At 65.8% G+C, this 57,671-nt stretch carries 47 protein-coding genes and 1 pseudogene (1 of these 48 running past the window's edge); 33 read left to right on the forward strand and 15 right to left on the reverse strand.

Annotation, left to right across the window (positions count from 1 at the left end; translation table 11 throughout):
* Positions 1 to 27: 27 nt before the first annotated feature.
* The 5 genes from LDO54_RS17860 to LDO54_RS17880 all read right to left on the reverse strand — a co-directional run bounded on the left by LDO54_RS17860 (position 28) and on the right by LDO54_RS17880 (position 6,024).
* Positions 28 to 489, reverse strand: a complete 462-nt coding sequence (locus tag LDO54_RS17860) for a hypothetical protein (RefSeq protein WP_224012014.1) — start codon at positions 487 to 489, stop codon at positions 28 to 30.
* A gap of 178 nt (positions 490 to 667) precedes the next feature.
* Positions 668 to 1,543, reverse strand: coding sequence for a pyridoxal kinase PdxY (gene pdxY, locus LDO54_RS17865; RefSeq protein ID WP_224012015.1), 876 nt, complete (start codon positions 1,541 to 1,543; stop codon positions 668 to 670).
* Positions 1,544 to 1,911: 368 nt separating this feature from the next.
* Positions 1,912 to 3,390, reverse strand: a complete 1,479-nt coding sequence (gene glgA, locus LDO54_RS17870) for a glycogen synthase GlgA (protein WP_224012016.1) — start codon at positions 3,388 to 3,390, stop codon at positions 1,912 to 1,914.
* Positions 3,391 to 3,528: 138 nt separating this feature from the next.
* Positions 3,529 to 4,800: a glucose-1-phosphate adenylyltransferase gene (glgC, locus tag LDO54_RS17875; protein WP_224012017.1), complete on the reverse strand. Its 1,272-nt coding sequence runs from the start codon at positions 4,798 to 4,800 to the stop codon at positions 3,529 to 3,531.
* Positions 4,801 to 5,148: 348 nt separating this feature from the next.
* On the reverse strand, positions 5,149 to 6,024 hold the full coding sequence (locus LDO54_RS17880; RefSeq protein WP_224012018.1) for a lipid A biosynthesis lauroyl acyltransferase: 876 nt from the start codon (positions 6,022 to 6,024) through the stop codon (positions 5,149 to 5,151).
* Positions 6,025 to 6,306: 282 nt separating this feature from the next.
* Here LDO54_RS17880 and LDO54_RS17885 point away from each other — a divergent pair.
* The 5 genes and pseudogenes from LDO54_RS17885 to LDO54_RS39270 all read left to right on the forward strand — a co-directional run.
* A pseudogene (locus LDO54_RS17885) lies at positions 6,307 to 6,841 on the forward strand (alpha/beta fold hydrolase); the annotation flags it as partial.
* The gene (locus LDO54_RS17890; RefSeq protein ID WP_224012019.1) at positions 6,817 to 7,716 is read left to right on the forward strand and encodes a ParA family protein; all 900 of its coding nucleotides are present in this window, start codon (positions 6,817 to 6,819) and stop codon (positions 7,714 to 7,716) included. The pseudogene LDO54_RS17885 and the gene LDO54_RS17890, both read left to right, overlap by 25 nt.
* Positions 7,713 to 8,342 (forward strand): HEPN domain-containing protein, encoded by a 630-nt coding sequence (locus LDO54_RS17895; protein WP_224012020.1) that lies wholly within the window; start codon positions 7,713 to 7,715, stop codon positions 8,340 to 8,342. The genes LDO54_RS17890 and LDO54_RS17895 overlap by 4 nt, the downstream gene beginning before the upstream one ends.
* A 356-nt stretch (positions 8,343 to 8,698) precedes the next feature.
* Positions 8,699 to 9,691, forward strand: a complete 993-nt coding sequence (locus tag LDO54_RS17900; protein ID WP_224012021.1) for a hypothetical protein — start codon at positions 8,699 to 8,701, stop codon at positions 9,689 to 9,691.
* A gap of 229 nt (positions 9,692 to 9,920) precedes the next feature.
* Positions 9,921 to 10,145, forward strand: a complete 225-nt coding sequence (locus LDO54_RS39270) for a hypothetical protein (protein ID WP_436975615.1) — start codon at positions 9,921 to 9,923, stop codon at positions 10,143 to 10,145.
* Positions 10,146 to 10,276: 131 nt separating this feature from the next.
* On the opposite strand, the gene LDO54_RS17910 is transcribed toward LDO54_RS39270, so the two are convergent.
* Positions 10,277 to 11,269: an LLM class flavin-dependent oxidoreductase gene (locus LDO54_RS17910; RefSeq protein WP_224012022.1), complete on the reverse strand. Its 993-nt coding sequence runs from the start codon at positions 11,267 to 11,269 to the stop codon at positions 10,277 to 10,279.
* A gap of 696 nt (positions 11,270 to 11,965) precedes the next feature.
* On the opposite strand from LDO54_RS17910, the gene hpnI reads away from it, so the two are divergent.
* From hpnI to LDO54_RS18000, 18 genes are all read left to right on the forward strand, one after another.
* Positions 11,966 to 13,330, forward strand: a complete 1,365-nt coding sequence (hpnI, locus tag LDO54_RS17915) for a bacteriohopanetetrol glucosamine biosynthesis glycosyltransferase HpnI (protein ID WP_224012023.1) — start codon at positions 11,966 to 11,968, stop codon at positions 13,328 to 13,330.
* A 151-nt stretch (positions 13,331 to 13,481) separates the two neighbouring features.
* Positions 13,482 to 14,903 carry a hopanoid biosynthesis associated radical SAM protein HpnJ gene (gene hpnJ, locus LDO54_RS17920; protein ID WP_224012024.1) on the forward strand — a complete coding sequence of 474 codons (1,422 nt, stop codon included), beginning with the start codon at positions 13,482 to 13,484 and terminating at the stop codon, positions 14,901 to 14,903.
* Complete coding sequence (gene hpnK, locus LDO54_RS17925; protein WP_224012025.1) at positions 14,900 to 15,841, forward strand: hopanoid biosynthesis-associated protein HpnK; 942 nt, start codon at positions 14,900 to 14,902, stop codon at positions 15,839 to 15,841. Before hpnJ ends, hpnK begins: the two co-directional genes overlap by 4 nt.
* Positions 15,838 to 16,938: a lysylphosphatidylglycerol synthase domain-containing protein gene (locus LDO54_RS17930; RefSeq protein WP_436975616.1), complete on the forward strand. Its 1,101-nt coding sequence runs from the start codon at positions 15,838 to 15,840 to the stop codon at positions 16,936 to 16,938. Before hpnK ends, LDO54_RS17930 begins: the two co-directional genes overlap by 4 nt.
* 80 nt (positions 16,939 to 17,018) lie before the next feature.
* Positions 17,019 to 17,600 (forward strand): outer membrane protein assembly factor BamE, encoded by a 582-nt coding sequence (locus LDO54_RS17935; protein WP_224012026.1) that lies wholly within the window; start codon positions 17,019 to 17,021, stop codon positions 17,598 to 17,600.
* A gap of 110 nt (positions 17,601 to 17,710) precedes the next feature.
* The gene (locus LDO54_RS17940; RefSeq protein ID WP_224012059.1) at positions 17,711 to 18,769 is read left to right on the forward strand and encodes a patatin-like phospholipase family protein; all 1,059 of its coding nucleotides are present in this window, start codon (positions 17,711 to 17,713) and stop codon (positions 18,767 to 18,769) included.
* A 340-nt stretch (positions 18,770 to 19,109) separates the two neighbouring features.
* Positions 19,110 to 19,799 (forward strand): ABC transporter permease, encoded by a 690-nt coding sequence (locus LDO54_RS17945; RefSeq protein WP_065061188.1) that lies wholly within the window; start codon positions 19,110 to 19,112, stop codon positions 19,797 to 19,799.
* Between the two features lie 19 nt (positions 19,800 to 19,818).
* Positions 19,819 to 20,532 carry an ABC transporter permease gene (locus LDO54_RS17950; RefSeq protein ID WP_224012027.1) on the forward strand — a complete coding sequence of 238 codons (714 nt, stop codon included), beginning with the start codon at positions 19,819 to 19,821 and terminating at the stop codon, positions 20,530 to 20,532.
* 51 nt (positions 20,533 to 20,583) lie between these two features.
* Positions 20,584 to 21,372 carry an ABC transporter ATP-binding protein gene (locus tag LDO54_RS17955; protein ID WP_224012060.1) on the forward strand — a complete coding sequence of 263 codons (789 nt, stop codon included), beginning with the start codon at positions 20,584 to 20,586 and terminating at the stop codon, positions 21,370 to 21,372.
* Between the two features lie 151 nt (positions 21,373 to 21,523).
* Positions 21,524 to 22,495 carry a GlxA family transcriptional regulator gene (locus LDO54_RS17960; RefSeq protein ID WP_224012061.1) on the forward strand — a complete coding sequence of 324 codons (972 nt, stop codon included), beginning with the start codon at positions 21,524 to 21,526 and terminating at the stop codon, positions 22,493 to 22,495.
* A 276-nt stretch (positions 22,496 to 22,771) separates the two neighbouring features.
* Complete coding sequence (locus LDO54_RS17965; RefSeq protein WP_224012028.1) at positions 22,772 to 23,989, forward strand: aspartate aminotransferase family protein; 1,218 nt, start codon at positions 22,772 to 22,774, stop codon at positions 23,987 to 23,989.
* Positions 23,990 to 24,053: 64 nt separating this feature from the next.
* On the forward strand, positions 24,054 to 25,166 hold the full coding sequence (aruF, locus tag LDO54_RS17970; protein WP_224012029.1) for an arginine/ornithine succinyltransferase subunit alpha: 1,113 nt from the start codon (positions 24,054 to 24,056) through the stop codon (positions 25,164 to 25,166).
* Positions 25,163 to 26,185, forward strand: a complete 1,023-nt coding sequence (gene astA / locus LDO54_RS17975) for an arginine N-succinyltransferase (RefSeq protein ID WP_224012030.1) — start codon at positions 25,163 to 25,165, stop codon at positions 26,183 to 26,185. Before aruF ends, astA begins: the two co-directional genes overlap by 4 nt.
* Positions 26,186 to 26,260: 75 nt before the next feature.
* Entirely contained in the window at positions 26,261 to 27,724 is a 1,464-nt protein-coding gene (gene astD, locus LDO54_RS17980; protein ID WP_224012031.1) for a succinylglutamate-semialdehyde dehydrogenase, read from the forward strand.
* Between the two features lie 8 nt (positions 27,725 to 27,732).
* A complete protein-coding gene (gene astB, locus LDO54_RS17985) occupies positions 27,733 to 29,097 on the forward strand; it encodes an N-succinylarginine dihydrolase (protein ID WP_224012032.1) in 1,365 nt (454 codons plus the stop codon).
* Positions 29,081 to 30,139, forward strand: coding sequence for a succinylglutamate desuccinylase (gene astE, locus LDO54_RS17990; protein ID WP_224012033.1), 1,059 nt, complete (start codon positions 29,081 to 29,083; stop codon positions 30,137 to 30,139). The genes astB and astE overlap by 17 nt, the downstream gene beginning before the upstream one ends.
* Positions 30,140 to 30,404: 265 nt before the next feature.
* Entirely contained in the window at positions 30,405 to 31,199 is a 795-nt protein-coding gene (locus LDO54_RS17995) for an ABC transporter substrate-binding protein (protein ID WP_224012034.1), read from the forward strand.
* Positions 31,200 to 31,594: 395 nt separating this feature from the next.
* A complete protein-coding gene (locus tag LDO54_RS18000) occupies positions 31,595 to 33,025 on the forward strand; it encodes an EAL and HDOD domain-containing protein (RefSeq protein WP_436975618.1) in 1,431 nt (476 codons plus the stop codon).
* A 112-nt stretch (positions 33,026 to 33,137) separates the two neighbouring features.
* Here the strand turns inward: LDO54_RS18000 and LDO54_RS18005 are convergent, their stop codons facing one another.
* Together LDO54_RS18005 and LDO54_RS18010 are read right to left on the reverse strand one after the other, a co-directional pair.
* Positions 33,138 to 34,595, reverse strand: a complete 1,458-nt coding sequence (locus LDO54_RS18005; RefSeq protein WP_224012063.1) for an HDOD domain-containing protein — start codon at positions 34,593 to 34,595, stop codon at positions 33,138 to 33,140.
* Positions 34,596 to 34,643: 48 nt separating this feature from the next.
* Complete coding sequence (locus tag LDO54_RS18010; protein WP_405045138.1) at positions 34,644 to 36,611, reverse strand: putative bifunctional diguanylate cyclase/phosphodiesterase; 1,968 nt, start codon at positions 36,609 to 36,611, stop codon at positions 34,644 to 34,646.
* A 501-nt stretch (positions 36,612 to 37,112) separates the two neighbouring features.
* Here LDO54_RS18010 and LDO54_RS18015 point away from each other — a divergent pair.
* From LDO54_RS18015 to LDO54_RS18045, 7 genes are all read left to right on the forward strand, one after another.
* The gene (locus LDO54_RS18015; protein WP_224012035.1) at positions 37,113 to 38,381 is read left to right on the forward strand and encodes an EAL and HDOD domain-containing protein; all 1,269 of its coding nucleotides are present in this window, start codon (positions 37,113 to 37,115) and stop codon (positions 38,379 to 38,381) included.
* A gap of 211 nt (positions 38,382 to 38,592) precedes the next feature.
* Positions 38,593 to 39,156, forward strand: a complete 564-nt coding sequence (locus tag LDO54_RS18020; RefSeq protein ID WP_224012036.1) for a peroxiredoxin — start codon at positions 38,593 to 38,595, stop codon at positions 39,154 to 39,156.
* Positions 39,157 to 39,374: 218 nt separating this feature from the next.
* Positions 39,375 to 39,842, forward strand: a complete 468-nt coding sequence (locus LDO54_RS18025; protein ID WP_224012037.1) for a hypothetical protein — start codon at positions 39,375 to 39,377, stop codon at positions 39,840 to 39,842.
* Between the two features lie 268 nt (positions 39,843 to 40,110).
* Positions 40,111 to 40,653 (forward strand): outer membrane protein assembly factor BamE domain-containing protein, encoded by a 543-nt coding sequence (gene bamE, locus LDO54_RS18030; protein ID WP_436975621.1) that lies wholly within the window; start codon positions 40,111 to 40,113, stop codon positions 40,651 to 40,653.
* Between the two features lie 28 nt (positions 40,654 to 40,681).
* Positions 40,682 to 40,930 (forward strand): hypothetical protein, encoded by a 249-nt coding sequence (locus LDO54_RS18035; RefSeq protein ID WP_224012039.1) that lies wholly within the window; start codon positions 40,682 to 40,684, stop codon positions 40,928 to 40,930.
* A 112-nt stretch (positions 40,931 to 41,042) separates the two neighbouring features.
* Positions 41,043 to 41,522 (forward strand): helix-turn-helix domain-containing protein, encoded by a 480-nt coding sequence (locus LDO54_RS18040; protein WP_224012040.1) that lies wholly within the window; start codon positions 41,043 to 41,045, stop codon positions 41,520 to 41,522.
* A complete protein-coding gene (locus LDO54_RS18045) occupies positions 41,513 to 42,193 on the forward strand; it encodes a nucleotidyl transferase AbiEii/AbiGii toxin family protein (RefSeq protein WP_436975619.1) in 681 nt (226 codons plus the stop codon). The genes LDO54_RS18040 and LDO54_RS18045 overlap by 10 nt, the downstream gene beginning before the upstream one ends.
* Positions 42,194 to 42,245: 52 nt before the next feature.
* On the opposite strand, the gene LDO54_RS18050 is transcribed toward LDO54_RS18045, so the two are convergent.
* The 5 genes from LDO54_RS18050 to LDO54_RS18070 form a co-directional block, all read right to left on the reverse strand.
* Positions 42,246 to 45,554 (reverse strand): efflux RND transporter permease subunit, encoded by a 3,309-nt coding sequence (locus LDO54_RS18050; protein ID WP_224012042.1) that lies wholly within the window; start codon positions 45,552 to 45,554, stop codon positions 42,246 to 42,248.
* A gap of 4 nt (positions 45,555 to 45,558) precedes the next feature.
* On the reverse strand, positions 45,559 to 48,690 hold the full coding sequence (locus LDO54_RS18055; protein WP_224012043.1) for an MdtB/MuxB family multidrug efflux RND transporter permease subunit: 3,132 nt from the start codon (positions 48,688 to 48,690) through the stop codon (positions 45,559 to 45,561).
* A gap of 5 nt (positions 48,691 to 48,695) precedes the next feature.
* Positions 48,696 to 50,084: an MdtA/MuxA family multidrug efflux RND transporter periplasmic adaptor subunit gene (locus LDO54_RS18060; protein WP_224012044.1), complete on the reverse strand. Its 1,389-nt coding sequence runs from the start codon at positions 50,082 to 50,084 to the stop codon at positions 48,696 to 48,698.
* A gap of 411 nt (positions 50,085 to 50,495) precedes the next feature.
* Positions 50,496 to 51,365 carry an IclR family transcriptional regulator gene (locus tag LDO54_RS18065; protein ID WP_224012045.1) on the reverse strand — a complete coding sequence of 290 codons (870 nt, stop codon included), beginning with the start codon at positions 51,363 to 51,365 and terminating at the stop codon, positions 50,496 to 50,498.
* Positions 51,366 to 52,325: 960 nt separating this feature from the next.
* The gene (locus LDO54_RS18070; RefSeq protein ID WP_224012046.1) at positions 52,326 to 53,528 is read right to left on the reverse strand and encodes an ammonium transporter; all 1,203 of its coding nucleotides are present in this window, start codon (positions 53,526 to 53,528) and stop codon (positions 52,326 to 52,328) included.
* 460 nt (positions 53,529 to 53,988) lie between these two features.
* On the opposite strand from LDO54_RS18070, the gene LDO54_RS18075 reads away from it, so the two are divergent.
* Complete coding sequence (locus tag LDO54_RS18075) at positions 53,989 to 55,800, forward strand: sensor histidine kinase (protein WP_224012047.1); 1,812 nt, start codon at positions 53,989 to 53,991, stop codon at positions 55,798 to 55,800.
* 90 nt (positions 55,801 to 55,890) lie between these two features.
* On the opposite strand, the gene LDO54_RS18080 is transcribed toward LDO54_RS18075, so the two are convergent.
* A complete protein-coding gene (locus LDO54_RS18080; protein WP_224012048.1) occupies positions 55,891 to 56,217 on the reverse strand; it encodes a hypothetical protein in 327 nt (108 codons plus the stop codon).
* A gap of 88 nt (positions 56,218 to 56,305) precedes the next feature.
* Entirely contained in the window at positions 56,306 to 56,887 is a 582-nt protein-coding gene (locus LDO54_RS18085; RefSeq protein WP_224012049.1) for a DJ-1/PfpI family protein, read from the reverse strand.
* Between the two features lie 95 nt (positions 56,888 to 56,982).
* Between LDO54_RS18085 and LDO54_RS18090 the strand changes: the two genes are divergently transcribed.
* The gene (locus LDO54_RS18090) at positions 56,983 to 57,522 is read left to right on the forward strand and encodes a GNAT family N-acetyltransferase (protein ID WP_224012050.1); all 540 of its coding nucleotides are present in this window, start codon (positions 56,983 to 56,985) and stop codon (positions 57,520 to 57,522) included.
* A 2-nt stretch (positions 57,523 to 57,524) separates the two neighbouring features.
* Positions 57,525 to 57,671 carry the beginning of a hypothetical protein gene (locus LDO54_RS18095; RefSeq protein ID WP_224012051.1) on the forward strand. It continues 399 nt past the right edge of the window, so 147 of the gene's 546 nt are visible here — the first part of the coding sequence; it begins with the start codon at positions 57,525 to 57,527; the stop codon falls past the right edge of the window.

Here is a 57,671-nt window from a genome sequence, read left to right on the forward strand (position 1 = left end):
GGCCGTGCCTGGCAGCCGGTCAGGCGCTCAATACTCCGCCTGCAGCGCGAGCAGCGATTCGCGCAGACGCACGAGCGGCGCCATGGTGTCGTCGTTGGCCCAGCCTTCGAGGTCGTCGAGTGCGCGGTTGCAGCCGTCGAGCACCACGTCGAGGTCGACGGGCACGCCGTTGGCGAGCGCGAAGCGGATCACCGACTCGAAGCGCTGGCAGTCGTCGTCGCCATAGGCGATGTCGAGGTTGTCGGCGATGGTCTGCGCGATGTCGCTGCGCGAGCGATCTTCTTCGTCGACGAAGTCGATGATGCCGCGCGCGACGTCGGGCGCGTGGTAGAGCGCGATATCGAGCCACTGGGCGGCGTCGAAACCGGCTTCGTGGCTCTGCTCCTCGAAGTATTCGATCGCTTCCTGCTCGTGCGTTTCGCCGGCATCGACGGCGAGGCACAACTGCTCGAAATACTCTTCCTGTTCACTGCGGATGGGGTCGGACATCGGTCAATCTCTTCAAACGGTGGGCGCGGCGGGCCGCGCACGTGCGGCCCGCATTATATGCCCGATGACTGACGCCCGACGCTCGCGCCGTCTTTCTGCGGCCGTTGTCAGCCGCTTGTGCGTGCCTGTGCCTGCTTGTGTTCGCCGGCGCGCGCGGCCGGAGCGGGCGCGAGGCGGCTCACGCCGGCTCGACCGTCCAGGCGTCGAACCACTCGCGCGGGCGCGCGATCTGGTCCTGCGCGGCGACGATTTCCAGCTCGTAGCGCCCCGCGTCGTAGGTCATGCGCACGACCGCGTTGACGGCGGCGAGCGTGTGCTCGAAGGCGCGGCGCAGCGAGTCGCCGAGCATCAGGCGCGCCACGAAAATCGCGCTCGTGATGTCGCCGACGCCGACCGGCTGACGCGCGAACGGATAGAGCGGCCGCTGCGCGAGCCACGCCTCGCGCTCGCTGACCACCAGCATGTTGAAGGTGTCGGCGGGGCTGTTGCGGTCGAGCAGATGCTTCACGAGGATCAGCTTCGGGCCGCGCGCGATCAGCTCGCGGCAGGCGGCGACGGCTTCCTCGGCGGTCTCCAGCTCGCGGCCGACGAGGCGCTGCAGCTCGCTGTGATTGGGCATCATCGCGTCGGCTACGCCCGGCATGTGCGTGACGAGGAATTCCTGGATGCCGGGCTCGACCTTGCAGCCGGTGCCGGCGGCGTTGAGCGTGCCCATCACCGGGTCGCAGAAGTAGCGCGCCTGCGGATTGGCCGCCTTCACGGCCCGCACCACGTCGATCACGGCCTGCGCCTGCTCGGGCGCGCCGAGGTAGCCGGAGAGCACGGCGTCGCAACGCGGCAGCATGCCGATCGCGCCGATGCCATCGACGAGATCGACCATCTGTTCGGCGTCGATGGCGCTGCCGGTCCAGTGGCCGTACTGCGTGTGATTCGAGAACTGCACGGTGTTGAGCGGCCACACGTTGACGCCGAGCCGGCGCATGGGGAACACCGCCGCGCTGTTGCCCGCGTGGCCGAACACGACATGCGACTGGATGCTCAGGACATTTTTCATGGCCGGTCCGGTGGGTTTCGGTCGGTTGCTGCGGTCGTGTGTGTCGGTCATAACGTGGCGGTTGGTCGGTGCGCGCCGTCGCGGGTTCGCGCGCGCCGTGCGGTTCGGAAGGGTCGTGCATGGCTGTCGCGCATGATGGCGTGCTCGACGGTCGTGCTTTGCGGCAATGCTCAACGGCGTGCAGGGATCGCGCGAGGCGCGAGCGCGCCGGGCGGCGCAGGCGTGCGATGCACGCAGTGCAGCAACGATAACCGAATTCGCCGCGCGAGGTCGATCACCGCGCGTGGGCGGTGTTGCGTGCATCCGTCGACAGGCTTGTCGATGGGGTTGCCGATGGGGTTGTCGATATGGCGTCGATGCCGCTGTCGTCAGGCGGCTTCCACGAGCTCGCGGTAAAGCGCCATGTAGCGTTGCGCCGACGCGGCCCAGCCGAAGTCCTGCTGCATGCCGCGCGCGCGCGTCTCGCGCCAGTCGCGGCTGCGGGCGTAAAGCGCGAAGGCGCGGCGGATCGCGGCGCTGAGCGCATCCGGCTCGAAGCGCTCGAACACGAAGCCGGTGGCGAGGCCATCGGCGAGATTTTCGAGCGAGGTGTCCACGACGGTATCGGCGAGACCGCCCACGCGATGCACGAGCGGCAGCGCGCCATAGGCGAGCGCGTAGAGCTGCGTGAGCCCGCACGGTTCGAAGCGCGACGGAACCATCATGACGTCGGCGCCCGCGACGATCTCGTGCGCGAGCGTTTCGTCGAAGCCGAGTTCGACCGCCACCGACTCGGGATGCTGACGCGCCGCGCGCGCGAAGCCCTGTTCGAGACTCGCGTCGCCGGTGCCGAGCACGACGAGCTGGCCGCCGCGCGAGACGATGTCGGGCAGCGCCGCGAGCAGCAGGTCGAGGCCTTTCTGCTCGGTCAGGCGGCTCACGACGCCGAACACGGGCGCGTCGTGCTTCGACGCAAGCCCGAAGCGCTGCTGCAGCGCCGACTTGCAGCGCAGCTTGCCGCTCATGCGCGTGGCCGAGTAGCGCGCGGCGAGGACGGTGTCGCTGGCCGGATTCCAGACCGCGTAATCGACGCCGTTCAGAATGCCGACGAGATCGTGCGCGCGGCCCTTGAGCAGCGCTTCGAGGCCGCCGCCCTGCGCCACGGTCTGGATCTCGCGCGCGTAGCTCGGGCTCACGGTCGTGATCTTGTCGGCGTAATAGAGGCCGGCCTTGAGAAACGATAGCTGGCCGTAGAACTCGATGCCGTGCATGTCGAAGAAGTCGGGCGGCAGGCCCAGCGCGCCGAACTGCTGGGCCGGAAAAATGCCTTGATAGGCGAGGTTGTGGATCGTGAAAACGCTACGCGCGGGCGGTCGCGCGGCGAGACCGCGCTCGCGGGCGGCGGCGCGCAGATACGCACCCGCGAGGCCCGCATGCCAGTCGTGCGCGTGCACGATGTGGGGCGTCCAGGCCGGGTCGAGATGCAGCGCGAGTTGCGCCGCGGCCCAGCCGAGCAACGCGAAACGCTCGGCGTTGTCGCCGTAGGGCACGTGCTGGGCGTCGAGATAGGGATTGCCGGGGCGCGCGTAGAAAGCATCGGCGCGAATCATGTAGACCGGCACGTCGCTGCCCGGCAGACGTCCGAGTTCGAGCGAGGCCTCGGGCGCGCCGAAACTGCGTGCGAGCCGCGCGATGGGACGCAGGTCGGCGAGATCGGCGGCCACGCCCGGGAAGCCGGGCAGCAGCACGCGCGCATCGGCGCCTTGTTCGATCAGCGCGGCGGGCAGGGCGGCGGTCACATCGGCGAGGCCGCCGGTTTTCAGGAGCGGATAGAGTTCGCTGGCGGCATGCAGAACACGGATCGTCATCGGGCTGGGGTCCTGGGTTGGGCCTCGGTTTGGCTTCGTTTTGGCGTTGTTCCGGCTTCGGTTCGTGCTGCCCGTGCGGGTGTTGCGCGGCGCGTTTGTCGCTCGCTTGCCACGCGTTTGTCGCGCGTTTTTCGCTCGCTAACCGCCTGCGCCGAGTTTGGCGAGCGCCTCGCGCGTGACCAGCACGATGCCGTTTTCAGTGCGATAAAAGCGCTCGCCGTCGCGCACGGGGTCCTCGCCGATCACCAGACCGTCGGGAATCACGCAGCCGCGGTCCACCACGACCTTGCGCAACCGGCAGCTCGCGCCCACTTCGACCTGCGGTAACAAGACTGCCTCGGCAATGTTGCAGAACGACTTCACGACCACATTCGACGAGAGCACCGAGCGCGAAATCTGCGAGCCGGAGATCACGCTGCCGCCGCACACGATGAGATTCGTGCCCGAGCCTTGCAGCCCGTTCAGGTCGCGCACGAACTTGGCGGGCGGCAACTGCTCCTGATACGTCCAGATCGGCCAGTTGCGGTCGTAGAGGTCGAGCGCCGGAATGGTCGAGGCGAGATCGAGATTGGCCGACCAGTACGCATCGACGGTGCCGACGTCGCGCCAGTAAGGCTCGGCGCTCGGGTCCGACGAGACGCACGACATGCTGAACGGATGCGCGATGGCGACGCCGTCGCTGACCACGCGCGGAATGATGTCCTTGCCGAAGTCGTGATCGGTGGCGCTCGCCGAGATGTTTTCCTCGAGCAGCTTGAACAGATAGGCCGTGTCGAACACGTAGATGCCCATGCTCGCGAGCGCGATGTCGGGGCGGCCGGGCATCGCGGGCGGGTCGTCGGGCTTTTCGACGAAGCCGGTGACGCGGCGCTGCTCGTCGACGGCCATCACGCCGAAGGCGCGCGCGTCGAGGCGCGGCACCTCGATGCAGCCGACCGTGCAGTCTGCGCCGTTCGCGGCGTGGTCGGCGATCATGCGCGTGTAATCCATCTTGTAGATGTGATCGCCGGCCAGCACGACCACATATTTCGGCGAGATCGAGCGGATGATGTCGAGGTTCTGGTAGACCGCGTCGGCGGTGCCGCGATACCAGTGCGCGCCTTCGACGCGCTGCTGCGCGGGCCACAGGTCGAGGAACTCGTTGAATTCGCCGCGCAGGAAACCCCAGCCGCGCTGGAGATGGCGCAGCAGCGAATGCGCCTTGTACTGCGTGACGACGGCGATGCGGCGGATGCCCGAATTCAGGCAGTTCGACAGCGCGAAATCGATGATGCGGTACTTGCCGCCGAAGTAGACGGCGGGCTTCACGCGCTTGTTGGTGAGCGGGCCGAGGCGCGTGCCGCGTCCGCCCGCGAGCACGATGGCGAGCGTGCTGCGTTGCAGATCGTTGAGGCTTGCCGGAGTTTCCATGGACGTCTCCTTGTTGTGCCCCCGATTTCGCTTTGTCGCGTTTTTTGCGTCGCGTTTGTGTGGCTTGCGCGTCGCTTATGCGTCGTTTTTGGCGCTGCGGCGATGGCTGCCGGTGTCCGCGATGTCGGTTTTATGACCGCGCCTAGAATGTTCTAGCACCGAAAAGCGTGTTGCGCGAATTGCATGTGCTCGCGCTGTGTGCGGGCGGCCTCTGATGCATCAGTAAGCCGGTAGCAAGCCGCTTGCCCGGCGCGCTGGTGGACAGGGCGGACGCCGCGCAGCTTGAGTCGCTGGCGGCGCGTTGCGCACGATTCCCGACATCGCAGGCTCCATGACCTGGCGAGCCGTTCAATAAACCGGTGCCATCCCCGGTGGTCGGTGCTTGAAGCGTCGGTGCACCCAGTAATACTGCTCGGGAAACTTGACGACCTGCTCCTCAAGAAACGCATTCATGCGGCGTGCGTCGACCTCATCGTTCCCCGATGGGAAGTCCGCGAGCGGCTCGAAAATCGTCAACTTGTACCCTTGATAGTTCGGGAGCACCTCAGTCACGAACGGAACAACCCGCGCGCGCCCCAGTCTCGCTAGACGCGAAACGGCCGTTAACGTGCAGGCGGGAACGCCGAAGAAAGGGACAAAAACAGAGTTGTCGACGCCCTGGTCCATGTCCGCCGCGAGCATGACGGGTTTGCCGGAACGCAACAGGCCCACAATCTTTTTGGCGCTGGTCGCGCGCTCGATCATCTCTGCCCCGAACCGGCCGCGTTGCCGCTTGGCCAGCGCGCATAGGGCCGTGCTCGACATCCGTGTGTACAGCGAGGCAACCGGGAGGCGCGTCGAGTAGAGCATGCAACCGACCTCAATGCCCACGAAGTGAAACCCCATGAAGATGGTGGGCGGGGCCGCGTCGTCGTCGAGATCAATTTTGCTTTCGATCTGGACGATATCCCGGATTGACTGCGCACTGCCGAACCACTGGATGCCTCGTTCGAGATAACTGCGAACAACGTGGCGGAAGTGCTCTCTTGCGAGCGTCTGAAGTTCGCTGCTGGTCTTCTCGGGGAAGCAAAGACGCAAGTTCACCAGGACGATATGTTTGCGGCGGCTCGGAACGGCATACAGCGCAGTGCCGACTACCATGCCGAGCCTTGCGACGAATGGGTAAGGAAGTACGGAAAGCGTGCGTAGCAACGCCACGATGAACACAAAACCGAGGCGTTTCAAGGATTGTCCCCTCTGGATTGTAATGTTTGGAAATCGCCGCCGAACGCCATGCAGGCGAACCTTCCGCTCGTCGCCGCGTCATGGAAATTTTTAAGCGCAAGCTACGGACTACGGACTGAATAGCCGAAGTTGCGATCATTGGATTACGAGGACGACTTGCGAGTTACGCAGTGTAGCAGGCGGCTCAGGTGCCACTCACTTCGACAATTCTGGTCGTGACTCGACGACACCGGCGATGACTCGCTTCCACGATTCAAATTGAGTTCGTGTTGGCATTGGTGGGCATCGCTGGGCATCGCGCGCGACGGTGTGATCGGCCATTCGACGGGCGGCATGCTCGCGCTGTGCTATGGCCTGATGGATCCGCGCCAAGCTGAACAACGGGTGCTATTGAATCCGATCGGGATCGAGGACTGGACGGCGCAGGGCGGGCCATTCGCCGCTACGAGCAGAACAACAATTACGCGGGTACGTGGGACGCGCGCTGCCAGCTTGGGTGCAGGTGGCGTGGGGTTCGGCGTTGCTTGACGACATGATCTACACGCAGCCGGTGAACCACGAACGCGGGCAGTTGCAGATGCCGACGCTGCTGCTGATCGGCGATAAAGATACGACGGCCATCGGCAAGGACGCCGCGCCGTCCGGCCACTGTCCGGTGCAGGCGAAGATCGCGCAACGAGCGATTCCGCACGCGACCCTCGTTGAGTTCGCGGGGCTGGGGCACACGCCGCAGATTCAGGATCCACAGGAATTTCATAAAGCGCTGTTGGTCTGGCTGGCGACTGCGTCGGCATGGTACTGGGATTCAAGGGCATAGAGGACCTCGAAGAAACATATCGGGCAGATCCGCCCAACAACGTCAAGGATGGTCTTGCGCCGGCATTTGAATCCAAGCCGCGCCAGATTGTCGGTGCGGAATGCGTGCAAGTGCCGGGTAATGACGGTCTGTTTTTGCTGCCCGGTCATATTGGTCTCGCAGAATACGAAACGACTCTGGGTGTTGCACAAGAGCTCAGCGGCTCACTTTTGGCACTGAGGAACCTGCCTGGCTCGCTGCGTTTCCTGCTGGATGCCACCGCTGAGAAGTACGGAATCGACTACGTACTTGTCGATTTGAGCCCAAGTCTCGGACCGATGAACCAGAATCTACTGATGGTTTGCGACTACTTCATTGTCCCGCTCCATCCCGACTATTTTTCATCAATGGCCTTGAGCTCGTTGTCGAAATCGTTGCCACGTTGGGCCGCGTGGGCACGCACGGCTTATGGCATTGCCGCTCTGAGGGACGCTGACTACCCATTTCCTCAGCCAAAGGCCAAATTTATTGGCGCTGTGGTTCAGAAATATCGCCCTCGAAATGGGCAACCCAGCGCTGCGTTTCAACGTTGGGTCGACCAACTTGCGCTTGGCCTACGCGGAGAACTTATCCCGAGTTTAGAAGCGGCGGGACTACTCGATGTTGCCGAATTTCAAAAGAAGGCGGGATTCGAGCCTTCGGATCCTTTGCTTAACGTCGCTGATTTCAATAGTTTGATCGCACAGTCTCAGGAGCATTTGGTCCCTGTGTATGCACTAACAGCTGCGATGCTTCAGCAGGCAGGTGCAGTTTGGGACAGTACAAAAGAAAGCATGGAAAAATTCGAAACGGCATTCCGTGACTGCGCCAACAAGGTAATCGAGCTAACTGCATGACGCCTCTGGATCACTTCAACTCAATATGGTCCCGGTGTGAAGAGTTGGCGGCAATGCATGCGTATCTCGCACGACAGCTCACGGTTGCGTTGCGACCCGATGAACTCTTGCGGGCGGAATGGGTCACCCGCGTCAGCGCACTCGACCTCTACGTGCATGAACTTGTTACTCAAAAGATGCTTGAGACATTCGAGGGACATCGGCTTCCTTCGAATGGTTACTTGCGTTTCCAAGTTGCCAACGACACGTTGATGAGAATAAGAGCGGCGCCGACGCCATACGACGCACGCCAAGCATTTGACCTGGAATTGCGGACGCGGCTCGGCTACTCCACATTTCAGGATCCCGACAAAATCGCGGATGGGATACGTTTGTGCTCGGACGTAGAACTTTGGAATGAAGTTGCATTAAGGCAGGGGGCAACGCAAGCGACAAAGATCGCTGCAGCGAAGGGCCTTAAGCGAGAATTGTCACTGATTGTCGAGCGGCGAAACAAGATTGCACACGAGGGTGATCTGCAGCCGATTGCTCCACGTGTTCCTTGGACTATCGACCGAGCCGACGTACAGCGGGTAGCCAGCTGCATAAAAGGAATCGTGCATGCAATTGACCAGATTGTTCAGTGACTGAAGGCGGCGCCACCCATTCGCCGCAAGCGACAGCGGAGATTTGAGAAAAGCCACATGGCCAATCTCGGATCAATTGAAAGCCTGCACCCGCTGCTCTCCCCCTGATTACTACGGAACGGCACGCAGTATAGACGACATACGCTATCCCCCATCTTGGTAGGCGTGCTTTGCCTGTTGTTGATATTAGCCGTCGAGAACAACTAAAAGGAGAGATTCCGGAGCTCCACCGCGTCCGCGCGCTGCAGTGATCTCTGGGCAAGATTACGGATGAGCTGATAGAACGTGGCTGTAGTCGCGACAACTGCACCCACCCAACGTTTCACCCATTGACCGATCGCAACGAATAAAAATCAATGATATTGGCCTTATTAGTTATCGCGTTAGTCACATTTTCTATCTCTGCAGCGGCGATCTTCGGTGTTTGGTGCGTGATGAAGGCAGCGGCACGATTACCATTGTTTATCCGACGCATCTTCCCCATGAGAGCGATTAGGTTTGCGTATGTAGGGCTGCGAAGATTATTCAGAAAAGTCGACCACTACCTGTTCAAAATTTGCTCTGAGAAATACGTACAGATTGGGGCAGGTATCGCCTTCGTCGCCGAGCTTCTGGGGATTCTCGGTGTCCGTGCTCACGGGCCAATCCTAAACGTCTTGTCATTGATCTGGACGAGTATTTTCCCGGTCGCAATCGTCTTCCATCTCGCCTATCGTGTGAAGAAGGTCAAGAAGTTTTGCGACGACGCTGCAGTGCGACTGCTGGTCACGGTTGTTTTGTTGCTCGCGACGTGGTACTCGCATGCGATGGCGGCATCGACGATTACGACACTGATGGGAGTCGACTCGTCGCGATTCACCTCGGCAGTGGCCGCGACCACATTCTTCGGCGTGGTCGGGTTGGCCGGCGTTATAGTTGCGGGAGCATCTGGAGTTTTGCTGCTCATCGGAATGTTTCTGACTTTTTTTCCGGCCCGCCGTAGACCTAAAGAGGAAAAGGCTTGGGCGGAACTTCGGGGGGCATTGAAGCAAAACGGCCCGAGAGTCTTGCCGCTCTTCTTCTTTATGGTTACTGTCGTTGCGATGGTACCGGAAGCTATCCTCGGTGGTTCTAACTTCACGGCTGCACTGGCGGCTAGAATCGCATTCACTTACGATCTTGCGGACCCTGAAATGTGTGGGAGTAAAAACCCGCGCGAACGCTTTCTTGTCTTGCTAGACAGGCCCAGTCGCGCGATCCGGTATACGGCCCCTGATCTCCCGAGAATACCGGTCACGTTCCTAAACAAGCTGCAAATTGAGACGATCATGCCAATCGAGCAGGAAGAAACTGACTGCCGCCGGTCGTAGCAGTAGTTATTGGCCGGCGGAAGGTGTGACAGGCGGCAACGTGTCGAATGAGGCAGAACGTAGAGGTCGGAAGTTGGATATGAAGCATCGTCCACGCAAAGGGTGGCTGTGAGACGTCTGAACGGCCATAGGCGATAGACCGCTGCGCTGTTGAAACGGACATTGCCGTCGCTGCGACCAGTTGAATCCACAGTCGGCAAGTGCCTTTCATCGTTATTCTGAGGAGAGTTTGTTTTCCGCCACCAACTCAACTCCGTACCGTGTATACCTCTATGGGATGAGGGTGCGAGGAGATTCGACGAAAATTTATAGTGTCGACCGCTACACGCAGCCGGTGAACCACGAACGCGGGCAGTTGCGGATGCCGACGCTGCTGCTGATCGGCGATAAAGATACGACGGCCATCGGCAAGGACGCCGCGCCGTCCGAGGTGCGCGCGCCGCGCGAGCCTTGAACTTCAGCGTGTGAGGCGTGCAGGCCAGCATGAAAAACGGGCGCATCGAGCGCCCGTTTTTTCTTCCAGTGGCCAGGCGACGAACAAACCGCCGCTCAAACCGCCGCTCAAACCGCCGCTCAAACCGCCGCTCAAACCGCCGCCATCTCCGCACGCAGTTCGGCGGCGATCTCGAACGATCGCAAACGCTTGGTGTGATCGTAGATCTGCGCAGTGACGATCAGCTCGTCGGCCTGGGTCTGCTCGATCACCGATTCGAGCCCCGCGCGCACCGTCTCGCGGTCGCCGATCACCGAGCACGCCAGCGAATGCGCAACGCCGGCCAGTTCGAAGTCGTTGGCGGCAATCTGCTCGACGGGCGGCGGCAACTGGCCCGGCGTGCCGCGCCGCAGATTCACGAACTGCTGTTGCAGCGAGGTAAACAGCAGACGCGCCTCGTCGTTGCTTTCGGCGGCGATCACGTTGACGCCGACCATCGCATGCGGCTTCGCGAGCGTGGCCGAAGGACGGAACTGCGAACGATAGAGACGCAGCGCCGTGAGCAGATGATCGGGCGCGAAGTGCGAGGCGAACGCGAAGGGCAGACCCATCGCGGCGGCGAGCTGCGCGCCGAACAGGCTGGAGCCGAGGATATAGAGCGGCACGTGCAGGCCCGCGCCGGGCACCGCGCGCACGCGCTGGCCGTCGACGGGCTCGCTGAACAGGCGCTGCAATTCGGCGACGTCGTCGGGGAACGCTTCGGCGCTCGCTTGCAGATCGCGGCGCAGCGCGCGCGCCGTGGTCTGGTCGGTGCCGGGCGCGCGTCCGAGGCCGAGGTCGATACGGCCAGGGTAGAGCGCTTCGAGCGTGCCGAACTGCTCGGCGATCAGGAGCGGCGCGTGGTTGGGCAGCATGATGCCGCCCGAGCCCACGCGGATGGTCTTCGTGCCGCCCGCCACATAGCCGATCACGACCGAGGTGGCGGCGCTGGCGATGCCCGTCATGTTGTGATGCTCGGCGAGCCAGTAGCGGTGGTAGCCCCAGCGCTCGGCGTGCTGGGCGAGATCGAGCGTGTTGCGCAGCGCGGCGCCGGCGTTCGAACCGGCGGGCACCGGCGAGAGGTCGAGGACGGAGAAGGGAATCATGGGGATCGTGGCGCTCCGGAAATCATGGGGCGCGGCTGCAAGGCAGACGCAAGGTGCGGCCATTGTGCCAAAGCGTCCTGGATCCTGCTGGCGCCCGCCGGGAACCCATGCGGGCGGCGTGGGTTCAAGCGATCTCCACATGTTCTTAATTGAATCGGAATAATTCTTGTTTATTCTGACTTTACAGTCTGCAATTCAATTCTGTTAAAGATGCATTGCGATATGCTTTCCGAATTTTTTCATTTTTAAAAATATTGGCGGGTAAGAAGATTCAAATGAGAAATAATCGCAGTCTTCTCCGACCTTTGCGGATTTGAGAAGGATTTTTGCGAGGACTGCAAGGCAGTTAGAAGACGATACTGCTACAATTTTTGCGCCGGATCAGGGGCTCAGCGGTGCCTGGGCGCGGTCTGGGTAATGTAAGTGCGCGGGAATGCGCATCAGGTTTTATGGCACCGTTTAATCAAATCATCATTTGAATTTGCGCTGAGTCACTAAAAATGGTGTCGCCTGTTACGTTGCTGGCGATGAATATGCTGCGCAGATACGATGCGCGTTTGTTTTATTGATGAACTTCGGGGTAGGGCAAATGGTTCCAGTCAAGACACTTGATCTGGACGGTGCGGTATGCCGGGCCGTCGTGTGCGCACTCGCGCCTTGCGGCGTCCGCCTGATTGACGGGCGAGGCGCGGCGGGATGACGGGGTCGCTTTTTTCCGCGTGGCCGCTCGCGTGGTGGTTGCTGGCGGCGCTGTGCTGCGCCGCCACGCTGTACGCGATCAGTGCCGCCTTGACGATGCCGCGCTTCGGCTCCGCTGCGCAGGTGCGCGTGGCCGCGCGTCTCGCGCGCGCTCGCGCGGCCACGCCGGTCAGCGTGCTCAAGCCCCTGTGCGGCGCCGAACCGCGTCTCTACGAGAACCTCGCCACGTTCTGCGAGCAGCGCCATCCGCGTTATCAATTGATCTTCGGCGTGTCGTCGCCGAACGATCCGGCCATCGCCGTGGTGCGGCGGCTGCAGGCCGCGTATCCGGGCCATGACATCGTGCTCGTGATCGACGCGAGCGTGCACGGCAGCAACCTCAAGGTCAGCAACCTGATCAACATGGCGGCGCACGCGCGTCACGACCTGCTGATCGTGGCCGACAGCGATATCGCCGTCGAACCGGACTATCTCGACATCGTCACCGCGCCGCTTGCCGATCCGGGCGTCGGCGTGGTCACCTGTCTGTATCGCGCGCGCAGCGTCGGCGGCTTCTGGCCGCGCATCGGCGCACTCTTCATCAACGAATGGTTCGCGCCTTCGGTGCGCGTCGCGCATTCGACGGGCTCGCGCGCCTTCGGCTTCGGCGCCACGCTGGCGCTGTCGCGCACGACGCTCGAACGCATCGGCGGCTTCACGGCGCTCAAGGACTGTCTCGCCGACGACTACCTGCTGGCGCGTTTCGCGCGCGACCATGGCCTGGCCACGGTGCTCGCGCCCGTGCTGGTCGCGACCGACGTGATCGAGCCGAATTTCCGCACGCTGTGGCTGCGCGAGACGCGCTGGCTGCGCACGATCCGCTCGGTGAATCCGGCGGGTTTCGCGTCGCTGTTCATCACGTTCACGTTTCCGTGGCTCGTCGCGGGCGCGCTCGGTTATGCGCTGCTCGAAGGCTTGCTGCCGGTTGTTGCCGGTGGCGCGGGTGGTGCGGGTGGTGGTGGCATCGGCGCACTATGCGCGGGCGGCAGGGCGGCGACGGCCGCGCTGGCGACGAGCACGGTCGGCGGTATCATCGCGCGGATAGCGTTGCATGCGCGCAGCAGCGGTGGCTGGCGCGCGTTCTGGCGCGATTTGCCGCTCGTGCCGCTGCGCGACACGCTGCTGCTGCTGCAGTGGCTCGCGGCCGCGTTCGGCTCGCATGTGATGTGGCGCGGCGTGCGCGTGCCGGTGGCCAATCCCGAAACGGGCGAGGCGGTGGGCGCGGGACACACGGGTGTCACGCAGACCGTGTCCACTGCGCGCGAGCCGCGTGTGAGCGCGGCGCCTCGGCGCGCGGCCGTGGAGGTCACGGATGGCCGCTGAGGATTGCCGATGGCGGCAGACGGTGCCTGATGGCCGCTGAACCGCAGACGTGCCGGAACATTTCATCGCGCGTGACGCCGGCCGGAGCCGACGCCCGCGCGCTTACGCTTTCAAGCTCAATTGACTCAAGGATTGCCGGAGCACTCATCTCATGAAAACGCTGTTTTTGCAGGCCCCGTCGTATGACGGCTTCGATGGCGGCGCGGGTTCGCGCTATCAGGCGAAGCGCGAGATCCGCTCGTTCTGGTATCCGACCTGGCTCGCGCAACCCGCGGCGCTGGTGCCGGAGAGTCGCGTGCTCGACGCGCCCGCCGACGGCATCGGCGTGGAAGAGACGCTCAAGATCGCGATGGACTACGACCTCGTGATCATCCACACGAGCACGCCGTCGTTCCCGACCGACGCGCTGTTCGCGGAAGACCTGAAAAAGCGCAAGCCGTCGCTGCTGGTCGGCATGGTCGGCGCAAAGGTGATGGTCGATCCGCACAACTCGCTGACGGCGTCGGAAGCGATCGACTTCGTCTGCCGCGAGGAGTTCGACTACACCTGCAAGGAAATCGCCGAAGGCAAGCCCTTCCCGGAAATTAAGGGTTTGAGCTGGCGCGCGAAGGACGGCTCGATCGAGCACAACGAAGCGCGTCCGATCCTCGAAAACATGGACGAGCTGCCGTTCGTCGCGCCCATCTACAAGCGCGACCTGAAGATCGACAACTACTTCATCGGCTATCTGAACTACCCGTACGTGTCGATCTACACGGGCCGCGGCTGCAAGTCGCGCTGCACGTTCTGCCTGTGGCCGCAGACGGTCAGCGGCCATCGCTACCGCACGCGCTCGGTCGAGAACGTGATCGCCGAAGCGAAGTGGATTCGCGACAACATGCCCGAAGTGAAGGAGCTGATGTTCGACGACGACACCTTCACCGACGACCTGCCGCGCGCCGAAGCCATCGCCATCGGTCTGGGCAAGCTCGGCATGACGTGGTCGTGCAACGCGAAGGCCAACGTGCCGTTCAAGACGCTCAAGGTCATGAAGGAAAACGGCCTGCGTCTGCTGCTCGTGGGCTTCGAATCGGGCGACGACCAGATCCTCGTGAACATCAAGAAGGGCGTGCGCACCGACTTCGCGCGCCGCTTCAGCGCGGACTGCAAGAACCTCGGCATCAAGATTCACGGCACCTTTATTCTGGGTCTGCCGGGCGAGACGCAGGAGACCATCAAGAAGACCATCGAGTACGCGAAGGAAATCAATCCGCACACGATCCAGGTCTCGCTCGCCGCGCCGTATCCGGGCACGACGCTCTACAAGCAGGCCGTCGAAAACGGCTGGATGGAAGAGAACAAGACCATCAATCTGGTGAGCAAGGAAGGCGTGCAGCTTGCGGCGATCGGCTACGCGCATTTGTCGCGCGAGGAGATCTATCACCATCTCGAACAGTTCTATCGTCAGTTCTATTTCCGTCCGTCGAAGATCTGGGAAATCGTGCGCGAGATGCTGACGAGCTGGGACATGATGAAGCGCCGTCTGCGCGAAGGTGTGGAGTTCTTCCGCTTCCTGCGCGCGCACGAGGCATGATGCAGCCGCGCGAACGCGCGCTGATTTTCACCGCCGACGATTTCGGCCTGCACGAGCGGGTCAACGCGGCGGTGGAGCGCGCGCATCGCGACGGCGTGCTGAATGCCGCGAGCCTGATGGTGGCCGCGCCCGCCGCCGCCGACGCGGTGGCGCGCGCGCAACGCCTGCCGAAGCTGCGCGTGGGCCTGCATCTCGTGCTGGCCGACGGCGCGTCGAGGCTGCCGCGCGAGCGCATTCCCGCGCTCGTCGACGCGCAAGGCCGTTTCGGCGACAACATGGTGCGCGACGGCTTTCGCTTTTTCTTTCTGCCGCATGTGCGTGCGCAGCTTGCGCTGGAAATCCGCGCGCAGTTCGAGGCGTTCGCGGCGACGGGCCTCGCGCTCGATCACGTGAACACGCACAAGCATTTCCATCTGCATCCCACGGTGCTCTCGCTGATCCTGTCGATCGGGCGCGAGTTCGGTTTGCGTGCCGTGCGTCTGCCGCTGGAGGCGGGCGCGCCCGCCGCGCTCAAGCCGTGGCTCGCGCTGGTGCGCTCGCGTCTCGCGCGCGCGGGCATCGCGCACAACGATTACGTGGTCGGCATCGCGAATACCGGCGCGATGGACGAAGCGGTGCTGCTCGACGCCATCGCGCGTCTGCCTGCGCAGGGCGTCGGCGAAATCTACTGCCATCCGGCCGAAGCGCCGGCGGCGGGCGAGGGGCCGATCACGGCGTCGATGCAGAGCTATCGCCACGCCGACGAACTCGCCGCGCTAGTGTCGCCGCGCGTGGCCGACGCGCTCGCGCGTGCGGGCGTGCGCCACGGTGGTTTCACCGATGTGTTTTTCGACGGCCGCGAAGTTGACCGCGACGGCCACGGCGGCCGCGGCGGCCATGGCGACCACGCGGCAGCGCCGCACAAGGCAGGGCTGGCGGAGGGTCGGGCGTCATCATGAAGTGGCTTCAATGGCTGGGCCTGCCGGTCGGGATCGCGATCCTGATCGGCCTCGTCGTCCACGACGGCGCGCATGACGTGATGCGCGTGATCGGCGCGGCGGGTCCGGTGCTCCTCTGGCTCGTGCCGTTCCACGCGCTGCCGCTGCTGCTCGACGCGCACGCGTGGCGTCTGCTGCTCGACCGGCGAGCGCCGTTGTCCTTTCTCTGGTGGGTCGCCACGGTGCGCGAAGCCGTCAACCGGCTGCTGCCCGTGGTGGGCGTCGGCGGCGAACTGGTCGGCATCCGCCTCGCGCGCTGGACGCTGCGCGAGCCGCGCCAGGTGAGCGAGGTCACGGCGTCGGTGATCGTCGAGGTATTCGTGACGATCGCCGTGCAGTACGCGTTTTCGGCGCTCGGCGTGGTGCTGATCGTCGCGGCGACCGGCGACGGCGGCTCGCTGCGCACCATCGTCACGATCGCGCTGGCGCTCGTGCTGACCGCGCCGCTGCCCGTGCTCGCGGTCGTGCTGCTGCGGCGCGGCGGCGTGTTTCATGCGATCGAGCGCTGGGCAGCGCGGCTGTTCGGCGAGGAAACCTGGCAGAAGCTCGGCATCGACGGCCGGCAGCTCGACGCCGATCTCGACGCGCTGATGTCGCGCACCGGCCTGATGTTCCGCGTGTTCTTCTGGCAGCTCGGCGGCTACATGCTGGGCGCGTTCGAAACCTGGTGGGCGCTCTCGCTGCTCGGCCATCCGGTCTCGGTCGGCGACGCGCTCGCCATCGAGGCCATCACCCAGGCCGTGCGCCACGCGGCCTTCATGGTGCCCGCGGGCCTCGGCGTGCAGGAAGTCGCCGTGGTGCTGCTCGCGCAGTTGTTCGGCGTGAGCCAGGAAGTGGCGTTCTCGCTCGCGCTCGTCAAGCGCATGCGCGAAGTGGTGTTCGGCGTGATCGCGCTGATTTCCTGGCAGGCCGCCGAGATCGCCCGCACGCGCCGCACGCTGCGCGGTGGCACGCCGGAGCGCGTGGGGTTGCGCGCCGGTTTGCACGATATTGCGCGCGTTTCCGAACGTATGGCCGAAGCTTCGAAGCGGCCCTCGAACCACGACCGGCGTCATTGACGGTACATTGTGGCTATTAAGCGTGCGCCGGGCCTCGGGTCCGGCGCATGCGCAAGCCCATGTTGATGCCGCACCCGGACATGCCTTCCCCATTCAGATCCACGCGGACGCTGGCCGCCGCGTGCGCCGCGCTCGCGGCGTTCACGCTCGCCGGCTGCGACGACCGCCCGTTCGACGCCATGCTCGATTCGTTCCGCCAGAGCTTCAAGGCCTTCTTCGATTCCGTGAAGCCCGACGTGCTGCTGCTCAAGGGCCTCACGCCCGGCGTGTCCACGCTCGACCAGGTGCGCGAGCAGATGGGCAAGCCCGAGACCGAGCGCGTTTTCGACGACGGCTCGCGCCGCCTCGAATATCCGCGCGGCCCGCAAGGGCTCAAGACCTATATGGTCGACATCGGCCCGAACGGTCGGCTCGTCGCCATTACGCAGGCGCTCACGGCGGAGAACTTCGCGAAGGTGCGCATCGGCATGAGTCAGGACGACGTGCGCGCGCTGCTCGGCAAGCCGGGGCAGGTGGCCGCCTACCGGCTCAAGCAGGAAACGGTCTGGAGCTGGAAATGGTACGAGGGCGGCGTGACGCCCGAGGCGTATTTCAACGTGCATTTCGGCCCCGACGGCCACGTCTCGACGACCTCGCGCTCGGACGTGATACGCGGACATTGAACGAATCGCAGCAACGAGCAGACGAAACGCAGCAACAAGCAGACGAAACGCAGACGAAACACCATGACTCAGAAACAAGGCAGGCAACGCAGAAGCAGGGGGCGCGCATGGTGACGCAACGGCGGCGCGCGCGCCGCGTAGGGCTCGTGCTGGGCGGCGGCGCGGCGCGCGGCTGGGCGCATATCGGCGCGATCCGCGCGCTGGAGGAAGCGGGCATCAAGCCCGACGTGGTCTGCGGCACCTCGATCGGCGCGCTGGTGGGCGCGGTCTACGCCAACGGCGATCTGGACTGGCTCGAGGACTGGGTCGGCAAGCTCACGTGGCAGACGGTCGTGCGGCTGCTCGATCTGCGTTTTTCGGGCGGGCTGCTGGGCGGGCGCAAGGTCATCGACCTGTTCGCGAAGCAGTTCAACGGCCGTGCGATCGACGATCTGAAGATGCCGTTCGCGGCGGTCGCGACCGAACTCGACACGGGCCGCGAGGTTTGGCTGCGCGAGGGCGGCGTGGTCGATGCGGTGCGCGCTTCGATCGCGATTCCGGGCATTTTCACGCCGATCTGGCACGACGGCGTGTGGCTCGTGGACGGCGGGCTCAGCAATCCCGTGCCGGTGTCCGCCGCGCGCGCGATGCGCGCCGACACGGTGATCGCCATCGACCTCAATCACGACATTCTCAACGGCCGCGATCTGGGCGGCGCGATCGACACGGTGCCGCGCGAGGCGCCGGGCGCCGCGCGCCGCGCCGTGACCGACGGCGTGCTGCCCGAAGCGGGCGAGCCGCTCGCGGGCCTCGACGATGTGAGTGGCGTGAATGGGATGGACGGCGCGGCGGAGTCCGCGCCTTTGCTGCGCAAGAACGGCAAGCGTTTTCCGGGCTGGCTGCAACCGTCGGGCGCGGGCGTGAGCGGCGGGCCGGACGTGCGCGTGGCGCCGCCGCCGAGCGCGCGGGTGCCGTCGATGCTCAGCTCGATCGCGCAGAGTATCGACATCATGCAGGTGCGCATCACGCGCAGCCGACTCGCGGGCGAGCCCGCCGACGTGCTGATCCAGCCGCGTCTGGGCGGCATGGGGATCTTCGATTTCCATCGCGCCGGACCGGCCATCGCCGAGGGCCGCGCGGCCGTCCAGTACATGCTGCCCGCGATCCTCGCGCAGTTGGGGATGGAGTAAGCGCCTAATCGCCGAGGCCTCGCGCGGGTCCGCGCCGTCTATCGAAAAAGCGACCCGAAACTTGTCAAAACGCCCCGCGGGCTTGCGCCTGGCGGGGCGTTGTCTTTGCGGCTTTCAAAAGCATCGCGCCTGACGGATCGGGGCAAACGCCGCCGCGCCGGGCCCGGCAGCCGTCATCGGCGGGAATTGTTGCGATGCAGCACGCGCGCCGCGCACGTTTGAGCAAACAATTTGGCGCTGCGACGATCCGCGCCACTTCCCGGGTTTTTTGCGTGCCCGGCGCGCCGCGCCGAATCGCGAATCGCCCGGGACCTCGACAACGATTTCCTCGGAGACGCGCGTGATGCTCTACGGCTTTGGCCCGGTGCTGCTCGCCGGCACGATCCAGACGATCGAACTCTCGCTGCTGTCGCTGGGCGTGGCCGTGCTGCTCGGCCTCGCGGGCGCGGCGGCCAAGCTCTCGTTCAACCGGCCGCTCGCGGCCTGCGCGACGGCCTACACCACGCTGATCCGCTCGGTGCCCGATCTGGTGCTGATGCTGCTGCTGTTCTACAGCATCCAGATCGGCGTGAACGAGGCCACCGACGCGCTCGGCATGGCGCAGATCGACATCGATCCGTTCGTGGCAGGCGTGCTCACGCTCGGCTTCATCTACGGCGCGTATTTCACCGAGACGTTTCGCGGCGCGTTTCTCGCCGTGCCGCGCGGCCAGCTCGAAGCGGGCTACGCCTACGGCATGAGCGGCGCGCGCGTGTTCGCGCGCATCCTGTTTCCGCAGATGATGCGTTTCGCGCTGCCCGGCATCGGCAACAACTGGCAGGTGCTCGTGAAGGCGACGGCGCTGGTCTCGATCATCGGTCTCGCCGATGTCGTGAAGGCCGCGCAGGACGCGGGCCGCAGCACCTTCAATCTGTTCTTCTTCCTGCTGATCGCCGCGCTCATCTATCTCGCGATCACGACGATTTCGAACTTCGCGCTGATCTGGCTCGAACGCCGCTACTCGGCGGGCGTGCGCCACGCGCAACTCTGACACCGCAAGGGCACAAGCGATGAACGAAATCCTCCAGCAATTCGGCCGCGCGTTTCTCTACTGGGACGGCGAGCATGTTTCCGGCCTCGCCATGACGCTCTGGCTGCTCGTGGTGTCCGTGGCGTTCGGCTTCGTGTGCGCGGTGCCGCTCGCGGTCGCGCGCGTCTCGCGGCGGCGCTGGATCTCGATGCCGGTGCGCTTCTACACCTACGTGTTTCGCGGCACGCCGCTCTATGTGCAGCTTCTGCTGATCTACACGGGCGTGTACAGTCTCGCCTTCGTGCGCAGCGAGCCGCTGCTCGACGCGTTCTTCCGCAGCGGTCTGAACTGCGCGATCCTTGCGTTCGCGCTCAACACCTGCGCGTACACCACCGAGATCTTCGCGGGCGCGATCCGCGCGACCTCGCACGGCGAAGTGGAAGCGGCGCGCGCCTACGGCATGAGCCCGTTCACGATGTACTGGCGCATCGTTCTGCCTTCGGCGCTGCGCCGCGCGTTGCCGCTGTACAGTAACGAAGTGATCCTGATGCTGCACGCCACCACGGTCGCCTTCACGGCCACGGTGCCCGACCTGCTCAAGGTGGCGCGCGACGCCAACTCGGCCACGTACCGTTCGTTCGAGTCGTTCGGCCTCGCGGCGCTGATCTACTGTGCGGTATCGTTCGTGCTGGTGGCCGCGTTCCGCCGCGCGGAGAAGCGCTGGCTCGGCCACCTGGCCGTGCGCACGCGCTGAATCGCCTTGCACTGACGCGACATTTTTTTGGAGACCATCTTGGCTCAGACGATGCAAACGACGCCGGCAGGCGAGAGCAAGCTGATCGCGCGCGATATCCACAAGCGTTACGGCGACAACGAAGTGCTCAAAGGCGTCTCGCTCGACGCGAAGAAGGGCGACGTGATCAGCATCATCGGCGCGAGCGGCTCGGGCAAGAGCACGTTCCTGCGCTGCATCAATTTTCTGGAGAAGCCGAACGCGGGCGAGATCGTCGTCGACGGCGAGACCGTGCGCACCAGGGCGGGCCGCAACGGCGACCTCGACGTGGCCGATCACAAGCAGCTCCAGCGCATCCGCACCAAGCTCGCGATGGTGTTCCAGCACTTCAATCTCTGGTCGCACATGAACGTGATCGAGAACGTGATGGAAGCGCCCCTGCATGTGCTCGGCGTGCCGCGCAAGGAAGCCGAGGAGCGCGCGCGCGAGTATCTGGAGAAAGTGGGCCTCGCGCCGCGCGTGGAAAAACAGTATCCGTCGCATCTGTCGGGCGGGCAGCAGCAGCGCGTGGCGATCGCGCGCGCACTCGCCATGCACCCGGACGTGATGCTGTTCGACGAGCCGACGTCGGCGCTCGATCCTGAACTCGTCGGCGAAGTGCTCAAGGTGATGCAGAAGCTCGCCGAGGAAGGCCGCACGATGATCGTCGTGACGCACGAAATGGGTTTCGCGCGCAACGTGTCGAATCACGTGATGTTTCTGCATCAGGGCCGCACGGAAGAACAGGGCGCGCCCGGCGAGGTGCTCGGCGCGCCGAAAAGCGAGCGCCTGCGCCAGTTCCTGTCGGGCAGCCTGAAATAAGCCCCGCACGCTGTATTCGCGCATGAACCAGGAAGGCAACGCATCCATCTCCAGGGCGGCCGCGGCCACGCAAGCCGCGCCAGCCGCGCAGGCCGCCGCGCGCGCGAACCGCACGACCCAGGTGGCGATCGTCGCGCTGCCGCCGGTGTCGATGTCGGGCGTGGGCCCGATCGTCGACGCGCTCAATCTCGCCAACGAGATCGACGGCCGCGCGCTCTACCGCTGGCAGATGGTGTCGTGGAACGGGCGGCCCGTGCCGCTCGCGGGCGGCGCGCAGTGGCCCGCCGACGCCGCCTTCGGCGACGCGCTCGCGTGCGACTGGCTGATCGTCGTGACCGAGCGCTATCAGCAGTTCGCCGACTACCGCCTGTTCCTCGCGAGCCTCGCGCGCGTGGGACAGCGCACGCCGCTCGTCACCGGCATTCATCACGGCGTCTGGTGGCTCGCGATGGCGGGGCAGTTGCAGGGCTATCGCGTGGCCGTGAACTGGGAGATGTACCAGCAGTTCGCCGAGCAGTTCGAACGCACCATCGTCACGCAGCATCTCTACGAGATCGACCGCGATCGCGCGACCTGCGCGGGCGGCCAGGCGACGCTCGATTTCATGCTGGCGATGATCGGCCGCGAGCACGGCCCCGAACTCGTGGACCGTATCGCCGACGCGATGGGCGCAAGCACGCTGCGCAGCGGCGACGAGCGTCAGCGCATTCCGTTCGTGACCGCGCCCGGCGAGCGCCATCCGCGCCTGAACGACGCGCTCATGCTGATGGAAGCGAACATCGAGGACCCGCTCACGACCGACGAGATCGCCGGTCACGTGGGCGTCTCGCGCCGTCAGCTCGAACGCCTGTTCAAACAGTATCTGAACGCGATGCCGTCGAAGTATTACCTCGGCCTGCGCCTCGCGAAAGCGCGCTCGCAGTTGCAGCGCACCAGCAAGTCGGTGGTGCAGATCAGCCTCGCGTGCGGGTTTTCGTCGGCGGCGCACTTTTCGAATGCGTATCGCGAGCGCTTCGGCGTGACGCCGCGCGAGGATCGCCGCAACTGGATCGAGCGCCAGCATGGCGGCGCCAACCCCGAGCCGCGCGCCGGGGCGCTGGTCGAGCCGCCCGAGCGGGACTGAGCATGCCGCGGGCGCGATGGAGCATGACGCGGCGCACGGAACGTGCTCGCCTTGCATCGGGAACGCCCGCCGCGCCCGCGCTGACGAAAAAACGCGTCGCGCCTGCGCAAGACGTTTGCCGCGCGGTTGCCTACACTGCAACCGATATCACCGATATTCAGCCCGTTGGCCCTGGCCCGATTGCATCCGGTTCGTACCCTAAACGCATTTGCGGCGGCACGAGCCTGAATCGAGACGCTGATTCAAGACCCTGATTCGAGAACCCGAGGATTCGCCATGAACGACCAGACTGTGAGCCGCCAGACTTTCGACGAAGTGATGGTGCCGTGCTTCTCGCCCGCGCCGTTCGTGCCCGAGCGCGGCGAAGGCTCGCGCGTGTGGGACACCGCCGGGCGCGACTACATCGACTTCGCCTGCGGCATCGCCGTGACCTCGCTCGGCCACGCGCACCCGGAACTGCTCAAGGTGCTGCACGATCAGGGCGGCAAGCTCTGGCACATCGGCAACGGCTACACCAACGAGCCGGTGCTGCGCCTCGCGAAGAAGCTCGAATCGCTGACCTTCGCCGATCGCGCGTTCTTCGCCAACTCGGGCGCCGAAGCGAACGAAGCCGCGCTCAAGCTCGCGCGCCGCGTCGCCTTCGACCGCCACGGCGAGCAGAAGGCCGAGATCGTGTCGTTCACGCAGTCGTTCCACGGCCGCACCTTCTTCACGGTCAGCGTGGGCGGCCAGCCGAAGTATTCGGAAGGCTTCGGCCCGATCCCGCAGGGCATCATCCATCTGCCGTACAACGACATCGAAGCCGCGAAGCGCGCGATCGGCCCGCAGACCTGCGCCGTGATCGTCGAGCCGGTGCAGGGCGAGGGCGGCGTGATCCCCGCCGATCCGGCCTTCCTGAAAGCGCTGCGCGAAGCCTGCGATGCGCACAACGCGCTGCTGATTTTCGACGAAGTGCAGACCGGCGTGGGCCGCACGGGCACCTTCTACGCCTACGAGCAGACGGGCGTGACGCCCGACATCCTGACCACGGCGAAGGCGCTCGGCAACGGCTTTCCGATCGGCGCGATGCTCACGACCGAAGCCATCGCGGCGCACTTCAAGGTGGGCGTGCACGGCACGACCTACGGCGGCAATCCGCTCGGCGCGGCCATCGCGCACAAGGTGGTCGAGCTGATCAGCGACCCGAAGGTGCTGGCGGGCGTGCGCGAGCGCGGCGAGACGATCCGCGCGAAGCTTGCGCAGCTGAACGCGCGTTTCGACGTGATCAAGGAAGTGCGCGGCCAGGGCCTGCTGATCGGCGCCGAACTGAACGCGCGCTTCGCGGGACGCGCGAAGGACTTCAACGCGGCGGCCGCGAATCGCGGCGTGATGATGCTGATCGCGGGCCCGGATGTGCTGCGTTTCGCGCCGTCGCTGATCATGCCGCAAGCCGATCTGGACGAGGGCTTCGCGCGCCTCGAACAGGCGTTCGAAGACGTGGTCGGCGCGCGCTGATCCGCGTTCATTCTCGATAACCGATCGATAACCGATCGATAACCGATCGATAACAGGACCGACGATGCTATTCGTTCGCCCCGCCAGGCTCGCCGATCTCGACGCGATCGCGCACATGGCCCGCACCGCGCAGCCCGTGCTGCATTCGCTGCCGCACGATCGCGCGGCGCTGGAAGCGCGCATTGCGCTCTCAGAGGATTCGTTTCGCGCGGACGTCGACTTTCCGGGCGAGGAGTTCTATCTCTTCGTGCTCGAAGATTCGACGACGGGCCAGCTCGTCGGCACGTCGAGCCTGATCGCGGCGGCGGGCTACTCCGAGCCGTTCTACGCGTTCCGCAACGACGCGCTGATCCACGCCTCGCGCGAGCTGCACGTGAACCGCAAGATTCACGCGCTCACGATGTCGCACGAACTCACGGGCAAGAGCCGCCTCGCGGGCTTCTATATCGACCCGTCGCTGCGCGGCGACGCGGCGGCGCATCTGATGTCGCGCGCACGCATGATGTACGTGGCGATGAACCGCCGACGCTTCACGCCCGAAGTGTTCTCGCTGCTGCTCGGCGTGACCGACGATGCGGGCGTCTCGCCGTTCTGGGAAGCGGTGGGCCGCAAGTTCTTCGGGCGCGATTTCAAGGACATCGAAATGGCCTCGGGCGGCAGAAGCCGCACCTTCATCGCCGAAGTGATGCCCGCGTATCCGCTCTATGTGCCGCTGTTGCCGGAAGCGGCGCAGCGTGTGCTCGGCGAGCCCGATCCGCGCGCGCTGCTCGCTTACGAGATTCATCTCGAAGAGGGTTTCGAGCCGGACCGCTACGTCGATATCTTCGATGCGGGCCCGGTGCTCACGGCGCAGGTGGACCGCACGGCCTCGGTTGCGGGCAACGCGACGCGCGTGGTGCGTGAAAGCGCGCCCGCCAACGATCAGGAAACCGAAACGTATCTGGTCGCAAGCGAACAGGGCGGCGAGTTCCGCTGCGTGCTCGCCACGCTGCCGGTGCAGGAAAACGTGGCGCGCGCGCTGCACGCAGCACACGCGGTACACGGACCCGTCGCCGACGCGCCGCTCGACGCCGCCACGCGCGCGGCGCTGAACGTGCAGGACGGCGCGCGCGTGCGTTGCGCGCCGCTCTATCGAGAAACGCCCGACAACGACAATTCGATGGGAGAAGCGCAATGATCGTGGTACGCGTCGTGCAGACGGGCGATGTGGACGCGCTCGTCGCGTTGGCCCAGGAAACCGGCCCCGGCCTCACGACCTTCAAGCCGGACCGTGAGGCGCTGGCCGCACGCATCGAGCGCACGCGGCGCACGCTCGCGGGCGAGGCCGCGCCGGCCGAAGCGGGCTACTTCTTCGTGATGGAAGACACCGCGAGCGGCGACGTGGCGGGCGTCTGCGGTATCGAAACGGCCGTGGGCCTCACGCAGCCGTTCTACAACTATCGCGTGAGCACGGTGGTGCACGCGAGCCAGGATCTCGGCATCTGGACGCGCATGCGCGCGCTCAATATCTCGCACGACCTCACCGGTTACGCGGAAGTGTGCTCGCTGTTCCTCTCGCCGCGCCATCGCACGGGCGGCATGGGCGGGCTGCTGTCGCGCTCCCGCTTCATGTTTATCGCGCAGTTCCGCGAGCGCTTTCCGGAGCGCATCTGCGCCGAACTGCGCGGCCATTTCGACGATGAAGGCACCTCGCCGTTCTGGAGGGCGGTCGGTTCGCACTTCTATCAGATCGATTTCAATGCCGCCGATTATCTGAGTTCGCATGGCCGCAAGGCGTTTCTCGCCGAGCTGATGCCGCGCTATCCGGTGTACGTCGAGCTGCTGCCCGACGAGGCGCAGGCCTGCGTGGGTCTCACGCACGCCGACACGGTGCCCGCGCGCCGCATGCTAGAAGGCGAAGGGCTGCGCTACGAGAATCACGTCGATATCTTCGATGCAGGCCCCGTGCTCGAATGCCATATCGCCGACTTGCGCACGGTGCGCGAGAGCGTGGTGGTGCCGGTGCACATCGGCGCGCAGACGGCGGAAGAGGGCGTGCGCTCGCTGGTTTCGAACACCTCGCTCACGGATTTCCGTGTGGGCTTCGCGCCGGGTGGGGTCAGCGACGGCGCGTTCACGCTGAGCGCGCAGGAAGCGGCGGCGCTCGGCGTCGCGGAAGGCGAGCCGGTGCGCGTGCTGAGCGCCGCGCGGCGCTGATCGGCGCTGATCGTCGCAACGCATCGGCGCAACGAATACGCGAAAGCACGCGCAAGCAAAACAACAGGAAGAGTCATGAACGAGCTTTTCATCGATGGGCAATGGTGCGCGGCCTCGGGCCCCGCGTTCGCGTCGCGCAATCCGGGCACGGGCGCGACGGTCTGGAGCGGCAGCGCCGCCAACGAGCAGGACGTCGACCGCGCCGTGAGCGCCGCGCGCCGCGCGTTCCCGGCGTGGTCGAATCTGCCGTTCGACGCGCGCTGCGAGATCGTCAAGCGCTTCGCGGCGCTCGTCAGCGAACGCAAGGAGCAACTCGCGCAGGCCATCGGCCGCGAGACCGGCAAGCCGCTCTGGGAAGCGCGCACCGAAGTGGCGTCGATGGCGGCGAAGGTCGCGATCTCGATCACCGCGTACAACGAGCGCACCGGCGAAAAGCGCAGCGACATGGCCGACGGCGTGGCCGTGCTGCGTCATCGTCCGCATGGCGTGGTGGCCGTGTTCGGGCCGTACAACTTTCCGGGCCATCTGCCCAACGGCCATATCGTGCCCGCGCTGATCGCGGGCAACACGGTCGTGTTCAAGCCCTCGGAACTCGCGCCCGACGTCGCGCGCGTGACGGTCGAGATCTGGCGCGACGCCGGTCTGCCCGCGGGCGTGATCAACCTCGTGCAGGGCGAACGCGACACCGGCGTGGCGCTCGCGAATCATCGCCAGATCGACGGGCTGTTCTTCACGGGCAGCTCGAACACGGGCACGCATCTGCATCGCCAGTTCGGCGGGCGTCCCGAGATCGTGCTCGCGCTGGAGATGGGCGGCAACAATCCGCTCGTCGTCGCGCCGGTGGACGATATCGATGCCGCCGTGCATCACGCGATCCAGTCGGCGTTTCTCTCGGCAGGACAGCGCTGCACCTGCGCGCGCCGCATTCTGGTGCCGTCCGATGCGTTCGGCGAGCGCTTTCTTGCGCGTTTCGTCGAGGTGTCGTCGCGCATCGCCGTGGGCGAGTACGACGCCGATCCGCAGCCGTTCATGGGCGCGGTGATTTCCGCGCGCGCGGCGGGCAAGCTGATGGAAGCACAGGCCATGCTGCTCGAACGCGGCGCGAAGGCGCTCTTGCCGATGACGCAGCGCGACCCGGCGCTCGGCTTCGTCACGCCCGGCATTCTCGACGTGACCGGCGTGGCCGATCTGCCCGACGAGGAGCACTTCGGCCCGCTCGCGCAGATCGTGCGCTACGCCGGTTTCGACGACGCCATCGCCCAGGCCAACAACACCGCCTACGGTCTGTCGGCGGGCCTGCTCGCCGACGATGCCGCGCTCTGGCAGCGCTTCTCGCGCGAGATCCGCGCGGGCATCGTCAACTGGAACCGGCCCACCAATGGCGCGTCGAGCGGCGCGCCGTTCGGTGGTCCGGGCCGCTCGGGCAATCACCGTCCGAGCGCGTTTTACGCCGCCGACTATTGCGCGTGGCCGATGGCCTCGGTGGAAAGCGCACAACTGCTGATGCCCGCGAGCGTTTCGCCGGGCCTTCAATTCTGAGGATCGAGATGAGCCATTCCGCAACCGGGTCCAAGGCCACCCTGGAGGCCAATTTCGACGGACTCGTCGGCCCCACGCACAACTACGCGGGGCTGTCGTTCGGCAACGTCGCGTCGCAGAACAACGAGAAGTCGGTCGCGAATCCGCGTGCCGCCGCGCAGCAAGGTCTGCGCAAGATGAAGCGGCTCGCCGATCTCGGCTTCGCGCAGGGCGTGCTGCCGCCGCAGGAGCGGCCGTCGATCCGTCTGCTGCGCGAGCTGGGTTTCAGCGGTAAGGAAACCGAAGCAATCGCGCGCGCCGCGAAGGACGCGCCCGAACTGCTCGCGGCGGCCAGCTCGGCTTCGGCGATGTGGACCGCGAACGCGGCCACCGTGAGCCCGTCGGCCGACGCGCCCGACCAGCGCGTGCACTTCACGCCCGCGAACCTGTGCAGCAAGCTGCATCGCGCGATCGAGCACGAGTACACGCGCCGCACGCTCGGCGCGATTTTCGCGGACCCGTCGCATTTCGTGGTGCACGAGGCGCTGCCCGGCACGCCCGCGCTCGGCGACGAAGGCGCGGCTAATCACACGCGTTTTTGCTCGCAGTACGGCGAGCGCGGCGTGGAGTTCTTCGTTTATGGCCGCAGCGAATATCGCCGCGGACCGGAGCCGAAGCGCTTTCCGGCGCGTCAGACCTTCGAGGCGAGCCGCGCAATCGCGCAACGTCACGGTCTGACCGATGAGAGCGCCGTGTTCGCGCAGCAGAATCCCGAGGTGATCGACGCGGGCGTATTCCATAACGACGTGATCGCCGTGGGCAACCGCAGCACGCTGTTCTGCCACGAACGCGCGTTCGTCGAGCAGGGCAAGGTCTACGACGAACTGCGCGCGAAGCTCGCGGCGCAGGGCGCGCCGTTCGACGTGATCGAAGTGCCGGACGCGCAAGTGAGCGTGGCCGACGCAGTCACGTCGTATCTGTTCAACAGCCAGTTGCTGAGCGGCGCGGATGGCAAGCAGGTGCTCGTCGTGCCGCAGGAATGCCGCGAGAATCCGCGCGTGGCGATCTACCTGGAAGAACTGGTCGCGAAGCACGGTCCGATCGACGACGTGCTCGTGTTCGACCTGCGCGAGAGTATGAAGAACGGCGGCGGTCCCGCGTGCCTGCGTCTGCGCGTGGTGCTCAGCGAAGCGGAGCGCGCCGCCGTCGCGCCCGGCGTCTGGATGAACGACGCGCTGTTCGCGCGCCTCGACGCGTGGATCGAAAAGCACTATCGCGACCGCCTCGCGCCGCAGGATCTCACCGATCCGGCGCTGCTCGTGGAGTCGCGCACGGCGCTCGACGACCTCACGCAGATTCTCGGCCTCGGCTCGCTCTATGACTTCCAGCGCTGATATCGCCGTGCTCGCCGATTTTCTCGGCGCGACGCTGGCGGGCTGGCGTCCCGCGAGCGATGACGCCAAAGCGGGCGCGTGCGCGAACGGCGCGGTGCGCTGGCAGTGGCAGGACGAAGGCGTGCTGCTGCTCGAACCGGCGCACGCCGATGCCGATGTGGATGTCGCCGCGCGCAGCGTGCTGATTTCGGCGGGCGTGCATGGCGACGAAACCGCGCCGATCGAACTGCTTTCGCAGATGGTCGCGGACATCGCGGCGGCGCGTCTGCCGCTCGCGTGCCGTCTGCTCGTGGTGCTCGGCAACGCGGCCGCGATGCGCGCCGCCACGCGTTACGAAGACGACGATCTGAACCGTCTGTTCGGCGGCCGTCACGCACGCGTGCCGCAGAGCCGCGAAGCGCCGCGCGCGCTCGCGCTCGAACAGGCGGCGCAGCGCTTCTTCGACGCCGCGCCCGACGATGCGCTCGCGCGCTGGCACCTCGACCTGCACACGGCGATCCGCGCCTCGGCGTTCGAGCAGTTCGCGCTCTTGCCGTACACGGGCGGCGCGCCCACGCGCGCGATGTTCGACTGGCTCGCCGACGCGCGCATCGCCGCCGTGCTGATCCACACGGAAAAGGGCGCGACGTATTCGTCCTTTAGCGCCGACGCGTGCGGCGCGACCGCCTGCACGCTCGAACTCGGCAAGGTGCGTCCGTTCGGCCAGAACGATCTCGCGCGTTTCGCGAACGCCGACGCGGCGATCCGGCGGCTCGTCTCCGGCGCGGCCGCCGATGCCGATGCGCCGATGCCGCGCGTCTTTACCGTCATCGGCCAGATCACGAAGCAGAGCGACGCGCTGCAACTGCACGTGGCCGCCGACGTCGCCAACTTCACGCCGTTCGCGCGCGGCACCGTGCTCGCCGAGGACGGCGCGTATCGCTACGTGGTCGCGCACGACGAGGAGCGCATCGTGTTTCCCAATCCGGCCGTGAAGCCGGGTTTGCGCGCGGGCCTGCTCGTCGTCGATACGACGGGCGAGACGCTGGCCGCGCTGGTTTAGCGCACGCGCGGCGTTCGTCAGCCGCGCTCGCCTTGCGCATCCACGACATCCAATTGCAAGTTCGCGCCGCGCCGGGCGGCCCGCCGGGCGCGTGATGACGTTTTCAGACCGCGTGCACGGGCGAGGTACAATCGCGCCCTCGCGGTTGCTGCGGCGCATCAGAAACGATGGGGCCGTTTGAGCCGCTTTTTTGGCGCAGCGATCCTGCCCCAAGCGCGACGGAGACCACCGGAGCGCGCTGTAATCCGACTGGAAAGAGACACTGATGAACATGAACTGGAACAAGCTGGCCCGCCTCGCAGTCTGCGCGGCCGTCACCGTGGCCGCCGGCGCGGCCCACGCTGCCGATATCAAGGAAATCCGCTTCGGCGTCGAGGCGTCGTATGCGCCGTTCGAATCGAAGTCGCCGAGCGGCGAACTGCAGGGCTTCGACATCGACGTCGGCAATGCCGTCTGCGCGAAGCTCAAGGCGAAGTGCGTGTGGGTCGAAAACTCGTTCGACGGCCTGATTCCCGCGCTCGAGGCGCGCAAGTTCAACGCCATCAACTCGGACATGACGATCACCGACCAGCGTCGTCAGGCGATCGACTTCACCGATCCGATCTACGCGATCCCGAACCAGATGATCGCGAAGAAGGGCAGCCCGCTGCTGCCGACGCCGGCATCGCTGAAGGGCAAGCACGTGGGCGTGCTGCAAGGCACGATCCAGGAGTCGTACGCGAAGGCCAAGTGGGCGCCCGCGGGCGTCGACGTCGTGCCTTACCAGACGCAGGACCAGATCTATGCCGATCTCGTCTCGGGCCGTCTGGACGCCGCGTTCCAGGACGCCGAAGCCGCATCGAAGGGCTTCCTGAACAAGCCGCAAGGCGCGGGCTTTGCGTTCGCGGGTCCGCAGGTCGTCGACGCCAAGCTGCTCGGCGAGGGCGTGGGCTACGGCGTGCGCAAGAACGACGCGGCGCTCAAGGCCGCGCTCAACGGCGCGCTGAAAGAACTGAAGGCCGACGGCACGATCGACAAGATCGCCGCCAAGTACTTCGACGTGAAGGTCGTGCTGAAGTAAATGAAGTCAGCGCATCTCGCCTGATCGCGGAGTGCCCGACCGGCCGGTTGACACCGGCCGGTATTTTTTACGCGTCGATAGTTCGGAATCCAGAATAATCGCCGCCCGCGCCCCCTGCGCGCGGGCTCGCGCGTGTGCCGCCGAACGCGTAACATGGCGAATATTTTCGAGAATTGAGCGTCCGCTTCATACGCCGGACCTGTCTGCCAGGATAAAATCCTTGCGGGTAAGAAAGAGTAAGAATTAAAGCGCAGTCAAAGGCAGTAAAGAGCAGCAAGGGTAGAAATGGGAACGCGCCGCGGCGCCGCATTGCGGACCGCAGGCGAGCAAGAAGAAGTCGAACGAAGAGAGACCATACGGGCGCCACGAAAAACGTGGCGTCGCGCGGGGGACCCATGAGCTTCAATACCGCAGACCAGCACGCGCCAGGTGCCGGCGACAGCACGCTTTCGAGCGGCCCGTCCGGCGCACAGGCAACCGATAACCAGGCCGCACAGGGCGCGACGGCCGGACCTTTCGAGGTGTATTTCGCACGCTTGCCGCTGCTCGACCGCGACGGCATGTTGTGCGCGTACGAGACCTTGCCGCGCATCGTCGCGCAAGAGGGCGATCCGGCCGACGCCCCAGGCGGCGCCGGCGATGCGAACGCCACCACAACATTAGCCGCAGCCACGCTCGCGCCGCCTTCGCAGGCCGCCGCGCTCGTGAAGGCGTTTGCCAAACCCGCGCTGCGCGCCGCGCTCACGGGCCATCCCGCTTGGCTCGACGTGACGCGCGAGATGCTGTTCGACGACGCGCTGCTGCGCCTGCCCGCCGACCGCGTGACCTTCGAATTGCCGTTCGACCTGGGCAGCGATCCCGAGGTGATTGCCCGCATCGTCAAGCTGCATGGCAAACGTTATCGTTTCGCGCTCGACAACGTCACGAAGGCCGACGAGACGCTCGCGAAGCTGCTGCCTTACGTCGACGCGATCAAGATCGACATCGGCGACATCGCGGCCACGATGCTGCCGAAGTTCGCCAGCGTGCTCAAGGCCGCGGGCAAGCTGCTCGTCGCGATGGGCGTGGAAAGCAAGGAAGACTACGAGCGCGTGCACGCGCTCGGCTTCGACCGCTTCCAGGGCTACTACTTCACGCAGCCGCACGGCGGCGCGCGCCGCGCGAGCGCTTCGCGCCAGGCGCTGCTGAATCTGCTGCAACTGCTGGCTTCCGAACCCACGGTGATGCAGCTCGAAGCGGAGCTCAAGCTCAATCCCGTCCTTGTGATGCATCTGATGCGGCTCGCGAATTCGAGCAGCTTCGCGCTCGGCCGCAAGGTCACGACGCTGCGCGAGGCGATCAACGCGACCGGCACCAACCGCATCGCGCGCTGGACGCAACTGCTGCTCTACGCGGACGGCCGCAAGATTTCCCTCGAAGACGATCCGATGCTGCAACTCGCGGCCACGCGCGCGCGCTTCATGGAAATGGCGGCGGCGGTGCTGCCCGAAGCGGGGCCGACGGAAGAAGACTCAGCGTTCCTCGTGGGCGTGTTTTCGTTCGTCGATGCGGTGTTCGGCGGGCCGATCGAAGGCGCGCTCGAAGTGCTGCGGCTCGCCAAGCCGATCCGCGCGGCCATCCTGCGCCGCGAGGGCGTGCTCGGTCAGCTGCTCGACGCGAGCGAGGCGCTGGAGCGCGGCAACTGGATCGCCGTGGACGCCGCGTGCGCGCATCTCGCGCCGCTCGACGCGGGCGCGGTGTCGGCGCTGGCCTTGCAGGCGGCCGAATGGGCCGGCATGGCCGAACGCGATGCCGAGGCTCAGGGGCTGGTGCAGGCCGAGGGCTAAAAGCGAGGCCGCGAAAACGCGGTCGCCAATGCAAACGGGGCGCGTGGCGCCCCGTTTGTTTTTCCGGCTTGACGTCGCAAAGACGACAGGTAGAGAGGCCTGAAAAGCGCGATCAGCTCGACTTCGCCAGCGTCTTCACCGCATCGCCGGAAAAGAAGCGCGCGAGTTCGTGCGCGAGTTCGTTGAGCGCGCTCATTTCCTTCTGCGAGATGCGGCGCGGTTCCTGGCTCGTCATCCAGTCGCCGTAGAGCAGGGCGACGGGCGGCTCGCCCTGCGTGGCGACCGGCAGCAGCACGAAGGCGCGCGTGTCGTCGAAGCGGGCGCGATACCAGCCCGGCAGACGCGTGAGCATCTTCGGGTCCTGCGCGTTCTCGATGAAGATGCCCACCGAGTTGGCGATCGCCAGATGAAACACGTCGGGCTGGAACGTGGCGCTGAACGTGAGCTTGTCCAGGCCGTCTTCGACGTCGGGGCCGAAGCCGCGCTGCGCTTCGAACATATTCGCGCCGCGCCGCACGAACACGACCGTGCGCGCGAAGCCGAGGCCCGCGAGCACCGTTTCGGTGGCGAGCGTGAGCGCGGCGGACAGCGCGCTGCCGGGCGGCAGGGCACGCAGATCTTCGACGCCCGCGGCGATGCGCGCCTCGGGGTCGAGCGCCTCGCGTGCGATCGCGTCGGCGTTCGCACGCAGTTCGACGATCTCGCGCATCACGCCGTCGTCGGCTTCCTCGTTGGCGAGCGCGAGGCTCATCTGCACGAGCGTGTCGGGGTCGGTGTTGAGCGCGCGGCCGTAATACTGCGCGAGTTCGGCGATGTGCTCCTCACGCATTTCGTCGGTCAGGCCGGGCGTGGTCAGCACGCGCGCGACTTCCGTCGAATAGTTCGTGATGGCGCGCAGCCACTGCACCTGGCGCGGCTCGGTGCCGGCCGGGTCGTACTCGCCCATGCCTTCGCGGATCGCCTCGGGCAGGCGCCAGCGCGCGGCCGCGTCCTGGCCGATTTCGGCGAAGGTCACGCCGAGCACGTCGATGCAGGCTTCGTCCTCGCTCGTGCCCGCGTCGCATTCGCGGCGGATCTGGTCCCACTCGGGTTCGAGATAGAACACCACCAGCAGCTTGCCGACCTGGCGCATCAGCGTGCAGACCACGGCCTCTTCGCCCGCGCGCAGGTCGCCGCGCTCGGTGAGCTTGCGGGCGACGAAGCCCGACAGCAAGGTGCGGTTCAGTTCGAGTTTGGCGTCGATGCGGCGCGGCGCGCTGTGATGGAAGTGGTCGACGATCTTCAGGCCGACCACGAGATGGCCGACCGCGTCCATGCCGAGCACCATCAGCGCGCGCGTGACGGTCGTGATGTTGCCGCCGAAGGCCATGTACATGGCCGAGTTGGCGAGGCGCAACACTTTTTGCGTGAGCGCGAAGTCGGACAGCACGACCTTGACCAGCGCGCTGAAGTCGTAGTCGTCGTTGGTCATGGCCGCGACCGTGGTGCGCAGCGATTGCGACAGCATGGGGAAGTCGCCGCGCTCGTTCATGCGAGCCCAGAGCCGGTCGAGCAGGACTGCCTTTACCATCTGAACCATGTCAATTTCGCAAAAGCCCAGCGTGTGTCGGTGCCGCCATCAGTGCACTCCGTGAAGGTGCAGACTGCGCGACTCGAACCGCTGCGAGAGTTCCTCGGACGGCAGCGCCTTGCAGACGAGCCATCCCTGGATGTGGTCGCAGCCCATCTTCGTGAGCAATTCGCGCTGCGCCTCGGTCTCGACGCCCTCGGCGACGAGTTCGAGTTCGAGCGTGCGCGCGAGGCCCACCACGGCGTTGACGATCGCCTGATCGTTGCGCGAGGTGAGCAGGTTCTCCACGAAGCTGCGGTCGATCTTCAGTTTCGAAAGCGGAAACCGTTGCAGATACGCGAGACTCGAATAGCCTGTGCCGAAGTCGTCCACGGCGAAGCGGATGCCGAGGCCCGTGAGTTCCTCGAGCAGCTTCACCGCGTGCTGCGGATCCTGCATCAGCAGGCTTTCGGTGATCTCGAACACCAGCCGGCGCGGATCGAGCCCGGTGAGCTGGATCGCCTCCTGAACGCTGTCCTTGAATCGCGGATTACGGAACTGCTGCGGCGAGACGTTGACGGCGATGTACTGCAAGGAGATGCCTTGCTCGTCCCATTGCGTCAACTGCATGCAGGCCGCTTTCAAAACCCAGTTGCCGAGATAATTAATCAGGCCGACGGATTCCGCAAGGGGAATAAATGTTGAGGGCGGCACGAGCCCATGCAATGGATGTTGCCACCGGATCAGTGCCTCGACCCCCACGACGCCCCGTGTGGCGCTGCTTGTGATCGGTTGATAGTGCAGCGAAAACTCGCCGTTGCGCACGCCGTCGTAGAGGTCGGACTCCAGCTTGAGCAGCATGGCGTCGGTCGGATCGTCGTCCGGCACGTGCAGCATCATCGTGTTGCCGCCGGCCGACTTGGCCTGTTGCAGCGCCTGGTCGGCGCGGCGCAGCAGCGGCGTGCTGTCCGCCTGGATGTCGCCGAGATCGTGCGCGGTCTCGTGCGGATCTTCGCGCAGGATGCCGGGCAGGCCGCCTTGTGCGCGCTGGTCGGGATAGAACGCAATGCCGATGCTTGCCGACAGATGCACGGGCTGGTCGCGGAACGTGTAAGGCTGCAGGATCGACGTGAGCAGGCGGCGCGCGAGCGCTTCGGCCGTCACGCGCAGATCGCCGGGGCTCGCGTTGAGTTGCGGGCTGATCAGGATCGCGAACTCGTCGCTGCCGATGCGCGTGATCAGCTCGCCTTGCAGCGCGAGATGCGAGAGGCGGCGTGCGGTCTCTCGCAGCAGTTCGTCGCCGGCGTCGTAGCCGAGTGCGCGGTTCACGCGCTGATAGTCGTCGAGATCGAGCAGCAGCAGGGCGATCGGCAGGCCGTGGCGGTCGGCTTCGGACTGCGCGCGTTCGAGCGCGGGGCCGAGCGCCGCCTGGTTCGGCATGCCGGTCAGCGGATCGTGATGGAGCGCGTGCGTGAGGCGCGCGGCGTCGCCTTGCCAGGCCGACACATCGAAGCCCGCGACCGCGAAGCCGTCCATGCCCGCATAGGCCGAACGCTGGACGCGCAGTTCGACGGCGAGCGGATAGGTGAGCGCCTTGACGAGATCGACGGTGTCTTTCTCGATCGCGCCGCTTTCGAGCGCGCGGGCGAACAGCGCGTCGAGCCGCGACTGATGTTCGGGCGCGACGAGGTCGTGCAGCGTCGCGCCGAGCAGGAACTCGCGGTGATAGCCGGCGAAGCGCAGGCTCGCGTCGGACACGTAGAGGAAGCGCAGGTTGCGGTCCACATGCACGAGGAAGTCCACGGCCGCCGCGGTGTGCTCGAACGAGCGCGAGACGGCATCGGACGGCGCTTCGAGCATGCGCGCCCCGAGCGGCATGTCGCGCGTCGCGTCATGGGCGTCCGGCAGCAGCGGCGCGCCGCCCGTGGAGGCGAGCGGGACGCCGGCATCGCCATGCAGCCCGGCGCGCGTGCGCAGCCGGCCGATGACCGAGCGCAGCCAGCCCGGGCGGGGCGCGGTGATCCTGTTCGCTTCCATGTGTATCGCTGGCAACCCTTGGTCTGATCGTTATTGCGCCGGGCTCGCCGCGCGGCACGCTTGAGCGTGTCGCTGCGGTGGTCCGGTCGGCGGGCGCGTCGGCATCCGGCTGAACACGCCCATCAGACCGTGATATCGACCTCGCGCGCGAAATCTTTAGTGTCAAAACGGAAACAAAACGGAAATTTCGACCTCGGTGCGAACTCGCTGCACCGAGCGGTGTCAGCGCCCGCAGTTTCGGTTAAAGTGGCGCCGGCAGCCTGCTCGCGCCGATGCGCGATGCATGCGTTCGCTGCGTCCGGAGGCTTGTGTGAGCGGCCAGGCGTCCGGGGCGAAGGTCCGTTGAGCGCTTGTCCGCAGGGGCAAACTTCTTACCGGTTATTACCACCACCGTCGGGACCTGCTGTCCGGGATTATCCGCTCCAGTCATCCGCCATGTCAGATTCATCGTCATCGTCCGCCAGGCCGGAACACGCGGCCAGCGAGAGCGGCCAGGAGCCCATGCATCACGCGCAGGGCGCCGGCGCCCATCCGTTCGTCTATCTCGGCCGGCAGCCGATCCTCGACCGCAACGGCGCGCTCAACGCCTACGAACTGCTGTTCCGCGGCGGCGTGCAAAATCGTGCCGAAGTCTTCGACGACCGCCACGCGACCGCGCAGGTCATGACGCGCACGATGGGGCAGCTCGGCGTGCCCGCCGTGCTCGGTCGCCATCACGGCTACGTCAACATGAGCCGCGAGCTGCTGTTCGACGACATCGTGCATCTGCTGCCGCCGGGCCGCTTCGTGCTCGAAGTGCTCGAACACGTGGGCTTCGATCTCGCCGTGCTCGAACGTCTCGCGCAGCTGCGCCGCGTGGGCTATCGCATCGCCTTCGACGATGTGAGCGCGCTCACCGACAACCTGCGCCGCGCGCTGCCGTACGCGGACATCGTCAAGGTCGATCTGCTGCAGACCGACCGTGCCGAACTGCCCGCGCTCGCCGCCGCCATCGCCGCCGAAGGCAAGACGCTGATCGCCGAAAAGGTCGAGACGCGCGAGGACTTCGAGTACGCGCGCGACCTCGGCTTCGAGCTGTTCCAGGGCTACTTCTTCGCGCGTCCGCAGATGCTGCGCGCGCCGCGCATGCGGGCCTCGCGTCTCGCGCTCGTGCGTCTGCTCGCGCTGGTGGCGAGCGATGTGGGCGTGGCCGCGCTCGAACACGAATTGCGCAGCCATCCGGGCGTGGTCGTGCAACTGCTGCGTCTCGTGAATTCGAGCGCGTATGCGCCGGGCCGGCCGATCTCGTCGCTGCGCGAGGCGGTGCTGGCCGCGGGCACGCGCCAGATCGCGCGCTGGGCGCAGCTGCTGCTTTATGCGAGCGGACGCGATCTGCCTTGGGCGTCCGATCCGCTCGTGCAGCTCGCGGGCACGCGTTCGCATTTCATGGAACTGGCCGCGCGCAGTCTCGCGCCGAACGACCCCGATTTCGCCGATGCCGCGTTCATGACCGGCATCTTCTCGCTCGTGCATGTGCTGGTGGGCTCCACGGCCACCGATACGCTCGAAGGGCTCGGCCTCGCGCGCGAGATCACCTCGGCCGTCGACGGGCAGCATGGCGAACTCGGCATGCTGCTGCGCGTCGCGCATGCGTGCGAACGCGGCGACGAAACCCAGGCGCAGACGCTCATCGCCGAAGCCGGCGGGCGCTTCGCTGCGCTCACGCCGCCGCTGCTCGGCGAGCTCAATCTGTGGGCGGGCGCGTGGTTCTCGGCGTATGCGGACGGTTGATCCGGGCGGTTGAAGTCGGGCGCTGAAGCTGGCGTTGAAAGTCGCGTGTAAGGGCATGCCGGTTGCGCGTGTCCGCGCGCCTGCCTGCACGCTCTGCGCGCGCGCACGGACTGTGGTCCAATAGGGGCGGCGCTGAACCTGGCGGTCCGTCGCGGGCCGCGATTCCGGCGCACCATTCGTGCCCATTCGAGTACACCCGAGGACATCCGATATGAAACCGAGGTATTTCGCGGCCGGCGCCGCGGCGCTCGTCTGCGCCGGCCTGTCGCTGTTCGCCCTGACCGCGCAGGCCACGCTCAAGCCGGGCGACGCCGCGCCTGACTTCACGACCCAGGCGTCGCTGGGCGGCAAGACCTACACGTATTCGCTCGCCTCCGAGCTCAAGAAGGGCCCGGTCGTGGTGTACTTCTATCCGGCCGCGTTCACGAAGGGCTGCACGATCGAGGCGCACGAATTCGCCGAAGCCGTGGACGAGTACAAGAAGTACGGCGCGACCGTGATCGGCGTGTCGCACGACAACATCGGCACGCTCACGAAGTTCTCGGTGAGCGAGTGCCGCAGCAAATTCCCCGTCGCCGCCGACGAGGATTCGAAGATCATCAAGGCCTACGACGCATCGATGCCGCTGCACGATTCGATGGCCAACCGCGTCTCCTACGTGATCGCGCCGGACGGCAAGGTCATCTACGAGTACACGAGTCTCTCGCCCGATCAGCACGTGGAAAACACGCTGCGCGCCGTGAAGGAATGGGCCGCGCAGCATCCGCAGCAATAAGGCTCGGGGCGCGCGCGGCGTGACGGCCGCGCGCGCGGATTGATGCGTCGATTCATGCGTTGTTTTGCGTGCTGTTTTGCGCGTGCGTCGTCTGCATGTCGCCGTGCGTGTGCGTCGTGTGCACGCCGTTGTGCGCGCCCCGCTGTGTGATGCCGCGCGACGCCGCCTTCGCCGTTCCTCCTCTCCCTTCGCTTTTGCCCGCTTTGGGCGTTCCCCGCATGCCGATTCTCGTTTTACTCTTCGCGTTCGCCGCGCTCGTCTATGGCGCGGTGTGGTCGTTTCATGCGCTCTCCGCGCGATTCGGGCTCGGCGTGGCCGTGAGCGTGGCGGTGGTGGTGGCGGCGGCGATCGTCGCATTGGCCGCGCGCTGGTGGCGTCGACGCCGGGACGTCGCGCCGAATCTGCGCGGCGACGGCGACTGGACCCATCGCGTCACGGGCGCATGGGGCGAGGCGCGGCTCGCGGCGCACAAGCGGCTGTGCGAAGTCACGTGCGACGGCGCGCACGGCGCGTATATCTTCGCGGATTTGCAGGACGCGCAGGCGCAACACGACGCAAACGGCTGGCACGTCGCGCTGCGCGTGACCGATGCGAAACGCCCGCTCTGGCAGTTGCCGATGACGAGCGAGCGCGAGGCGAAACGTTGGGCGCGCATCTTTACGCTGGCGATCGCGCAGCGGCTCTGAGGCCGGGTTCGACGAACGACGTGGGCCGCTTTGCGTGGCGCGCGCGAATGAATTTGCGCGCGGACAAGAGATGCGCAATCGCCTGCATCGAGACCGGCGCGACGGCCCGCAAACGGCGCGGATGCGCCGCGCGACAGTGGCATACTCGCACGCCAGCCGCGCTGCCCGCGAGCGGCCTGATATCGGCTTGAGACCCGGTCGAGCCCCGCTTGAAATTCGCTTGAAACCCCGCAGCGCGCCCCCACGTTTTTACTCGCCGACGATCGCCATGCTCCGAACCCTGTCCATTTCCCTCGCGCTCGCCGCCGCTTGCGGCACGCTGCTTGCAGCCTGCGACCAGCAGAAGGTCGCCGACGCCGTCAACGCGGTGAAGCCCGACGCCATGGCGTTCGGCAAGCTGCAAATCGGCGTGTCGACGGTCGAGGATGTGCGCGCGTCGGCGGGCAAACCCGAGATCGTCTGGCAAAACGACGACGGCACAGAGCGCCTCGAATATCCGCGCGGTCCGAACGGCCTGAATACGTGGATGCTGGACTTCGACGCGGACGGCAAGCTCGTCGCGATGACCCAGGCGCTGACGGCGCAGAATATCGCCCAGGTGGTGCCGGGCATGACACAGGACGACGTGCGCAAGCTGCTTGGCAAACCGGCGACGGTGTCGAAGTACGCGCTGAGCCACGAGGAAGTGTGGAGCTGGCATTGGGCCGAAGGCGGCGTGGCCGGCGACGGCATGTTCAATGCGCATTTTTCGCCGGATGGACTGGTGCTCCGCACGTCGCGCTCGGATGCGCCGGGGCATGAGCAGCACTGATACGTGCTGACGGACGAGGAGGGTGGAAATGAAGCGTTTGGCCTGGCTGTTGAAGATCGTGAAGGGCGATGCGCGCGTGCTGTGGTTCGCGCTGCGGCAACCGAACCGGCCCGGCTGGCTGGTGCCGTCGGCGGCCTTGCTGACGCTTTATGCGCTCGCGCCGTTCAATATCGCGCTGCCGCTCGTCGGCGTGATCGACGACGGGATCGTCGTGCCGGTCTTGCTGCATTTGATGGTGGCGTGTCTGCCGGTGGGGTTGAGGCGGGCGGGGCGGTGAGGCGGCTTGTCGAGGCCTGTCGAGGCTCTGAAGCCGGCGTGCGCCCGGTGCGGCTTGATGTAAAATATACTTTACATCGCGTAGCCGCCTCGGTGGCGGTGCGGAGAGCGCCATGCAACTCTACGAAATCGGTCAGGCCGTCGCCCAGCGGCGCGCGGAACTCGATCTGACCCAGGCACAACTGGCGAAACTCGCCGGTTTGTCGCGTGTCACCGTCAATCAATTCGAGGCCGGGAAGGTCAACGATCTCGGCGTCAACAAGCTGATTCCGCTCCTGAGCGTGCTCGGACTCGAACTGGCTGCCTTGCCCCGCAGCGAACAGCGCGGGCTCCACAAGGCCACGGTCAGCGCGAACGTCAGCTACAAGGGGCATCTCACGGAGCGCACGCTCGCGAAGGCGCTGGCGAGCGGCAAGATTCCCGAGGGTTACGAGTCGCAGATTTCCACGATCCTCGATGAAGTGCCGGTGCCGGTCGTCGTCAAGGCGGTCGAGGAGGCGGCCAGAAGCTCGGGTACGCCGACGCGGCAAATCTGGAAAACCCTCGCCACCTGGTCGAAGGATTTGCATCTCTATCGCGGAGTGTGGGTGTGAACGTATCGCCGTCGTTGGCCTCGTTGCCCGATGGCGCATGGCGAAGCCTGTTTCGGCATGCGCTCAAACTCGTCGCAGAGATCAGGACGCATGGCACGTCCAATCCGTTCTGGACCTTCGGCGCCGGGACCGTGCTCATGCTGCGATACGGCCATCGCCTGAGCAAGGACATCGATATCTTCGTGCCCAATCCGCAGTATCTCGGCTACGTCAATCCGCGTATCAGCGACGCCGCCGCGGAAATCACGGGCGACTACGAAGAACACGCGCAGTTCGTGAAGCTGATCCTGCGGGACGGCGAGATCGATTTCGTCGTGTCGCGCAATCTGACTTCGCCGGGCTTCGACGAGTGGGAACTGATGGGCGAGGCGGTCAAGGTCGAGACCGCCGCCGAGATCGTTGCGAAGAAGATGTGGTATCGAGGCGACCGTCCCGCCGCGCGCGATTTGTTCGACCTGAGTCTCGTGATCGAGCGCGAACCCGATGCGTTGATGGCGGCGGGCACGTTTTTGATCCGGCATCGCGCGACGTTTCTGCGGCTGCTCGACGAGCATCGACCGTTTCTTGCCGCGCGATTCGCCGATATTCAGACGCTCGGTTATACGCCGTCGTTCGATTATTGCGCTGGCGCCGCGAAGGCGTTTCTCCAGGCGATTCCAGGCGACGCTTGAAGAACGGGCTTCGCATAAAAAAACGGCTGGGTCTCATGCCCAGCCGCCTTTTTCACTCCACCACCCGCGCAGGCGGCTCCATCTTCCCGCGCTTCGCATCCCACCACACGCGCAGCCGGTCCATATACAGATACACCACCGGCGTCGTATAGAGCGTGAGCATCTGACTCACAATCAGGCCGCCGACGATCGAAATCCCCAGCGGCGCGCGCAGCTCCGCGCCTTCGCCGCGCCCGAACGCCAGCGGCAGCGCGCCGAGCAGCGCCGCGCAGGTGGTCATCATGATCGGGCGGAAGCGCAGCAGGCAGGCCTGATAGATCGCGTCGCGCGAACTCAGTCCTTCGCGCGAGGCCTGGATCGCGAAGTCCACCATCATGATCGCGTTCTTCTTGACGATGCCGATCAGCAGAATCACGCCGATCAGCGCGATGATGCTGAACTCGGTCTTGAACAGCAGCAGCGCGAGCAGCGCGCCCACGCCCGCCGAGGGCAGCGTCGAGAGAATCGTCAGCGGATGGATGTAGCTCTCGTACAGAATGCCCAGCACGATATACACGGCCAGCAGCGCCGCGAGAATCAGGACCGGCTGGTTGCTCAGCGACTGCTGGAACGCCTGCGCCGTGCCCTGGAAGCTGCCGTGGATGGTCTGCGGCATGCCGATCTCGGCCATCGTGTCGTAGATGGCCTGAGTCGCGTCGGAGAGCGATTTGCCCGGCGGCAGGTTGAACGAGATCGTCGAGGCCACGAACTGGCTCTGGTGATTCACCGAGAGCGGCGTCGTGCCCGGCCCGAACGAGGCGATGGCCGAGAGCGGGATCATGGTTTCCTTCGCCGTCGACACGGCCGCACCCGACGACGCGCTCGACTTGCCGCTCGCGGCGATCGAGTTGATCGCGAGATTGCGCGCGGAGTCGGCGGCGATGGTCGCGGCGCTCGTCGACGAGGTGCCGCCCGTGCCGCCCGACGACGCGCTCGACGTGGCTGTGGACGTGACCGTGCCCGCCGTCGCGTTGGTGCTCTGCGCGCCGCTCGCGGTGCCGCCCGAGGTGCTGACCCAGATCTGCTTGAGCATCTCCGGGCTCTGCCAGTATTGCGGCGCGACTTCCATCACCACGTGATACTGGTTGAGCGGGTTGTAGATGGTCGAAACCTGGCGCTGGCCGAACGCGTCGTAGAGCGTGTTGTCGATCTGCGAAGGCGTGATGTTCAGCCGCGCCGCGCTCTGGCGGTCGATCGTCACCATTGCTTCGAGGCCGCCTTGCTGCTGGTCCGAATTCACGTCCGCGAGTTCGGGGCGCGCCTGTAGCGCTTCGGTGAGCTTCGGCCCCCACTTGTAGAGGTCGGCGGTGTTGTCGGCGAGCAGCGTGAACTGATACTGCGCGTTCGACTGCCGCCCGCCCACGCGGATGTCCTGGACCGATTGCAGGAAAGTGCGCGCGCCCGCCACGTTCGAGAGCGGCCCGCGCAGTTGCGCGATCACTTCGTCGGCGGAGAGCTTGCGCTCGCTTTTCGGCTTGAGCGAGACGAACATGAAGCCCGCGTTGGTCGCGCGTCCGCCCGTGAAGCCCGCCACGGAATCCACGGCCGGGTTCGCCTGCACGATGCGCTGCATTTCGGCGAACTTCACCTTCATCGCCTGGAACGAGGTCGACTGGTCGGCCTGGATGCCGCCGATCAGACGCCCGGTGTCCTGCTGCGGGAAGAAGCCCTTCGGCACGATCACGTAGAGCACCACGTTGAGCGCGATGGTCGCGAGCAGCACCATCAGGATCAGCAGCGGGTGCGCGAGCGCCCAGCCGAGCGTGCGCTCATAGCCGTTCTGCATGCGCACGAAGCCGCGTTCGAGCCAGCGCGAAAAGCGGCCTTCCGGCTTCTTCTCGTGCGCTTCCTGGAGCAGTCGCGAGCACATCATCGGCGTGAGCGTGAGCGAGACCGCGAGCGACACCGCGATGGCGAGCGAGAGCGTGAGCGCGAACTCGCGGAACAGGCGTCCGACGATGCCGCCCATCAGCAGGATCGGCAGCAACACGGCCACCAGCGAGACGCTGATCGAGAGCACCGTGAAGCCCACTTCGCGCGCGCCGAGCAGCGCGGCCTTCATGCGCGGCACGCCGCTTTCGATATGGCGCGAGATGTTTTCGAGCACCACGATGGCGTCGTCGACGACGAAGCCCGTCGCGATGGTCAGCGCCATCAGCGAGAGGTTGTCGAGCGAGAAGCCCATCAGGTACATGGCCGCGAAGGTGCCGATGATCGAGATCGGCACGGCCACGCTCGGGATCAGCGTCGCGCGCCAGTTGCGCAGGAACAAGAACACCACCATCACCACGAGCGCCACGGCGATGATCAGCGTGTGCTCGGTGTCCTTGAGCGAGGCGCGGATGGTGACCGAGCGGTCCGAGGTGGGAATCACGTCGACGTCGGCGGGCAGCGAGGCCTTCAGTTGCGGCAGCATCGCGACCACGCGGTCGACGGTCTCGATGATGTTCGCGCCCGGCTGGCGGTACAGGATCACCAGCACCGAATGCTTGCCGTTGGCGAGGCCGAGATTGCGCAGGTCTTCCACCGAATCGACCACTTCGCCCACATCCGAGAGCTTCACGCCAGCATTGTTGCGGTAGGCGATGACGAGGTCTTTATACTGGCTCGCCTTGCTCGCCTGGTCGTTGGTGTAGAGCTGGTAGCGCTGCGGGCCGAACTCGATGTCGCCCTTCGGACTGTTCGCGTTCGCGGAGGCGAGCGCTGCGCGCACGTCTTCGAGGCCGATGCCGTAGTGGAACAGCGCGTGCGGCTCCAGTTCGATGCGCACGGCGGGATTGGCCGAGCCGCTCACGTCCACTTCGCCGATGCCGTCGACCTGCGAGAGCGACTGCTGCAGCACCGTGGCCGCCGAGTCGTAGAGCTGGCCCGCGCTGAGCGTGGGCGAGGTGAGCGCGAGGATCAGGATCGGCGCGTCGGCAGGGTTGACCTTGTGATACGTGGGGTTCGAGCGCAGGCTCGTCGGCAGGTCGGCGCGCGCAGCGTTGATGGCCGCCTGCACGTCGCGCGCGGCGCCGTCGATGTCGCGGTTCAGGCCGAATTGCAGCGTGATGCGCGTGCTGCCCACCGAACTCTGCGAGGTCATTTCGCTGACGTCGGCGATCGAGCCCAGGTGGCGTTCGAGCGGACTCGCCACGCTGGTCGCCACGGTTTCCGGGCTCGCGCCCGGCAAGGTGGCCTGCACCGAGATGGTCGGGAAATCGACTTGCGGCAGCGGCGCCACCGGCAGCTTCGTGAACGCGAAGAGGCCGGCGAGCGCGATGCCGAGCGCGAGCAGCGTGGTCGCCACGGGGCGCGAGATGAACGGGCGCGAGAGATTCATCGCGTCAGTGCTCCGGGCCGGACGTGGGCGCGGGCGGCGTGGGATGCGAGTCGCCGCCGAAGCGCTTGCGCAGCCGCGCCGCGATCGAATCGAACGCGAGATAGATCACGGGCGTCGTGAACAGCGTGAGCGCCTGGCTCACGATCAGGCCGCCCGCGATGGCGATGCCGAGCGGCCGCCGCAATTCCGAGCCCGCGCCCATGCCGAGCATCAGCGGCAGCGCGCCGAGCAGCGCCGCCATCGTCGTCATCATGATCGGGCGGAAGCGCAGCAGGCAGGCCTGATAGATCGCTTCGCGCGGCGGCTTGCCTTCGTTGCGTTCGGCGTCGAGCGCGAAGTCGATCATCATGATCGCGTTCTTCTTCACGATGCCGATCAGCAGCACGATGCCGATGATGCCGATGATGTCCAGATCGTGCCCGCTGATCATCAGCGCGAGCAGCGCGCCGATACCGGCCGAAGGCAGCGTCGAGAGAATCGTGATCGGATGCACGAAGCTCTCGTAGAGCACGCCGAGCACGATGTACATCGTCACGATGGCCGCGAGGATCAGGAACAGTTCGTTCGAGAGCGACGCCTGGAACGCGAGCGCCGCGCCCTGGAAGCGCGTCTGGAACGAGCCGGGCAGGCCGACTTCCTGTTCCGCCTGCTGGATCGCCTTGACCGCCGCGCCCAGCGACGCGCCCGGCGCGAGGTTGAACGACACCGTGGTGGCCGGGAACTGCGAGAGGTGCGAGACCAGCAGCGGCGCGGGCCGCTCGTGGAACTTCGCGATGGCCGAGAGCGGCACCTGGCCCGTGGTCGAGGTCGAGGAGGGCAGGTAGATCGAGTTCAGCGAGTCGGTGTAGTGCTGCATCACCGGGTCGGCTTCCAGAATCACGCGGTACTGGTTCGACTGTGTGAAGATGGTCGAGATGATGCGCTGGCCGTAAGCGTCGTAGAGCGCGTTGTCCACGGTCGCGGGCGTGATGCCGTAGCGCGCCGCGCTCGCGCGGTCGATCTCGATGAACACCGAGTTGCCCTGATCCTGCAGGTCGGTGGCGACGTCGGCGAGTTCGGGCACCTGCTGGAGGCGCTGCACGAGCTTGGGCACCCAGGTTGTGAAGTCCTGGATGTTCGGCGTCGTGAGCATGAACTGATACTGCGTCGGGCTCACGGTCGAGTCGATCGTCAGATCCTGCACGGGCTGCATGTAGAGCGTCGCGCCCGGCATATGCGAGGTCGCCTGTTGCAGATCGCGGATGATCTGGCTGGCGGTCTCGCTGCGGTCGTCGCGCGCCTTCAGGTTAATGAGCATGCGGCCGCTGTTGAGCGTGATGTTCTGGCCGTCCACGCCGATGAACGACGTGAGGCTCTCCACGTTTTCGTTCTTGAGAATCTCGGTGGCGAGCGCCTGCTGACGCTCGGCCATCGACGCATACGAGACCGATTGCGGCGCCTGCGTGATCGCCTGGATCACGCCCGTGTCCTGCACGGGGAAGAAGCCCTTCGGCACGTAGACGTAGAGCACGCCCGTGAGCACGAACGTGGCGGCGAACACGAGCAGCGTGAGCCGCTGGCGCGCGAGCACCCATTCGAGCGCGACGCCGTAGCGGCCGATGATGTAGTCGAAGAACGCGTGCACGCGCGCCTCGAAGCGGCGGCTTTCGGCGGGCGGCGTGTGGCGCAGCATCTTTGCGCACATCATCGGCACCAGCGTGAGCGAGACGATCGCCGAAATCACGATGGTCACGGCCAGCGTGATCGCGAATTCGTGGAACAGGCGGCCGACCACGTCGCCCATGAACAGCAGCGGGATCAGCACCGCGATCAGCGAGACCGTGAGCGAGATGATGGTGAAGCCGATCTGTTTCGAGCCCTTGAGCGCCGCTTCGAGCGGCGGGTCGCCGTCTTCCACGTAGCGCGCGATATTTTCGATCATCACGATGGCGTCGTCGACGACGAAGCCGGTCGCGATGGTCAGCGCCATCAGCGAAAGATTGTCGAGCGAGAAGCCGCACAGATACATCACGGCCAGCGTGCCGATCAGCGAGAGCGGCACCGAAAGGCTCGGGATGATGGTGGCGTAGACGTTCGCGAGGAACAGGTACATCACGAGCACGACCAGCACGACCGACATCAGCAGTTCGAACTGCACGTCGCGCACCGAGGCGCGGATCGTGGTCGTGCGGTCGGTGACGATCTGCACGTCGAGCGCCTGCGGCAGCGACTCCTGCAATTGCGGCAGCAGCGCCTTGATGCTGTCCACCACGGCGATCACGTTCGCGCCGGGCTGGCGCTGCACGTTCACGATGATCGCGGGCGTGTTGTCCACCCACGCGCCGAGCTTGGTGTTCTCCGCGCCCTGCACGATGTTCGCCACGTCGGTGAGCATCACGGGGCGGCCGTCGCGGTAGGCGATCACGGCGTCTTTATAGGCGTCGGCGTCGGTGAGCTGGTCGTTCGCGTTGATCGTGTAGGCGCGCGTCGGGCCGTCGAAGTTGCCCTTCGGCGTGTTGACGTTGAGGTTCGAGATGCTGGTGCGCAGGTCGTCGAGATTCAGGCCGTAGGCGGCGAGCGCGCGCGGATTCGCCTGAATCCGCACGGCCGGGCGCTGGCCGCCCGAGAGACTCACGAGCCCCACGCCCGCGACCTGCGAGATCTTCTGCGCGAGACGCGTGTCGGCGAGATCCTGGATCTGCGTGAGCGGCAGCGTCTTCGAGGTGATGGCGAGCGTGAGGATCGGCGCGTCGGCGGGATTGACCTTGGCGTAGATCGGCGGCGCGGGCAGGTCCGAGGGCAGCAGGTTGCCGGCCGCGTTGATGGCGGCCTGCACTTCCTGTTCGGCGACGTCGAGCGGCAGGTCGAGGCTGAACTGCAACGTGATGACCGAGGCGCCCGCCGAGCTTTGCGACGACATCTGGTTCAGCGACGGCATCTGCCCGAACTGGCGTTCGAGCGGCGCGGTGACCGAGGACGTCATCACGTCCGGGCTCGCGCCCGGATAGAAGGTCTGCACCTGGATGGTCGGATAGTCGACTTCGGGCAGCGCCGAGAGCGGAAGAAACCGCAGCGCGACGAGACCGACCAGCATGATCGCCGCCATGAGCAGCGCCGTGCCGACCGGGCGCAGGATAAAAGCGCGGGAAGGATTCATGCGGCTTACTGGCTCGAAGCTTCAGAGGCGTGACGGCGATGGCGGTGAGCGCCCGAGGCGGCGCCGGCCCAGGAAGCACCGGAAGCGCCCGAGGCCGCGGATGCGCCGGACGCACCCGACGCGTGCTTGGGCCGCTCGGCGGGGATCGTGATTTTCGAGCCTTCGCGCAGGCGGTCCGAACCGTCGATCACGACGCGTTCGCCCACGGCGAGACCCGAGGCGATGCTGGTGCGTTCGGCGTCGATCGGCCCGGCTTTCACGAGGCGCACGGTCACGGTGTTGTCCGGCTTCACGACGTAGACGTACTGGCCCTGCGAGCCGTTGAGCACGGCCGAGGTGGGCACGATCACGGCGTTGTGGATCGTGTCGACCAGCAGGCGCGCGTTGACGAACTGGTTCGGGAACAGCGACTGGTCGTCGTTCTTGAAGCTCGCGCGCAGCTTGACGGTGCCGGTCGTGGTGTCGATCTGGTTGTCGAGCGTCTGCAGATAGCCGGTTTCGAGCATCGTGGTGTTGCTGCGGTCGTAGGCGGTCACCGACAGCTTCGTGCCCGCGCGCATCTGCTTCATGATCGACGGCAGGTTGTCTTCCGAGGTCGTGAAGATCACGCTGATCGGCTGCAACTGCGTGAGCACGACGATGCCGTTGGTATCGCCCGAGGTGACGTAGTTGCCCGGATCGACCTGACGCAGGCCCACGCGGCCCGAGACCGGCGCGGTGATGCGCGCGTAGGTGAGATCGAGCTTGTAGGTGTCGATGTTGGCCTGATCCGACTTGACCGTGCCTTCGTATTGCTTGACGAGCGAGGCTTGCGTGTCGACCTGCTGGCTCGCGATCGAGTCCTGCGCGAGCAGCGTCTGGTAGCGCTTGAGGTCGAGGCGCGCGGTGGCGAGCAGCGCCTGGTCGCGCGCGAACTGGCCTTCGGCGTTGGCGAGCGAGATCTGGTACGGGCGCGGGTCGATCTGCGCGAGCACATCGCCCTTTTTCACCATCTGGCCTTCCTCGAAGTTCACGCTCTGGAGCGTGCCGGACAGTTGCGTGCGCACCGTGACGTCGGCGAGCGGCGTGACCGTGCCGAGCGCCGTGATGACGATGGGCATGTCGCCGGCCTTCGCGGTGGCGACGCTCACGGGCTGCGGCATGTTGGCGAACGCGCCGGGGCCGCCGCGGCGCGAATGCGCGCCGCTCGCCGCGCCGGGCGCGCCCGCTTCGCCCTTCAGGCTCAGGTTCCACGGATGCCAGCGCAGCAGCGCGATGAGCGCGACGATCAACACGATCACGACGGCGATGAGCTTGCCGCGGCTCTTGCGCCGGACCTCGCCCGACGGCGGCGTGGCGTTGGCGGACGGCGTGTCGCGACGAGGGGAATCGGGGCGCTTTTCTTGTTGATCCATCGGTCAGGTCGGTTACGAGGTCGGTGACTGCTTGTCGGTTGAGCGGATTGGCTGCGCGTACGGCGTGCCGCGTAGCGTCGGTGGCTGCGGCGCAGGCCGCCGATGCTACGCGAGGCGCGCGCAAGCTTGATGTCAGGCGCCGCCACGCTGGCTGGCGTGCGGTGCACGGCTGGCGGGAGGGGCGGTCGGCCTGACGTCGCGGGTTGTCATCACGGGGCCGCGCGGGTGCGTGCGCGATGCGCGCTGAATCCGCGAAGGCACATTCGACGCCGTACAGACTCCTTACGGCGGCAAAAAGCATGATGCTACGTCGCTGTGTTCGTTACAGTCCAGTACCGTATCTTTCGAGACGTTACGAACGTTACAGGGCGTGTCATTTGTCCGTCAGGACGGGGGCCAGGATGGGCCTGGTCAAGCCTGATGAGCGGTCGCGGCGACCTTCGCGGCAGGCGGTGGCGGCAGGCAGGCGGTGCCGCCGATTTCGGTGGCGATGCGTTCGATGCACTCGCGCAGCATCGGCACCGCGTGCGTGACGAGCCAGTCGCGCGGGCATTGCTGCGCGGCGCCGCCGCAGTTGATCGCGTAGAGCTCGCCGCTCGGGCCGAAGAAAGTGCCGGCGATCGCGTTCAGGCCTTCGTACCATTCGCCGATCGCCATGCCGTAGCCTTGCTCGGCGGTTTCGGCCAGCGCCGCGTCGAGCCGGCTGCTGACGAAGCCCCAGTCGTTGCCCGCGGCGGCTTGCAGGGCGGAGGTGAGCTCGGCGCACTCGGCGGCTTCGAGCGAAACGAGATAGGCGCGGCCCACGGCGGTGCGGCTCATGTCGATGCGCGCGCCCACTTCGAGCCGCGAAACGAGCACGGCCGAGCGCGGCCGGATGGCGTCGATCACGACCATGTCGAGCCGGTCGCGCACGGCCAGATGCACGGACAGCGCGGTGCGCTCGGCCAGTCGGGTGAGGAAGGGCCGCGCGCGGGCGCGCAGGTCGGAGCTGCGCAAAAAACCGTTCGAGAGTTCGAGCACCGACGAGGTGAGCACGAAGCGCTCGCTGTCGGGCAGGCGGGCGAGGAAGCCCGTGGAGACGAGCGTGCCGGTCAGGCGCGAGAGCGTCGCTTTCGGGATGCCCGTGAGTTCGGTGAGTTCGCGATTGCCGAGCGCCACGTCGGCGGCGGCGATGGCGCGCAGCACGGCGAGGCCGCGGGCGAGCGCGGTGACTTCTTCGGCGTTGCCGTCTTTGTCGCGGGACGTGTCGGTACGGACGCGGTGATCGGGAGCGGTGGTCATGAGCGTGGAATTTCCGAAACGCTATTTCAATTTTGTTTGCGCGAGATGCGAGTTTTAACGCTTAAATCGAGACCGATTTTCGTGCCCGACAGGTACCGATCCATCGGACAAAAGCCAGGCTACATCAGGGAAAGCGGGTCGCAGCAGCGGTTTTTTGGGGCACTCGTAAGGTGTTTGATAGTTCGCGTATTTTGGTTAGATTTTGCTTGACTTAGTCAGCGTCTAGATAAAAAATGGAACCTGATTTCGACAGGACTTCGAGATATTCGCGCGGGCAAACGTTATGCGAGCAACGCGTGCAAACGTTGTGCATATATTGCGCGAGCGGCAATCGAAGGCGGGTTGGATGCAGGCCAGGTAGCGAACTTCACCTGCGCAAAGAACCCCGCGGCCTTGCGGGGTTTTTATGTGCCTCGGTTTATGCATTGAGCATAAATTCGGGACTTCGCGCACTGAGCCGCCTACCCATTCGGCGGGCATGAAAAACGTCCCCATTGCCGAATCCGCGTGTGTGTCGCCGCGGTCTGCAATGCATTGCGGAAGAAGGTCAGACAAACGTCGTCCTTGTCGAATACCGGCTCTCAGGTTCTAGCACGGCCCTCGGAATGGCTAGAACTTTTCAAAGCGTCACGTTCACACGTGACGCTTTTTTTTTGCTGTGCGCTAGCGCACGTCAAACCTGAAGTCTGCCGGAAAAATATGAACGCTGCCCGCATGTTTGATTTCGGCGCAGCAGCGTTTGCATTTTGTAAAGGGTGCGTCCTCAACGATGTGTGCTCAACGTTTGATTGCGGGCCGTCGTTTCACTTCGCTGACTGCCTGTTGTAGCCCATTCTCTTGGGCGGCGAAAACGATACGCGGTCGTACGATCAGGCCGCAATAAAAAAGGCCAGCATCGCGCTGGCCTTTATCGAACTCACTCAAGCGTGGTCACGCACACTCGTGCGCAATCGGGCGCGATCAGAAAACCGTCTCGCGCTCCGGCGTCGCCGAGATGCGGTGGATCGACAGGTCGGCGCCGTTGTACTCGTCTTCCTGATCGATGCGCAGGCCCACGATCGCGCGCAGCGCCCCGTACACCACAAAGCCGCCGAGCGAGGCGATCACGATGCCGCCCAGCGTGCCGACGATCTGCGCACCCAGCGACACGCCGCCGATGCCGCCCGCCCAGCGCGCACCGAAAATGCCCGCGGCGATCCCGCCCCACGCGCCGCAGAGGCCATGCAGCGGCCACACGCCGAGCACGTCGTCGATGCGCCAGCGGTTCTGCACGCAGGTGAACATATAGACGAACAGCACGCCCGCCACCGCGCCCGTCGCGAGCGCGCCGAGCGGCTGCATGATGTCCGAGCCCGCGCACACGGCCACGAGGCCCGCGAGCGGCCCGTTATAGGTGAAGCCCGGGTCGTTGCGGCCCGCGAGCCACGCGGAGAGCGTGCCGCCCACCATCGCCATCAGCGAGTTCACGGCGACGAGGCCGCTGATCTTGTCGATGGTCTGCGCGCTCATCACGTTGAAGCCGAACCAGCCGACGGCCAGCACCCACGCGCCGAGCGCGAGGAACGGAATGTTCGAGGGCGGATGCGCGGCGATGCGGCCGTCGCGCGAGTAGCGGCCGTGGCGCGCGCCGAGCAGCAGCACGGCGGGCAGCGCGACCCAGCCGCCGAACGCGTGCACGACGACCGAGCCCGCGAAGTCGTGGAACGGCACGCCGAACACGTGCGTGATCGCGTCCTGGAAGTGCAGGCGGTTGTTCCACACCATGCCTTCGAAGAACGGATAGATGAAGCCGACGATCACGAACGTCGCGAACAGCTGCGGATTGAACTTCGAGCGTTCCGCGATGCCGCCCGACACGATGGCCGGAATCGCCGCCGCGAAGGTCAGCAGGAAGAAGAAGCGCACGAGCTGATAGCCGTTGTGCTCGGCCAGCAGCGCGGCCGGCGAGAAGAACTGCACGCCGTAGGCGATCGTGTAGCCGATGAAGAAATACGCGATCGTCGACACGGAGAAGTCGACGAGGATCTTCACGAGTGCGTTGACCTGATTCTTCTTGCGCACAGTGCCGAGTTCGAGGAACGCGAATCCCGCGTGCATCGCGAGCACCATGGCGGCGCCCAGCAGCAGAAAGAGCGTATCGGTACCGGTCTTGAGAGTGTCCATCCTTGCGTCCTGCATTTGCCCAAAAGAGGCGCGTATTGAGCAAGATGTGGGCCAGCTTCGCGCCAAACTGGTGAACGAGCGTTCGCGTCGGGCATTGAAGCGGTGCGCGTTTGCACCGGATCGGCTATTTCCGTGCGGTCTCAGGTGCGTTTCAGGTGCGCGCGACGGGCGCCAGAACGGGGCGCGATACGCGTTGCGCACCGCGCGTGCACGTCACGATCGCACAAAAGCAGTGCTTGCGCGCGAAGTTGGTGATCTTGCGCGCCAGTCTGGGGCGATTTATTCGTTTTTGCTTTCTGAATCAAAGGTTTGTCGGCATTTAGAAATGTTCGGTGCGCTGGCGCACGCCAACCGGAAAATGGCCGCCGCAGCACAATTCCGCCGCACTTGGGGCACAAACGCCGACATAATGGGTGGGCTAAAAACCGCTAGCCGTCCACACGCTCCAGGCCGCCACACAATGCGCCTCACCACCAAAGGGCTATTGCTGATCGCGATCCCCGCCGTTTTCGAGCTGACGCTGCTGTCGGCCATCGTGAAAGCCGAGGCGGACGCGGAAAGCGCCGAGCGCGCGGGCCAGCACAGCCAGGCCGTGCTGGCCCAGGCGGCCCGTGTGCTGGAGCCGGTGCTGGTCGAGTCGGTGCGCCTGCGCGGCGCGGTGGCGACCGGCGACACGAATTTCCGCACGCCGGTCTTGCTGTGGATGGACGTCGACCGCCGCATCGACCGTCTCGCCGAACTGGTCGCCGACAATCCGCCTCAGGTCGAGCGCGCCGTGCAGATCCGCCAGACCGTGCAGAGCTACCGGCAATGGTCGGACCGTATTCAGGATCTGCTTCATTCGGGCCGCCGTGCCGATCTCGTCGAGCGCTTTCGCACCTTCACCGACTACGACGTGCTCGATCGCGTGCGCACGCAGGTGTCCGCGTTCCAGACCGAGGAGCGCCGCCTCGACGTGATGCGCGTGACGGTGGCCGAGCAGGCGCGCGCGCAGCAGGAGTCGCTGGTGGTGACGGCCGTGATCGGCTCGATCATGCTGGTGGCGATCTCGGTGTGGCTGTTCATCCGCGGCGTGCGCGGCCGTCTCGACGCGCTGTCGGACAACGCCGGCCGTCTCGCGGGCAACGAGCCGCTCGCGCCACTCACCAGCGGCAACGACGAGATCGCCCAGCTCGACCTCACGCTGCACCAGATCAGTCAGCGGCTCGTCGAGGCCGAACGTCTGCGCGTCGGCTTTCAGGCGGACCTCGCGCGGCGCGCCGAGCAACTGGCGCGCATCAACGAGAACCTGCGCCAGCAGACCCAGGAAAACGAGATGTTCATCCACAGCGTGTCGCACGATCTGCGCGCGCCGCTCGTGAATCTGCAAGGTTTTTCGCGCGAGCTTCACCATGCCTGCGACGATCTGCGCGATCGCGTCGCGCAGTCGTCGCTGACGCCCGAGGCGCGCGAACGCATCGAGCGCATCATCAACGAGGATATCGGCGAGGCGCTGCGCTACCTGCAGACGGCGGTCCTGCGCGCCTCGCACATCATCGACGCGCTGCTGCGGCTCGCGCGCGTGGGGCGCGTGGAGTACCGGCGTCAGCGCGTGAACGTGCAGGAACTGGTGCAGCGCGTGGTCGACGCCATGCATGCGTCGGTGCGCGCGCGCAACGCCCAGGTGAGCGTGCGCATGCTGCCCGCCGTCTGGGGCGACCCGACGGCGCTCGAACAGGTGTTCGCGAACCTGATCGGCAACGCGCTCAATTATCTCGATCCGGCGCGCGAAGGGCGCGTGGAGATCGGCGCGGCGGATGCGCCGCCGGGCGTCGAATCGCTGCACATTTTCTACGTGCGCGACAACGGGCTCGGGATTCCCGAAGTGGCGCTGCCGCGGCTCTTTCAGGCGTTCCAGCGCATGCACGGCAACGTCGCGCCGGGCGAGGGCATCGGGCTCGCGCTCGTGCGCCGCATGGTCGAGCGGCACGGCGGGCGCGTGTGGGTGGAGTCGGTGGAGGGCGAGGGGACGACGTTCTATCTCTCGCTGCCCGACGCGCTCGCGGTGGTGCCGCCCGCGCCGGGCGACGCAGCGGCCTTGCTGGCCGCGCACGAGCGCGAGTTGCGTGGCGGAGACGGTGCTAACGGTGCTAACGGTGGCAATGGTGGCAATGGTGGCAATGGTGGCAATGGCGGGGACGGGGACAGCGCGCCGGCTGCGCGTGCGCCCGCGCTCAAGGCGGCGGGCAAGCTGGCGGTTGCGGGCGGCACGCCGGATGGCGCTGGTGTTTGACGTGGGCGGGCGTGTGACGCGAAGCGAACTTAAAGGCGAAGTGCGGTGCTGAACCGGCCATGCTGGGCGCGCACCGTGCCGCGCACACCCTCAGCAGGCGAAAATGCGCCGCGTCTTGAGCAGTTGATGGCCGCGAATCGACCAGAGACAGCCCGCCGCAGCCAGCACGACGACGACGCCCAGCACGCTCTGCGTGCTCAGTGCCGCGCCGAACGGTATGCCGGCCGGCGAGACGAAGGCGCGTTCGAGCATGAGCAGCGCGCCCCAGAGCGCAATGGCCGCCTGGATCAGCATGCGCGTGCCGCGCAGATGGCGCGCGCGCTCGGCGGCCGTGCCGCGACGATGCGCGCGGCGGCAAAAGAAAGCGATCGCCATCAAGGCGATCACGAGCAACACAATCCAGTCTGTCAGGTCCATCGGCGCACTCCCGCAATCCACAGGGAATTGTCGGGAGTGCCTGGCACAAAAACCATCAGACCGATCCTAAACAGGCGAACAGGATAAGTCAGGGCTCGATGCGCGTGCCGAGCAGCACGAGGAACTGGCGCAGCCATTCGGGGTGCGCGGGCCAGGCCGGCGCGGTGACGAAGGGCGCGTCGGTGACGGCGGCGTCGATGGCGATATCGGCATATTCGCCGCCCGCGAGCCGCACTTCGGGCGCGCAGGCCGGATAGGCCGAAATGCGTTTGCCTCGGATCACTTCGGCGGCGGCCAGCAACTGCGCCGCATGGCAGATGGCCGCGATCGGCTTGTTGGCGCCCGCGAAGTACTGCACGATCTCGATCACTTTCGGATTCAGCCGCAGATACTCGGGCGCGCGGCCGCCGGCGATGGCGAGTGCGTCGTAGCGCTTGGGATCGATCTCGTCGAAGCTCGCGTTCAGCGCGAACTGATGGCCGGGCTTTTCGGTGTAGGTCTGGTCGCCCTCGAAGTCGTGGATCGCGGTCTTCACGCGCTCGCCGGCCTTCTTGCCCGGACAGACGGCATCGACCTTGTGGCCGATCGCGAGCAGCGCCTGGAACGGCACCATCGTTTCATAGTCCTCGGCGAAGTCGCCGGTGAGAAACAGGATCTTCTTCACTGCCATGGTTTTGTCTCCTCGGTGGAACAGCGGGTTGCACGCGTGAAACGGTGTAACGTGGAACATGGAACATAAAGGGACCCCACGCAGTCTACTCCAGCATGTTTGACGATTTTTCACAGCCTCGCGCGCCGGACGCACCCACGTTCGCCGATATCGGCTGGCGGACCTACGAGCCGGGCCGCGACGCGGCGGCGCTCGCGGCGCTGTTTCGCGCGTCCGTCAACGAACTGGCGGGGGCGCACTATGACGCGCCGCAACGTGCCGCCTGGTCGACCAGCGCCGACGATCTCGCGGAGTTCGACGCGCGGCTCGCGCGCGGCGTGACGCTCATCGCCGAACATGCGGGGGCGCCGGTGGCGTTCGCGCAGCTCTTTCCCGTCGATCACGTCGAGATGCTCTACGTGACGCCCGGATGGACGCGGCGCGGGCTGGCGTCGGCGCTGATCGCGCGGCTGGAAGCGCTGGCGCGCGAGGCACAGGCGAGCACGCTCGACACCGACGCCAGCGCGCTCGCGCGGCCCGTGTTCGAGCGCGCGGGTTTTTCGCTCGTCGCGGAAGAACGGGTGCGGCGCGGCAGCGTATCATTGCGGCGTTTTCATCTTTGCAAGCCGCTCAGGGCGGTGTCTTTTTCAGGATGACCATGTATTTGAAGGTATCGAAGCAGGTATCGAAGCGCACTCTCCTGCGTTATGCCGTCGCGCCGGCGCTCCTGTGCGCGCTGCTGGCGGGCTGCGACAAACACGATCAGACGGCGTCCGATCTCGCCAACAAGTCCGCCGACGCGGCG

Origin of the sequence: Paraburkholderia tropica (assembly GCF_914484835.1) — a bacterium.
In the GTDB taxonomy this organism is placed as follows: Bacteria; Pseudomonadota; Gammaproteobacteria; order Burkholderiales; family Burkholderiaceae; genus Paraburkholderia; species Paraburkholderia tropica_A.

Coding starts and splice junctions, on each gene's coding strand:
- LDO54_RS17860 (WP_224012014.1), bottom strand. CDS start 489: ATGTCCGACCCCATCCGCAGTGAACAGGAAGAGTATTTCGAGCAGTTG.
- pdxY (WP_224012015.1), bottom strand. CDS start 1,543: ATGAAAAATGTCCTGAGCATCCAGTCGCATGTCGTGTTCGGCCACGCG.
- glgA (WP_224012016.1), bottom strand. CDS start 3,390: ATGACGATCCGTGTTCTGCATGCCGCCAGCGAACTCTATCCGCTCCTG.
- glgC (WP_224012017.1), bottom strand. CDS start 4,800: ATGGAAACTCCGGCAAGCCTCAACGATCTGCAACGCAGCACGCTCGCC.
- LDO54_RS17890 (WP_224012019.1), top strand. CDS start 6,817: ATGGTACTGGGATTCAAGGGCATAGAGGACCTCGAAGAAACATATCGG.
- LDO54_RS17895 (WP_224012020.1), top strand. CDS start 7,713: ATGACGCCTCTGGATCACTTCAACTCAATATGGTCCCGGTGTGAAGAG.
- LDO54_RS17900 (WP_224012021.1), top strand. CDS start 8,699: ATGATATTGGCCTTATTAGTTATCGCGTTAGTCACATTTTCTATCTCT.
- LDO54_RS17910 (WP_224012022.1), bottom strand. CDS start 11,269: ATGATTCCCTTCTCCGTCCTCGACCTCTCGCCGGTGCCCGCCGGTTCG.
- hpnI (WP_224012023.1), top strand. CDS start 11,966: ATGACGGGGTCGCTTTTTTCCGCGTGGCCGCTCGCGTGGTGGTTGCTG.
- hpnJ (WP_224012024.1), top strand. CDS start 13,482: ATGAAAACGCTGTTTTTGCAGGCCCCGTCGTATGACGGCTTCGATGGC.
- hpnK (WP_224012025.1), top strand. CDS start 14,900: ATGATGCAGCCGCGCGAACGCGCGCTGATTTTCACCGCCGACGATTTC.
- LDO54_RS17930 (WP_436975616.1), top strand. CDS start 15,838: ATGAAGTGGCTTCAATGGCTGGGCCTGCCGGTCGGGATCGCGATCCTG.
- LDO54_RS17935 (WP_224012026.1), top strand. CDS start 17,019: ATGCCTTCCCCATTCAGATCCACGCGGACGCTGGCCGCCGCGTGCGCC.
- LDO54_RS17950 (WP_224012027.1), top strand. CDS start 19,819: ATGAACGAAATCCTCCAGCAATTCGGCCGCGCGTTTCTCTACTGGGAC.
- LDO54_RS17955 (WP_224012060.1), top strand. CDS start 20,584: ATGCAAACGACGCCGGCAGGCGAGAGCAAGCTGATCGCGCGCGATATC.
- LDO54_RS17960 (WP_224012061.1), top strand. CDS start 21,524: ATGTCGGGCGTGGGCCCGATCGTCGACGCGCTCAATCTCGCCAACGAG.
- LDO54_RS17965 (WP_224012028.1), top strand. CDS start 22,772: ATGAACGACCAGACTGTGAGCCGCCAGACTTTCGACGAAGTGATGGTG.
- aruF (WP_224012029.1), top strand. CDS start 24,054: ATGCTATTCGTTCGCCCCGCCAGGCTCGCCGATCTCGACGCGATCGCG.
- astA (WP_224012030.1), top strand. CDS start 25,163: ATGATCGTGGTACGCGTCGTGCAGACGGGCGATGTGGACGCGCTCGTC.
- astD (WP_224012031.1), top strand. CDS start 26,261: ATGAACGAGCTTTTCATCGATGGGCAATGGTGCGCGGCCTCGGGCCCC.
- astB (WP_224012032.1), top strand. CDS start 27,733: ATGAGCCATTCCGCAACCGGGTCCAAGGCCACCCTGGAGGCCAATTTC.
- astE (WP_224012033.1), top strand. CDS start 29,081: ATGACTTCCAGCGCTGATATCGCCGTGCTCGCCGATTTTCTCGGCGCG.
- LDO54_RS17995 (WP_224012034.1), top strand. CDS start 30,405: ATGAACATGAACTGGAACAAGCTGGCCCGCCTCGCAGTCTGCGCGGCC.
- LDO54_RS18000 (WP_436975618.1), top strand. CDS start 31,595: ATGAGCTTCAATACCGCAGACCAGCACGCGCCAGGTGCCGGCGACAGC.
- LDO54_RS18005 (WP_224012063.1), bottom strand. CDS start 34,595: ATGGTAAAGGCAGTCCTGCTCGACCGGCTCTGGGCTCGCATGAACGAG.
- LDO54_RS18010 (WP_405045138.1), bottom strand. CDS start 36,611: ATGGAAGCGAACAGGATCACCGCGCCCCGCCCGGGCTGGCTGCGCTCG.
- LDO54_RS18015 (WP_224012035.1), top strand. CDS start 37,113: ATGCATCACGCGCAGGGCGCCGGCGCCCATCCGTTCGTCTATCTCGGC.
- LDO54_RS18020 (WP_224012036.1), top strand. CDS start 38,593: ATGAAACCGAGGTATTTCGCGGCCGGCGCCGCGGCGCTCGTCTGCGCC.
- LDO54_RS18025 (WP_224012037.1), top strand. CDS start 39,375: ATGCCGATTCTCGTTTTACTCTTCGCGTTCGCCGCGCTCGTCTATGGC.
- bamE (WP_436975621.1), top strand. CDS start 40,111: ATGCTCCGAACCCTGTCCATTTCCCTCGCGCTCGCCGCCGCTTGCGGC.
- LDO54_RS18035 (WP_224012039.1), top strand. CDS start 40,682: ATGAAGCGTTTGGCCTGGCTGTTGAAGATCGTGAAGGGCGATGCGCGC.
- LDO54_RS18040 (WP_224012040.1), top strand. CDS start 41,043: ATGCAACTCTACGAAATCGGTCAGGCCGTCGCCCAGCGGCGCGCGGAA.
- LDO54_RS18050 (WP_224012042.1), bottom strand. CDS start 45,554: ATGAATCTCTCGCGCCCGTTCATCTCGCGCCCCGTGGCGACCACGCTG.
- LDO54_RS18055 (WP_224012043.1), bottom strand. CDS start 48,690: ATGAATCCTTCCCGCGCTTTTATCCTGCGCCCGGTCGGCACGGCGCTG.
- LDO54_RS18060 (WP_224012044.1), bottom strand. CDS start 50,084: ATGGATCAACAAGAAAAGCGCCCCGATTCCCCTCGTCGCGACACGCCG.
- LDO54_RS18065 (WP_224012045.1), bottom strand. CDS start 51,365: ATGACCACCGCTCCCGATCACCGCGTCCGTACCGACACGTCCCGCGAC.
- LDO54_RS18070 (WP_224012046.1), bottom strand. CDS start 53,528: ATGGACACTCTCAAGACCGGTACCGATACGCTCTTTCTGCTGCTGGGC.
- LDO54_RS18075 (WP_224012047.1), top strand. CDS start 53,989: ATGCGCCTCACCACCAAAGGGCTATTGCTGATCGCGATCCCCGCCGTT.
- LDO54_RS18080 (WP_224012048.1), bottom strand. CDS start 56,217: ATGGACCTGACAGACTGGATTGTGTTGCTCGTGATCGCCTTGATGGCG.
- LDO54_RS18085 (WP_224012049.1), bottom strand. CDS start 56,887: ATGGCAGTGAAGAAGATCCTGTTTCTCACCGGCGACTTCGCCGAGGAC.
- LDO54_RS18090 (WP_224012050.1), top strand. CDS start 56,983: ATGTTTGACGATTTTTCACAGCCTCGCGCGCCGGACGCACCCACGTTC.